Here is a 57,671-nt window from a genome sequence, read left to right as displayed (position 1 = left end):
GGGGCCGGTGAAGTAGGGTTTCACCTTGCAAAATTGCTTTCCTTTGAATCGCAAGATATCACCCTTATTGATCCCAACCGCGACTCGCTTGCTCACGCAGACACCAACCTAGATATACGGGTTGTGCGCGGAGATGCCACATCCATTTCTGTATTACAAGATTCGCGCGTTAACGATACCGATCTTTTAATTGCAGTTACTTCTAGTGAAACCACCAATATTACCGTTTGCGTACTTGCAAAACAATTGGGCGCTAAGCGTACAATTGCGCGTATTTCCAATACCGAATTTATCGATAGAAAAGATGAAGTAGGATTTAAAAAATTTGGGATTGACGAACTTATTTCGCCAGAATCTTTGGCTGCCAATGAAATTGAACTATTGCTTGGCCAAAGCGCTTTTAACGATACCTATGAATTTGAAAACGGAGCCTTAACGATGATAGGGCTAAGTTTATCGCGTACTTCGGCATTTGTTGGAAAATCTGTAAAAGAAGTTGCGAAGCTGAATCCCGAACTGCGCTACGTGCCAATTGCATTGCAGCGTTATGGTACGCAGTACACGCTTATACCACGTGGAGACACACAATTTAAAGAAGGAGATCAAGTTTATTTTACTACCTGCAAAAATGGTTTGGATCAAATATTCAAACTTACAGGAAAGGTGCGCCAGGAAATTAAAAATGTAATGATTCTCGGCGGAAGTAAAATTGGTTATAAAACAGCAAAAGATCTTTGTAAAGGAAATTTCAACGTAAAACTTATTGAAAGCAATAAAGACAAAGCATTCGAAATTGCCGATGATATTCCGGGCTGTCTCGTAATTAACGGCGATGGTAGAAATGTTGATTTATTATCTGAAGAATCTATTGAAGATATGGACGCTTTTATTTCTGTTACTGGAAATAGCGAAACCAATATTATGTCTTGTTTGGTTGCAAAATCGAAAGGAGTGAAAAAAGCAATTGCTTTGGTGGAGAATATGGATTATTTTCAACTTTCGCATTCCATAGGTATTGACACCCTTATTAATAAAAAACTTTTGGCGGCCAATAATATATTTCGCTACGTACGCAAAGGTGAAGTTGTGGCAATGACGAAGCTAAACAACATGAATGCAGAACTTCTGGAGTTTGTTGTTTCGAGCCACTCTAAAGTTTGCAACAAAAAAATTAAAGATTTAGATTTTCCTGTTTCGGCTATAATTGGCGGAGTAATTAGAGACGGAAAAGGCATTATTGCCTTGGGCGATTTCGAAATTAGAAACGGCGATAGAGTAGTGGTTTGCTGTCTTCCGCAATCTATCAGGAAAGTAGAAACAATGTTCATTTAATGAATTCACTCGCCAAACTTAATTATAAAATCATTTCGCACTTAATGGGCCTATTGCTCATGGTGAACGGTGGTTTTATGTTATTGTCTTCCATCGTAAGTTGGTATTACGAAGATGGCGTGTTTACTGAAATGATAATGGCGGGTGCCGTCGCGCTGGGCGTTGGGGGAATTGTAATGCTGCTTACCCGAAACCACAGAAAGGAAATCAAAAAGCGGGAAGGTTATATAATCGTTACTTTTGGTTGGATTTTTATGGCGCTGATTGGTACGTTGCCCTATCTTTTTACCGGTGCCATTCCGGATTTTACAAATGCTTTTTTTGAAACGATGAGTGGTTATACCACTACGGGAGCATCTATTTTAACTGATATTGAAATTATCCCGCGTGGTGTTTTGTTTTGGCGTAGCATCACACATTGGATAGGAGGGATGGGGATTATTGTTTTAGCAATAGCCATTTTACCATTGCTTGGTATTGGTGGTATGCAGCTCTTTTCTGCCGAAGCACCTGGCCCAAGTGGCGACAAACTTCATCCACGAATTACAGATACGGCTAAGCGATTATGGCTAATTTACGTGGGTTATACTTTAGCTGAAACCATATTATTGAAAATTGCTGGAATGAGCTTTTTTGATGCTATAAACCATTCTTTAGCAACGCTGAGTACAGGAGGATTTTCAACTAAAAATGCTAGTGTTGCTTATTGGAATGATAATCCGATGGTGCAATACATTATCATTTTCTTTATGTTTTTAGCGGGGAGTAATTTTGTTTTAAGCTATTTCGCCTTTAAGCGCAAATTTCAGAAAATACTTCACGATGAAGAATTTAAAATGTACACTATTTTTATAGTTGCGTTAACCATTGTGGCAGCCATATTAATCTATTTTGAAGCAGATGTAACCGTTTCAAGTATAGCGCACCCAATGGTTTGGGGTCCTTTTGAAAGCGCTTTTCGTCACGGACTATTTCAAGTACTTACGATTATTACAACCACAGGTTTTGTGAGTGCCGATTACACAATGTGGACGCCATTTTTAACAATTTTCTTTTTCGGAATGATGTTTTTGGGCGGTTGCGCAGGTTCCACAGCTGGAGGAATTAAGATAATGCGCCATTTAATAATGATTAAAAACGGCGTACTTGAATTTAAAAGAACACTTCACCCGCACGCTATTTTGCCGGTGCGTTATAATCAGAAAGCGGTGCCCAAACAAATTGTATTCAATATACTGGGGTTCTTCATTCTTTATATGCTTTCATTTATTGTTGGGACTTTAGTTTTTTCTTGGTTGGGCTTAGATTTTAAAACCGCCCTCGGTGGAGCTGCGTCAACATTAGGAAATGTGGGCCCCGCCCTCGGTGATCTTGGCCCGGTGAATAATTATGCATACTTGCCCGATGCTGCCAAATGGTGGTCAAGTTTCTTGATGCTTATTGGTAGACTGGAATTGTTTACGGTACTTATTCTTTTAACGCCTTTTTTCTGGAGAAATAGGTAGGTTGAAATTTCAAATAGAATAAAGAGACTAAGCAAAACCTTATTCACTTCGTGAATTATGTGTTCCACTAAAATCAGTCATTTATAATTTTAATCTGACGTTACTTTTACATTATTAACTAAGTTTTTCGCTCTTTCAATAACCTTATCGATATCACCATCTAAATTGTCGTACGTTAAAACTACGCCCATTCTTCGGTACGGACGGGAAGTGGGTTTGCCGAAAATTCTAAAATCTGTTTTTGGCGATGCCGCTACTATTTCAAGCCCTTCAAAATTAGGGTTTTCAGAATTTTCTGTAGCTAAAATTACCGCGCTGGTGCCTATGCGTTCTAGCGTAATTTCAGGAATTGGGAGTCCGAGTATGGCGCGAAGGTGCAATTCAAATTCATTAAAATTTTGGGTGTTCGCTAAGGTTACCATCCCCGTGTCGTGCGGACGAGGAGAGAGTTCTGAAAAATAAACCCCATCATCTGCAACAAAAAACTCAACACCCCAAATACCACAGCCTGTTAGGGCAGTGGTTACTTTTTCGGCCATTTGTTGTGCTTCTTCTAAAACAGCGCTTTTCATGGGTGCAGGTTGCCAGCTTTCCATATAATCGCCGCGTTCTTGACGATGGCCAATGGGCGGGCAGAAAAGTGTTTTTCCGGTGCGCTGGGTAACGGTGAGCAGTGTAATTTCGTAATTAAAATTTACAAATGCTTCCACAATCACTTCGGCAACATCGCCGCGGGAACCATCTTGTGAATACTGCCAGGCTTTTTCAATATCTGCTTCAGTTTTTATTGTGCTTTGGCCTTTTCCGCTGGAAGACATTAAGGGTTTTACAACGCAGGGCATTCCTATTTCTGCAACCGCTTTCTTCAAGCTCTCGGCTGAGGTTGCGTAGCGATATTCGGCAGTTTTTAAGCCTAATTCTTTAGAGGCTAAATCGCGAATGGCTTTTCGGTTCATGGTGAAATTTGCCGCCCTCGCAGAAGGGATTACCGTGTAACCCTGTTTTTCATATTCATAAAAACGTTCGGTGCGAATGGCTTCAATTTCAGGTACAATGTAATCTGGTTTGTATTTTTCAACTAACGCATCCAAAGCTTTGCCGTCCAGCATATTTATTACTTCGGCAAAATCTGCTAGTTGGGCCGCGGGAGCATTGGGATAGCTGTCTACAGCAATTACAGTTTGTCCTATTCTTTTGGCGGCAATGGTGAATTCCTTTCCTAATTCTCCACTTCCGAATAATAAAATTTTGGCCATTTTTAAAGTTTTTGTAAAAATACAGTATTAGATTTAACGAAAAAACCCAAAGCAGTATTAGTGCTTTGGGTTTTTAAACTAATAAATATTCGAAATTACTTAACGATAATTCGTTTTACTCTTCCGTTGTCTTTGTTACCAACGCGAACTAAATAAACTCCTTTAGCTACATAACTCATATCTAATTTGTAAGTGTATCCGTTGCCATTGTTTTCCAGTTTTCTGAATAACAATCTTTGGCCAAGGGTGTTAAACACCGTTAGATTCATAGATTCTGAGTAATTAATAGTTTTTAAGCTTACATCGAAATTGTTGTTTTCTAACGTTAGAATTGTAAGTCCATTTTCGTCAAAAAGGTTATCTGTAACACCAGCAGTTCCAATTTGTGCAGAATAATCTTCAGTTTCACCAAAGTTAGTTTCTTCACAAGCATCGTCTGGTACTGGTCCATTCCAGTTAGTTTTAGCTCTCATTAAATGCTGACCGAAAGCCGCACCTGCAGGAACAACTAAATCTGTTGTAGTAGTATATGATCCACCAGCCTGACCCGGTGCAATTATTATATTATCTACAACAAGCTCATCCATACTGTAAACGAAATCGTCGTTAAAATCTATCCAAACACGAACGTACTGATTTCCGTAACCTGTTGTTAAAGTAAGATCGTAAGTAGTATCTGCTTCCATTCCTGCTATAAGATTAGTGAAATCTGCATAACCTTCGCAATCTGATGTATTGTTAATGTCTGTAACACTGAAAAGTTGCAATCCATCGCCGAAAGAACAATCTCCAACAGGCTGGCAATTTTGGTGTGCAATAATTACAGTTTTAGCATCATTTGTAGTATCACTATCGCCTGGCAAAGATGTGTAAGCCGATAAATTATAACTTCCAATGGCAGAAAAATCTCCTGTTTGCGCAAAAGTGAAAGAAGCTGCCGTATCTCCAGCTAATGTGCCAGTATATACTTCAGTAACCACTGTTCCGTCTAAATCGTAGGAAACGTCAAAATTTGATTGTGACTCTCCACCAAAGTTAGTAATGGTAACAATTATATCTTCGGCAGCTGTAAGGCTAGTTCCCGATACAGGTGAAGTAATAGCACTTACACCAATATCATTAGGCTCTAAATAAATAACTGATTTTGTGCGAGCATCGTTTCCATTGTCTTCGTCGCCAACTAAATTAGTTTTTGCTGTAATAATGTACGTTTGTCCTACCGTACCTAAGTTAGCAGTAGCCGTAAATGTATATTGCGCAGTAGCGGCAGATGCGATTGTACCTGTATAAGTTTCAGAAATAACGGTTCCACCATCAACCTGAAATGTTACAGGAAAAGTGGAAGCGCTGTTTTGTCCGTAATTAAAAATAGTAACAGTAACCGTTTCACTATTAGATAGCGTTCCAGTTTCTGGAGCATCAATACTCACTACACCAATATCATCATTGAAGTTTGGTGCAATTTGAAAAACGCCTACAACATCTTTTCTTCCGGTATTCATATATTCATTAATAAACCAGAATTGTTTATCGTTAGCAGGATCTATATCAATTTTACTGTAATCGCCGTAACGAGTTCCAGGGATATTTTGATTTCCAGCAGCAATTAATTCTTCTGCAACCGTCATCGTGTTTAATGGATCGCTTGAGTAGCGCCCTGTGTAATATGAACTAACTCTTTTAGTAGTTGGATCTGGCGTTGTTGGACCAGCCATAGCCGTGTAACCCATACCTATGTTTCCTTGAACATCCATCATCATACTTGCGTGCCAAGCGTGTTTTCCATCAGGCGAAGTATATGTACCTTCCTGATAAATACTCCACGGTTGTCCGTCAGCAGGTTGTCTAAGTTCAAACCAGCGTACTCCTGCAAGTTCTCCTCCAGAAGCATCAGTATCTACAACAAAATTAAAAACTGCAGAATTATGACCTCCAAATTTTCTGAATTGAGCCTGGTTCATTACTGTAGCCTGTAGCGCATCTATGCTAGCACCACCGCCTGGTTGAGCCAAGTTTGAAAAGCTTCCACCGTCAAAAACTGAAATGAAAGGTGTAGTTGTTAATTCAACTGGAGCAGATATTGTAGAGCTTCCTGGAGTTGTCCAGTTTACATCTACAGTCCAAAGTTTTACGTGATCTTGTGCAACACCCGACCATGCATCATCTTGCAAATAAACAATTGGCATACCTCCTGCAGCAGGAAGATTGTCATTGGTTACGTTTAGTGCTTGTGGGCTATAAAAACCGCTTGTTACAATTCCAGGAAGTGGAAAACCAAGTATTTGAGCAGTTGGGTCACCAGCTAGCATCTTCGTTCTTTCCATTGCATAAATTCTATTTGCAGCACTGGTATTGTCAGTCATATAATAGCCATCACTCCAAACTGAAAGTTTTTGATAGTCATTAATTTGAGAAATAGTATAAACATACCAGCCATCATTTACTGGGTCTGGTCCATCAGAAACTGCTATTTGAGCGCCACTACCTAAAAAGGTCATAACAAATCTATCTGCAGCGTTGTCATAAGAAATGGTAAGATCGCAGCAACCTCCATTTGGAAAAATGGTTGGGTTTGGTGAAATTTGCCCGGTAAGTGGATTTCCACTTTTATCAAAAATCCTGAAACCAGTGTTGAAAACAACAACTGCATGATTTGGGCCTACACCTATTGAAGGATCTGTAGGTTGTGAGTTTGACGAAGCTGCATCAAATACTAGAGATGGAGCTCTTCCGCTAAGCATTTGCTCCAATTTGTCTGGATTTCTCTTGAAATAATCATCCTCTATTTGTGGATCTTTTCCAGGAACAATTAAGTTTTTAGAAGCTCTTCCATCTTGCATAACTTGTTCCTTCACTCTAGCTGGAGCAAGATTAGTCTGAGAGGCTATTGACGGAACGTGTACCATGGAGCCTATGGTGCCAATAAAAGTTGGCTTTGTTTTTTCCTGTGCTTGCATTCCGAAGGAAAGTGCAAAGAAAAAAAGTAATAGCGTAATTTTGGTTTTCATTGTTTATAATATGTATTAGAAGTTAAAAAATATAAACGCCCAATTTACAGATAATTTCTAACAAGAAAACGGGATTGATTTAAAATTATCAATCCCGTTTTGTTATGATGAAAATTTTTATTATTCTATAGCTTCTTTAATTCTGCGCATAGCTTCTTTTATGTCTGTTTCTGATGCAGCATAAGAAAGACGAATGCAGTTTGGATCGCCAAAAGCTTCACCAGTAACGGTGGCTACCTTGGCTTCTTCTAGTAAATAAAGTGAAAAATCTGAAGCGGTATTTATGTTTATTCCGCGCAGCGTTTTTCCGAAGAAATACGAAATATCTGGAAACACATAAAATGCGCCTTCGGGTTGGTTTGTTTTGAAACCTTCAATTTCAGAAAGTAATCCTAAGATTAATGTTCTTCGTTCTTTAAAGGCGTCGACCATAAACTTTATTTTGCTTGGCGAATTTTCCAAAGCAGTTATGGTTGCTCTTTGTGCAATACAGTTTGCACCACTAGTTACTTGGCCTTGCATTTTAGTGCACGCTTTGGCTATCCACTCTGGAGCGCCAATGTAACCAATACGCCAACCGGTCATAGAAAAGGCTTTAGAAACACCATTTACTACTACGGTGCGATCGTACATGTCTTCAAATTCTGCCATAGAGGCGTGACCTCCGCTAAAATTGATATGTTCGTAAATTTCGTCGCTAATAACAATAATGTCTGGGTATTTTACCAAAACATCTGCAAGTTTGCGAAGTTCTTTTTTACTATAAACAGAACCACTTGGATTACAAGGGGAGCTGTAGATAATCATTTTAGTTTTTGGAGTAATAGCAGCTTCTAGTGCTTCTGCAGTAACTTTAAAATCTGTTTCAATAGAGCTGGAAATTTCTTTTGGAACTCCGCCTGCTACTTTACATTGGTCTGCATAACTTACCCAATATGGGGCTGGAAGCAAAACTTCGTCGCCTTCTTCTAAAAGCACCATTGTTAAATTTGCCAAAGACTGCTTAGCGCCTGTGGAAACCACAATTTGCGAAGGTTTATAATCTATGTTATTGTCTCTTCTAAATTTAGTGATGATGGCTTTTTTAAGATCGCCATAACCATCTACGGGCGAATAAGAGTGGTAGTCATTCTCAATAGCCAGAATAGCAGACTCTTTTATATAATCTGGTATTGGAAAATCTGGTTCTCCAAGACTCAAACCAATAATATCGATTCCTTGCTCTTTTAATTCTCTAGTTTTGGCGGCCATTGCCAGCGTGGCAGAGATTGCCATCTCGTTCACACGTTTTGAAAGTCTGTTGTCCATAAATATTATGCGGATACGGCAGGTTTAATGCCCATTTCTTTTAAATGACGGAAATGTGCAAGAATAGCGCTGCGGGTAGTTTTATATTCTTTGTATGGTAGATTAAATTCTTTTGAAGTACTCTTCACTATTTTCGAAATGTTTTTATAGTGAACGTGGCTAATATTCGGAAATATATGGTGTTCTACTTGATGATTTAAACCACCAGTGTACCAATTTACAATCTTGTTTTTTGTTCCGAAATTCGTAGTAGTGAACAATTGGTGAATCGCCCAAGTGTTCTTCATTGTGCCGCTTTCATCTGGCAATAAGATATCAGTATCTTCAACAACATGTGCAAGTTGGAAAACGATACTCAGTATTAGTCCTGCTACATAATGCATTATAAAGAAGCCTAGCAAAATTTTCCACCAAACAATGTTGAAGAATAATATAGGAATTACAATCCAAAGTGAAATATAGATTAATTTAGTAACCACCAAAATACTCCACTGCGTAATTGGTTTTGGCAATTTTCCGTAAGAAAGCTTACGCGCCAAATATCTTTTAGTCTGAAAAAAATCTGTAGTAAGTACCCAGTTAAAGGTTAACAAGCCATAAAAGAAAATGCTGTACCAATGTTGAAATTTATGCATTTTGTTCCATTTTGAATGTTTTGAAAAACGTAATATTCTTCCCGCTTCCAAATCTTCATCGTGACCGTGAATATTGGTATAAGTATGGTGAAGCACATTATGCTGTACCTGCCAATTATAAACATTTCCGGCAAGTATATACATACTGCTGCCCATTACTTTGTTAACCCATTTTTTTGATGAGTAAGATCCGTGGTTTGCGTCGTGCATTACATTCATACCCACGCCAGCCATACCAACACCCATAACAACGGTAAACAACAATTGAGCCCATCCGGGGACGTTTAGCGTTAAAAGTAAAAAGTAGGGAGTAAGGTAAATTGAAAACATGATAATAGTTTTCAGATGCAATTTCCAATTGCCTGTTCGAGCTATTTCGTTTTCTTTAAAATAATCGTTAACGCGCTTATTTAGAGTCCTAAAAAATTTAGCGCTGTCAACTCTTGAAAAATTTAAATTTGTATATGTCAAAATGTAATTGTTAACTGAAATTTGTTACGGTGAAAAGCACAAAAATAATTATCTTTTGTGGAAATCGGGAGGTACAAAATCATAATTTTACCAAAGATAACATACTTTTGCCTCTTAAATATAATTATGGAACTCATATTAAAATATTTTCCGGAGTTAACTGACCATCAAATGAGTCAATTAACCCAATTGCAAGCGCTTTATGAAGATTGGAATTTAAAAATAAATGTGGTTTCCCGAAAGGACATTGAAGAGCTTTACCTTCGGCATGTGCTCCATTCGTTAGGAATTGCCAAAATACAGCCTTTTCTTCCTGGTTCAAAAATTTTGGATGTGGGTACGGGAGGCGGTTTTCCTGGTATTCCGCTAGCAATTTTATATCCAGAGGTAAAGTTTCATCTTGTGGATAGCATCGGAAAAAAAATAAAAGTTGTTGAAGAAGTTGTTGCAGGCTTGGAATTACAAAATGTAAAAGCCACTAATGCGCGTGTGGAAACGGTTTCTGGAAAGTACGATTTTATAGTAAGTCGCGCCGTGGCCCAAATGGAGACTTTTGTACATTGGGTAAATGGAAAGATTGCCAAACAAAGCATGCATGAGCGTAAAAACGGAATCCTTTATTTAAAAGGAGGTGATTTAAGTGAAGAATTAAAGGTTTATAAAAATGCCGCAATCTTTCCTTTAAGTGACTTTTTTGAAGAAGAATTTTATGAAACCAAAAGCGTGGTATATCTACCTATGAAATTTAAGGGCTAATGTTTAAAGTCTTTAAAAGGAGCTCTTTTTGAAGCAAATACCATTGCAACGCAAGAATAGTTTTGGCGTCTTTCAATTCTGAAATTTTAGAAGCTATTTCTGAAACAGGAATTTTTACTAGTTGAATATCTTCGCTTTCTTCTGAATTACCGCCACCATTTCCAATTTTATCATTCTCAGAAACTTCCGAATAATATAAAAATATACGTTCCGTTGAAGCACCTGGTGAGGTGTAGAAGGTGCTTATTAATTTTGGATTTGCTATTTGGTAGCCCAATTCTTCCATTACTTCGCGTTTTACACAATCTTTGGGCTCTTCATTTTCTTCCAGAGAACCTGCGGGTATTTCTAGCAGCCAGCCATCTTGGTTTTTACAACTTGGATAACGGAATTGATTGGTTAATAAAATACTTTGGGTTTCCTTTTCAAAAAGAATAATAGCCACCGAATTGCCTCTCTCAAAAGCTAATCTTTTTGCTGTAATCTGCTTTCCGTTAAAAGTATCGTAAGTTACTGTGGCTTTTACCATTTTATAATGGTCGTTAAAAACTATTTTTTCGTCTTTAATAGCGTATTTCATCGTAGCATATTTTCATTTAAAGTAATAAAAAAACCCCGAACGAGTCGGGGTTTTTAAAATGTTTAAGAAAAACGATTTATTTTGAAATCAAGAATCTTTTTGTTGCAACAGTATTGTCTTTAGAAATTTTCATAAAGTAAGTTCCAGTCTGAAGATTAGCAACATTTATTTGTGCATCCATAGAAATGTTTTCTTGTGAAAGAATCAATTTTCCAAGAACATCGAATATTTGAATATTTGCGTTTTCAGCATTTTTAAGATTTAGTACTGTACTAGCAGGATTTGGATATAAGCTAATGTTTTCAGTGTTGAAATCATTAGTTCCTAATACACCATTACTGCTAAAGTTACCTAGTTTTTCAGAACCCCAGTCTCCAACTGCTCTGAAAAGCTGAGTTCCTTCGTGATCTGTTAAGGTAAATCTTGTTCCTCCATCACCGAAAGTATCTAGTGCTGAAAATGTGTAACAATCTGAATCTAAGTTAAAACGGAAGTTTAAAGTTTGGTTGTTAGAATAAGGTCCTCCTTGTTCAATAATAGTTCCGCTTCCGTCCTTTAAATTCCAACGACATTCTGATCCATAAGCATCAGTAATTATTTCAAGATCTACAGTTCCTGTACCGCCAATTGATTCATCAAAAGTAATTGACTGTGAGTTGTTGTTGTTGTCATCATCAGAAGGAACATTTACTTCTAGTGTGTTTGTACCGTTTAAAGTATATGGAACAGCAGGTAAAGTAATTGTTTCTTTTCTAAGAGAAGTAATGTTTCCAGTCCAGTTATACGTGTTCGATTGACCATTTATAACATACTCAATAGCTAATGAAGTTAATGGATTTGCTCCTAAGTTTTGGATAACTACATCTGGTCCAAGTTCTGCAGCACAAGTAGGTAATATCTCTAAAACCTCATCAACAGATGCATCATTGTTAGTTGTAATTCCAGTATAAGTTGGGAAAGCACGAGATCCACTAGGAATTTCTTGTTGGGTGTTACTAATAAAAACAACAACTTCCATATCGGCTAGCTCAGTTGGTACGTTGTTATAAGCTGCAGGAATTGGGTATGTATACGTGCGGTCTACAAATGTACCTGCAGTTGTTGTATTGATAACTTCACCCCATTGGCCAGTAATCATTTCAACAAGTCTGTGCATGTGGATGTAATTATTTCCTTGTCCACCACCAGTTTGTGGTCCTGCAGTGTTGTTTTGTAGAAGAGCAACATTTAATAAATTTGTACTTTCTGGGCTGTTGCTAGTGTAATATCCTTCCACGTGAATGGTTAGAACATTTGTTTGTACATCAATTACAGCTTCAATAGCTACGTTTACTTCAGAGGCAATTGCCAAAGTTTCGTTAGACGAAACAGCCCAATTACTTCTAGACATAGCAGTACCGCCGCCAGTAGCCATAGAGCGACCTGGAAAGACGTGTCTGTTTACTGATCCAGATGGATAACCAAAACCTGAGCCAGAATATGATTGTGCTACAATTGCATTACCATAAGGAGTTCTGAAATCTGGTTCGTTTCCATTTGGAGCTGCATAACCTCCTTGGTGGATGTTGATAAGCACTACGTCATCTGGGTGAGCGTCTTGAATAGCTTTTGCAATTGCATGACCTGACGGACAATACACGCAATGGATTCCTGTATATTCTTCAAGAACTACATTTTTGTTTTCTGGTGAAGTTGATACAATTGTCTGCCCGTATGATGCGAGAGCAATTAATGAAACAACTAGCGTGAAGGGTAGTTTTTTAATCATGATTTAAAAATTTAGGTTTAGAGTGAATTGAAGTTTATAAAATTAGAAATAAATATTATATCTATGTAATTTGAAGTCAGTTAGTTGCGAAATTAATTTTTTATTTTCTATGTATAAATAAATGATTCTTTGTTTTAAGTTTAAAATCTATATAAAGCCTTGAGCAATTCTGTGGCGATCATTTCAAAAAACACATTATATATCTTATAATTATTCGAGAATAAGATTTTTATTTTCTGATGTATACATCTACACGTTTACCCGAAATTATCTTACCCTAGCCAATGTCAAAACCTTATTAAGACGTATTGTTAATTTAAACTTACTAAATTTAACAATTATTGTGAAAATAAGTTGGCGGTAAATGTACTTTTTTATATTTAATTTTCGAGCTCCAACAAATCAAATATTTACGTAATTTATGTTAAAATTTACTAATTTCGTTTTATTATTTCAAATAATCAACTGTGAGGCACTAATTTCACTATTAATTAGGCAAAATTAGCATGAAGTTCACAATGATTAGGAGATTAGATGGCTTTTTAGCTCTATTTGTACCAGTAATCAATTTAATGAAATTATAAATGTCTGAAAGAGAAATAGTAAAGAATCGATAGGTTTTAATAATTATCTTTACTTTTGCTTTTCTCAGTAAACTTTTTAAAATATTTAACCTAAAAACAAAAACAATGAAATTTAAACTACTACTCTTAAGTGTTCTTGGTTCAGTTGCAATGGCAAATGCTCAGTACACAGTTATGGACAGATCAGGTAATGTGTTGAATAATGGTGATGTTATTCAATTCGGGACGCTAAGCTATCCAGATGCTTCTTACGAATTTTTCGTAACCAACGACAATCCTGCTGAGGAAATTTATACTAGAATTGAGTATGTATCTGAAACAAACTCAACTAATGGACAGTTTGAACAATTATGCTATGGTTTATGTTATAACAATCTTCTTCCTGGTGCAACAGTGCCTCCTTCAAACGAAGATGCGCTTCCTATAGCTATTGGCGAAACTACACCTATGGGTAATCACTTTTGGAACGATGATCCAGGAACCGGTGCTGGTAGTGTTGATTTTGTTTTTGCTTTCCGTCAATATGAAGATGCAGCAGGAACGGTTGAAACAGGTACTCCTTTATTATTTACGTATCGCTACGATCCAACGGGAGGTGTAAAAGATAATACTTCGGTAAACCTTACTATTCAATCTACTTTAGTTTCAAACGAATTAGTTTTGAATGTAAACGAACCAGTAAATATGGTTGTTTATAATATTCAAGGTAAAGTTGTTAAACAAGGAAACTTTGAAATTGGCCGTCAGGTTATAAATGTTTCAGACTTGAGCCCACAAACATATATTGTTCAGTTTAAGAACCATAATGGTGGTGTGCAGACTAGTAAATTTTTAGTTCAATAAGACTTTAAAATACCTAACATAAAAAGGCCCCGAAGTTCTCTTCGGGGCCTTTTTGTATTTAAAACTTATGGTTTCTTAAAAAGTAACTACAAGGTTTGCTGTTACACCTGTACTTGCAGGAACTTCTCTACAAACGCCACCAACGCAAATTAAACCTCCGCGTTGTCTCCCGTAGTTCATTGCGAAACGAGCTCTTCCTTTTGTATAACTTCCACCTACACTATAATAATGAAGTTCTTCTTCTCCACCATAGTTCCAAGAGTCTGCGGCATAAATAGTAAAGGTAGGATTGAAGTTGTATTCCAAAACACTGGCAGCCCAGTTTTTATCGTCGTCTTTAGTCCATAAATGTTGAAGTTCAAGACGTAATGCTTTCCCTTTTTCAAAACGACGCGTAGCTTCAACAACTGCAACTTGTGCTCTAATATCTCCTTCAGATCCTAGAATACCACCTTGAGAAACTCCTTTGTCAATAATTACATCTTGGTAAGATGCAACAGTGCTCCACTTAGATGTCCAACGGTTTTTTATTTCAATATTTAAATCGCGGAAATAACGATCTCCGGCGCCAATAAATTTAGCGTCGTACGTTAAATCGTCAACATTATAGGTTGCTTCTAAGCCAGCCCAGTATGCAAAATTTCCTGCTACTTTGGTTCCATATTTTCCTAATACAGATTCTTTGTCAAAAGAAAAATACACATCTACCTGTGCCCCAACTTCACCGGCTCTTTTTTCGTTTTCGGAAAAAAGAAGACGTGGTTGTGAGTTGTAAACGTAGATGTTAGAAAGTAGGTAATCGTGTTGTTTGGTAATAGCAGGAACATAGTTTACTAATTGTTCATTGAATTGATTGCCTTCAGCATATCTATCTGCATAGAACGTGAAATTTTCCAATCTTCTAAATGTAGAATTTATACCTAATCCCTTTTGGGCATAACCCATATTTAATTGTAATGCTGTACCGTCAAATAATTGTGGCGTAATAACTTCTCCTTCATTTATTAATACATCTGGGTCTTTCGTAATTGCTTCAATACTTCCGTAGAAATTTGAAATCACAAAATCTAATCTACCACCGTAAGCGTTAATGTTTGCGGGAATAGAATCGCCAGAGCCGTTATCTTGGTAACGACCTACATAACTTGCGCCTAATTTTAAATCTACAGCTTCTATTTTCATAAGCTCGCTTAAATCTAAGTTTGCATCAAGCCCTTGAATAACACCTTCTGAAACATCAAAACCGTTTCGTATTTGGCCATAAACACCTGTTATGCCCAAGGTGGCTGTTGGATTAAACTTAACGCGAACTCCTTTCATTGCGTTGTTTATTCCTAATTGTCTGTCTTCCCATGAGCGAAGAATTAAACCGCTACCAAATTGCTCATAAAAATAACCTCCAGTAATGTCTAAGGTTTCATTTCTGAAATTAAGATAGTAGGTTCCTACTCCGTTCTGTCCATCCCAAGTTGGAGAATATCCCAAAAGGGCAGAAGGCAAGTAGGATTCGTATTGAACGCCTGCAGTAAATTTTCCGAGTGAATAGTTAAGTTGCAAATAATTATTGGCTCTAAATTGATCTTCAGGAGCGATGAAATTAAAATCTTCATCGTCTAAAAGCCATTGAGAGTTGGATTCTAAGCTACCAAAAAAGTAGCCATTGTCTTGCGAAAAGCCGATGGCGCCCATACACATAAAGGCGCCGAGTATTAGTTTTTTCATTATAAAAGTTTGGTTGATTGGTAATTAGATTAGTTGGAATACTCCTTTATTTTTTCATAAAGTTCGTATTCAGCGCCAGGACTGTAACCAGAATGGCGGTATACTATTTCGTTGTTTTTAACCAATAAAGTTAATGGAACGGTAGCTGCACCCAAGGCGCGTTTGAAGTCGTTATTAGTATCTAAAAGAACGGTATAGTCCCAGCCTTTTCCGTTTATTAGTGGCTTTACTCTTTTTACTGTACGGCTGTCGTCTACTGAAACAGCAAATAGTTCAACACCAGTTTCATCTTGCCATTCTGGGTAAATTTCACTGATGGCATCAAGCTCCTTTAAGCACGGAACACACCAAGTGGCCCATAGCGAAATTACAATTACCTTATTTTCCTTTGAAAGGTCGTTGGAGTTAATAGTGTTTCCATCAACGGTAGTTAAATCTACCTGGGGTAATTCACTTTGAGAAAATCCGATGAGTGAAACGAATAAAAGAAGAAGTGGAATAATTTTTTTCATAAGTAATAAGATTTGTGATTATTTTAAGTGAAGCAATATTAAGATTTTTTTAATGAAAGTTGAATTAGTTTGAGCGAAAAATATTGATTTAACAAATAATGCCTATGCATTTTTAAGATTTAAACTATATTAGCGCTCATTTTTATATCTAAATAAACAACCTTAATATGAAAACTAATACCTATTTAAAAGCTTTACTGTTCTTTGCAGTTATAGCAATTGTTTCTTGTAGCAAAAAAGAAGACCCTTTTGTGCCGGCCGCTGCAGATTTAACTATTGAATTAAAAAGTGATGCAGGAACGGGAGAATTAGAAGTTTTATCGCTTAATGATGTAGTTGTATTTACTGTATTAGGAAGTGATGGCGAAGATTATTCAGAATCGGCTACCTATTATATTAATGACGAACCAATTACAGAAAGAACTTACACATTTGATGCTTCGGGTGCCTTTACCGTTAAAGCGGTTTATGACGATAAAAACAGTAATATTCTTAATTTTGAAGTACTTACCCCAACAGAAAGAGCATTGACAATTGACGCACCTAGAGCGATGAAAAATCAAACTATAACTTTTGGATTGTTTGATAATAACGGAATTAATACAGCTTCTGAAGCAACGTTTTATGTAGGCGGAAATGCCATTGCTGGTTTCACCTATTCCTCTGCAACCGATGGAAGCTTTGAAGTATATGCAGAATATGTGGTGGACAACGAAACATACACTACACCTGCTAAAGACTTTTCAGTATACACGCCTAAAAGAAAGGTAGTAATAGAAGATTATACAGGTACATGGTGCGGCTTTTGCCCTGCTGTAGCACTTGCAATAGATGCTGCTAAATTAGCGACTAATGATATTTCTGTAGTAGCTATTCACGAAACTGGTTCTTCACTACCAGACCCAATGCATTTTGATAGAGTGCTAGAGATGAAGGATGCCTTCGGAATTGGCGGACTTCCTCAAGCGCGTTTAAATCGCACTCAAAAATGGTTAGATCCTTATAACACGGCTGATGTGCTTGCAATGGCTGGAAATGAAACCAATCTTGCTATCGCTATTGATTCAAAAATGACAGGAGTAAACCTAACTGTTGATGTAAAGGTGGTATATGCTGGCGGATCTGAAGTTGGCGATAAACTTGTTGTTTACCTTGTTGAGAGCGGTATAGTGTATGCTCAAACAAATTATTTCAACAATACAGCAGGACACCCATTAGAAGGGCACGGAAATCCAATTCCAGATTTTATTCATAACGATGCACTTCGGAACTCACTCACTGATATTTTTGGAGATGCAATTGCTGAAACGTCTGCTTATTCAGAATACAAGAAGCAATTTAGTCTAGCTATTCCTTCAGAATACAACGTAGATAATTTAAGTGTGGTAGTAATGGTTGTTAATTCTAACGATGAAGCCAAAAACTCACAGTTCGCGGAAGTTGGAGAGAATAAAAAATACGATTAATAAACAAAGTTTATAAAACTAAAAAACCCATCTTGAAATTTTCAAGATGGGTTTTTTTATGAATGCAATTGAAAATCTATCCTAAGAAAGGATATCTATAATCAATAGGAGAAACAAATGTTTCCTTCACCATACGTGGCGAAATCCATCTGTAAAGGTTTTGCTTACTTCCAGCCTTATCGTTAGTACCACTAGCTCGGGCACCACCAAAAGGTTGTTGGCCAACAACAGCTCCCGTAGGCTTGTCGTTTATATAGAAGTTACCTGCAGCATTTTCAAGAATCTTAACCGCTACTTCCAAGGCATATCTGTCTTCACTAAAAACAGCTCCGGTTAAAGCGTATTCGCTGGTTTCATCTACTAAATGAAGGGTTTCTTCCCACTTTTTATCGTCGTAAATATAAACGGTAAGTACAGGGCCGAAAAGTTCCGTACACATTGTTGTGTATTTTGGATCTTTAGTAACAATAACTGTAGGCTCTATAAAGTAACCTTTGCTCTTGTCGTAATTACCACCTGCAATAATTTCAGCGTTTTTGTCTTTTTTGGCAGCATCAATATAGCTTGCAAGTTTATCAAAAGAACCTTCGTGGATTACTGCATTTATAAAATTGCCCATATCTTCTGGAGTTCCCATTTTGAAAGAACGCAGATCATCAATCAAATACTGTTTAACGTCTTTCCAAATACTTTCAGAAATATAGCATCGGCTGGCCGCACTACATTTTTGTCCTTGGTATTCAAAGGCACCACGAGCCATTGCAGTTGCAACTTGTTTTGCATCGGAAGTTTTGTGGGCAACGATAAAATCTTTTCCACCAGTCTCCCCAACAATACGTGGGTATGTTTTGTAATTAGTAATGTTATCACCAATTTTTTTCCAAAGTCCTTGAAAAACATTAGTAGAGCCTGTAAAGTGAACACCGCTAAAATCTGGACTCGCCATAAGCGTGTCCGAAATCATAGCAGGATCTCCCATTACCATATTGATAACGCCAGCAGGAACGCCCGCTTCACGGAAAACATCCATAATAACTTTTGCAGAATATATTTGCGAGTTACTCGGTTTCCACACAACAACGTTACCCATTAATGCAGCACTTGAGGGAAGATTTCCAGCAATAGCAGTAAAGTTAAAAGGAGTAATTGCATAAATAAAACCTTCTAGAGGTCTGTATTCAACGCGGTTCCAAGCTGCAGAAGTAGATTCTGGTTGCTCTGCATAAATTTCAGTCATATACTGAACGTTGAACCTTAAAAAGTCAATAAGTTCACAAGCAGAATCAATTTCGGCTTGATAAATATTTTTAGACTGGGCCAGCATAGTAGCTGCGTTTATTTTTGCTCTGTAAGGACCAGCAATTAATTCGGCTGCACGAAGAAAAATACCAGCGCGTTGTTCCCAAGGCATTACTGACCATTTTTTTCTAGCCTCTAATGCAGTGGAAATTGAGTCCTCAACATTTTTTTTGGTAGCTTTATGATAGGTTCCCAACACGTGTTTATGGTCGTGCGGAGGAGACATAGTAGCGGTGTCTTTGGTTTTAACCTCTTCGCCATTAATAAATAAAGGTACATCTACCTTTGCCTTATACATTTCTCTGTAAGTCTCAAGTACTTCTTCGCGTTCTGCAGAACCTGGCGCGTAGCTTTTTATAGGTTCGTTAACGGCGATTGGCACTTCAAAAAATCCATTTCCCATATTATTTTATTTTTTCTGTTTATGAAGTGTGCAAAGGTACAAAAATGGAATCACCAAACCTTGAAATTCCAAATTCCAATTGGAATGCCTTTTTTTTGAAGTTTGGAATTTGTATTGTGAATTTTATTTGGAATTAGAAGCTTGTTATATAGAATTTTTAAATTTCCTTTTGTAGTTTCGGGAAACAACTCTAAGCTATGTGTACCGTAACTTTTATTCCGAAATCTAATAACGATTTTATATTAACTTCCAATAGAGATGAAGCACCTGGGCGCGAAACATTTTTACCAGAAATATATGAAGAAGAAGGCGTGCGTTTACTTTACCCGAAAGATGCTGTTGCAGGTGGAACTTGGATTGGTTTAAGTGAAAAGAAAAGAGTTATAACCTTAATGAATGGTGGTTTTGTGGCGCACCAACGAAAAACTTATTACAGAAGAAGTAGAGGTTTGGTGGTGAAAGATTTGCTGAAAAGCGATGCTTTGAAAGTTGAAATTGATAACTATAATTTCAACGATATAGAGCCATTTACAGCAGTTTTAGTTGAATGGAAAAACGAAGTACAATTGTTTCAATTGGTTTGGGACGGGACAAATTATCATTTTTCTGAAGAACCACTGGCGCCAAAAATATGGTCTTCTTCACCATTGTATCCAGTAAAATTGAAGAATAGACGGGAACATTGGTTTTCAGATTTTTTGATGAAAACTTTAAAGCCTTCCGAAGAGGAAATTCTTCACTTTCATAAAACTGCGGGCGAAGGCGATTTGAATGACGATCTTATAATGGATCGAGGTTTTATAAAAACAAAAAGTATAACCCAAGTTTCTAAAAAGGAGGATATTGTTGAAATGCGTTATGAAGATTTGCAATCGGGTAAAAGCAGCAATTCGTTAATACAGTAGACTCGCGATTTATCGCGTGCAAAGTATATTTTTCTGTTTTCCAATGCAGAGATTAATTCATAGAAAACGGTGCGCTCAAATTGAAAAGAGGAATAGAAACCCTAAACTTCCGGGTAGTAGCAAAATTCACCATTTTATAGTAACCCTTCATCGACCCAAAAGGAGAGTGGAGTAGGCAGCCGCTAGTGTAGGAGTGTTTTTCTCCAGGAAGTAGAATTGGTTTCTGGCCAATTACGCCTTCGCCTTCTACAATTTCGGTATTATTTAAGGAGTCTTTTATTTTCCAACAACGGGAAGTTAGCTGTACGGTGTCTTTACTCTGATTTTCAATAGTAATAATATATGCAAAGGCGTATTGCATTTTACTGTTTTTGTAAAACGTGCCGTCAAATTCGGTCTTCACCGAGATTTTAATACCCTGTGTTACTTGCTGTATCATTTCTTAATAAATTGCCGCGCTTGCTGCTACAAAAATTATTGTGGCAAAAGTCAATCCAATTACAAATACGGTGTTTAAAAATACGAATTTTATTAAAGTTACCGCTCTGCTTTGCTGGTAAAAATTGCGTAAAGCTTTGTAAAAATAAATTGGACCTATAAAAGTAAACAGACATCCCACAAAAAATTGTGTTCCAATTATAAGATCTGGAATAATAGAAAGGAGCATTACCAAAAAGATAAAACTGAAAATATGAAATATAAAAACCATATGTTCCATATAGGTATATTTTTTTCCAGAATAAATAAGCCAGAAAAACAATGCGAAAAAGGGTGCGAAGAAAAAGAGAAAAAAAGGTGTTTTGGAAATAATATAATTTATAAATGCAGTTGGATTTTCCCGAATTTTTTCAACTGTAATGTTTTTTGAATATACCCATCTGTTAAACGAAGAATTTTTGTGATGCATACTGTCTAGGGCATTTGCAGCATTTTTCATTTTATTTTTTTCATAAAAACTATTATATAAAGTAAACCTTTCAGTATAACTTTTTAAAAAGGGCATTGTGTCTAATTCTTTTTCTGAAATATATTTAAGTGGTTCAGTTGGCTCTTTCTCTTTTACAGAGTCGGCAAATTTAATTGCTTCTGTGGTTGTCATTGTAATATTCTGCTCTAAGGAATCTAAGCCCGCATTTTCCATTATTTTAGAGCTAAAGTTAAGCTCATTGTCAATGCTTGGATTTATAATATCCATTAAACTAATCAACAAGAAGTAGATAATAGAAACACTTAAAAAGAAACGAAAAGGGTTAGCGTATTTTAACCGCTGACCTTTTGTATAATTTCGAGTAATTCTTCCCGGTCTAAAAAGAAGATCTTTCAGTGTGTTTCGCAAACGTGAATCGTAAACGAGGATACTGCTTATGAATTCAGAAAAAAAATCTGTTGCAGAAAGCTGTTTGTCGCTATTTAATTGCGAACAATAAGAGCAATAAACATCGCTAATATCTAGCGGTTGACCGCAATTTAAACATGTATTGCCACGGAATCTCAACGACTTTCTTCCGGTGGAATTTTCGCTTCTTTTACGTTTCATGGCTAGCCGAAAAAGGGTTAATGTTTAAACTTAAGTTTTGGAGATTTAGTTGCTATTTATATTTGTAGAACTAGCGTTGCCAGTACCAATTATACGATCGTATCTAGCGCCTAAATCGCGGAAATATACGATTACCGTATAGTCATTTTCGGTCTGCCAAAAATCACCGCCCACGGCGCCTTGCTCTATAGTTCCGTCTCTATTTACAACCACATATTTATAGTTGTAAAATCCTTGTTTGAACAAACGGGCATTTCTGTAGCTACCGCTATCAGCGTCGTATTTCATGTATGTGCTACCGTCAATAGTCCAATTGTTGAAATTTCCATAAAGGTGTAATTCCTTGTCGCCAAGATCGTCATAATACTGAAGGTTAAAGTGCATACGCACGTATTCTGCTTCAATATCTTGGTTTTCAGCATCAATATTTCGCACTACAAAATTTCCATTAATGTCTGGATTGTATGTGTAAGGTCTGTTGTATCTTGGAATGTCTGTGTACAAATAATTTTCATAAACTTCGGTAACGCTAATGGAGCGCACACCGTTTGAAGCAGAGCGCTCGTCTTTATTGTCGAACGCGAGAAATTCATTGCCGCCACCAAAATAAGCTTCTTTGTCGTACCTATATATTAGCTCGTTGCCCATGGTGTATTGGGGGATGAGATCTGTGATAGCCGTTTTAAGATTGCTATTCTGCAACACCAATGTTTTAACCGTTTGCTTTGGGTTTACCAACAATAAATTTGGTGAGTTTACGGTGAAGTTAACAACTTGTTTTTCATTAATAAGTCTTAGATCGCGTGCACGTTTAATTTCAACGCCAACTGTTGCTATATTTTCTATTACCAAAAATCTTCGTGTGAAAATAAGATCACCATCGCTATTGAAAATGCTGATTAGGTAGTTTCCGCTTTTTTTAATAGATCGTGTATCGCGATTGGGAATCGAGAGTTCGTAATGCGAAAATATCTGAAGCGTATTCAGCGAGTTTTGGTAATTCTGTATGCGTACATCGTCAAAACCATCTAAATATTCACTTTTGGAAAGGTCGCTGGGAGTCCAATCAAAATCGTAGTGCGAAATGGTATAATAAAAGTCTTCCTCTTCACCATTTAGAGCATCAAACGAAAGTTGCAGTTGCCCGCCCAATTGAATTAGCGGCAATTGGCTGAGGTCTGTTGCGCCACGAAATTGGATAGTACTTATGTACGATGGTTCTACTTTTTCTACAATTTGAGAAAAGATTGGTAAAACTGTAAATAGAAGAATAAGGGTAGCCGCAAAAGTTTTTGACATAATATCGTTTTAAAAAAGCTAAGATAACAAATTTTGTGCCTCGCCCATTGAAGGGTTTTAGAAAGCAATTGATGTTTTCGTTTCTTCAGTATTTTCAATGTGGCAATTTGCAGCTTTAGAAGTTTGATGTCTTTCCAATTTTGGAGTTTGGAATGTGGAAGGCTATGCTAAATATGAATTTAGAGTGACTAGCATATCACATATTTAATCCACCTGTCCTTAAGTGATTTATATCATATAAATTCTGTCATTAGTAACTTAAATTTGTCTTAAATTAAATGTATTATGAAAAATTTAGTCATTCTTGGAGCAGGTACTTCTGGAACCATGATGGCCAATCATCTAGTTTCTAAACTTGATAAAAAAGATTGGAGCATTACTATTGTAGATCAGTACGAAACGCATTACTACCAACCTGGTTTCTTGTTTTTACCTTTTGATATTTATACCACTAAACAAGTAAAAAAGAAGGGTCAAAAATTTATTCCGAAAGGAGTTAATTATATACAAGAAAAAATAGAACTCATTGTGCCAGAGGAGAACAAAGTGACTCTCGAAAGCGGAAAGGATGTTAATTATGATATTTTAATTGTTGCCACAGGCACTAAGACTGCACCGGACGAAACTGAAGGTATGAACGGTCCAGAATGGTATAAAAGCATTTTCGATTTTTATACCTATGAAGGCGCCAAAGCCTTACGAAATAAATTACGCGAATGGGAAGGTGGTAAGTTGGTAATTCATATAACCGAAATGCCAATTAAATGTCCGGTAGCTCCTTTAGAGTTTGCTTTTTTAGCAGATTCATTCTTTAAGAATAAAGGCATGCGAGAAAAAGTAGATATCACTTTTGTGACTCCTTTGGATGGCGCTTTTACAAAGCCTAAAGCAACTCAAGCGCTTCATTATTTATTGGAAGAAAAAAATATAAAGGAAGTTACCAATTTCAATATTGAACGCGTGGATTATGAGAATAACAAAATCATAGATTACGCAGATACTGAAGTAGAATACGATTTACTTGTTACCGTACCAACTAATATGGGCGATGCTTTAATGGAGCGTTCTGGCTTGGGCGATGATCTTAATTATATTCCAACAGATAAAGCAACGTTGCAATCTAAAGAACATGAGAATATTTTCGCCATTGGAGATGCTACTAATTTACCAGCATCTAAAGCAGGCTCTGTGGCTCATTTTGAAGCTGAAATTTTAACCGATAATATTCTTCGATACATAAATGGCGAACCATTGAAGGAAGAATTTGATGGTCACGCAAACTGTTTTATTGAAACAGGAAACGGGAAAGCCCTTTTAATAGATTTTAATTACACTCACGAACCCGTGGAAGGCTCGTTTCCTTTTCCTGGCGTTGGACCATTGAGTCTATTAAAAGAAAGTAGAATTAACCACATGGGTAAAATGGCATTTAGATGGATATACTGGAATATGCTTATTAAAGGAATACACATTCCATTTGTTTCAGCAACCATGTCTGAAAAAGGAAAAAATTACGAAGAAGTAAAATAAAACAAACATAAAACATAGCATCATGAAAAAAGTAATAGCAAGTAAGGAAATTGACGTGAACGAAGAGGGGTATCTCTTAGATTTTAATCAATGGGATAAAGAAGTTGGTAAGTGTATTGCAGATGATTGCAATATAGATTTAACAGATAGGCACTGGGAGGTTATTGATTATATACACGATAAATTCAAAAAAGAAGAGCCTTTATCCATCCGCGGTATTAAAAAAAGTGGGGTGTTTGATGTGAAAGAATTTTACAGTCTGTTTCCTGGAGGTCCACTAAAAAAAGCGACACTTATCGCTGGAATCCCGAAACCAAAAAGTTGTATTTAAACCTATAAATTAAAAGAAAATGGCTACAAAAGTTAGAAAAATGCTTTTTATCTTATCAAAAGCAACATTAGAAAACGCATATGCTGCATTCATAATGGCGAATGGCGCACGTATGGAAGGCATAGAGTCTGAGATATTTTTTACGTTTTTTGGTTTGGAAACTATTCAGAAGAAAAAACTAGAGCATCTACGTGTAGCAACGGTTGGTAATCCTGCTATGCATATTCCTACAATGTTGGGAGGTTTGCCTGGTGTAGAAGCCTTGGCTACAAAAATGATGAAAAAAGAAATGGAGAAGTTAGATATGCCACCCATTGGAGAGTTTTTAGAAATTCTTTCAGATTCTGGATGTAAGCTTTGGGGCTGCAAACTCGCGGTGGATATGTTCCATCTCAAAAGAGAAGATTTAATAGACGAATTAGATGGTATTCTAACTATTGGCGATTTTTACAATAGGGCAGATGAAGAGGGCTGTCAGCTTCTGTTTATATAAACTAACTATATTCAACGTCTAATTTAAAATACTCATCTTGTTAAATAGATTGGTGCGAATATTTCAAAAGTTTAAACTTTAATATAGTTTTTCGGACATAAACTCATGCCCTAATTTATAAACGTTTTAAAATACTTCTTCTTCGCTTTTTAACACATAAAATTATATGGTTTTATTGGGCTATGGAGGTTTTAATTTATAAATTTGCACGCCCATAATCCCTGTCAATGTAATTTCAAGGATTATAGGGAGTTAAAAAGGCATTATTAATATCCATATTTATGTCCAAAGACATTAAGATTAAAAAAGGTCTTACCATTAATTTACAGGGCGAAGCAGACAAAACGCTTGCTAACGCTCCGCGATCCAGAACTTTCGCAATTAGACCTTCAGATTTTCACCTCGTGACACCAAAAATGGTGGTTAGAGAAGGTGGAAAAGTTCAGGCTGGTGATACCATTTTCTACTCTAAGAGCAATGAAATTGTAAAGTTTGTTTCGCCTGTTAGCGGAACCCTTACAAAAATTGAGCGCGGTGCAAAACGTGTAATCACAGAAATTATTATTGAAGCAGATGCGCAGGATTCTTTTAAAGATTTCGGTATTCTGAGTCCAGATTCTTCAAGTGCGGATGCAATTAAAACCCGCCTGCTAGAAGCTGGCTGCTGGCCATTTATTTTGCAACGTCCCTATGCAGTAATTGCAGACACAGAGCAGGCGCCAAGAGATATATTTATTTCTGCATTTACTACCGCCCCATTAGCGAACGATTTTGATTATTCACTTCGTGGTAAAGAAAATGAGTTGCAGGCAGCTGTAACGGCACTCGGCAAACTAACCAAAGGGCAAGTGCACGTGGGTGTTGGCAAAAGTGGAAGCTCTCCTTTTAAAGGAATGAAAGATATTGTGCTTCACAATGTATCTGGTCCGCATCCAGCAGGAAATGTTGGTACGCAGATAAACAAAATTGGCCCAGTTAATAAAGGAGAAATTGTTTGGACTATTGCGCCACAAGATCTTGTTATTATTGGCGAATTGTTACTTACCGGTAAGTTTAACGCCGAAAGAATTATTGCACTTTCAGGTTCTGAGGTAAAAACTCCAAAATATTATAGAACCCGAATTGGTTCAGAAGCTTCTACATTCTTGTATGATTCTGGATTGAACAACGAAAACGTTCGCGTTATTAGTGGTGATGTGCTTACAGGGAAAAGGATTTCTCCAAAAGGACATTTGGGTTATTACACCAATACTGTTACCGTAATTCCTGAAGGTGACGATTACGAACTTTTTGGTTGGAACAAACCAGTTTTCGATAAAATTTCTACTTCAAGAGCACTTACTTTTTCTTGGTTAACGCCAAATAAGAAATTTGACTTAAATACCAATACAAACGGAGAGCACCGTGCTTTTGTGGTAACTGGTGTTTACGAACAAGTATTTCCGTTAGATATGTATCCACTACAAATGCTGAAATCTTGTATGGTTCAAGATTTAGATGAAATGGAAGCTTTGGGAATGTATGAAGTGGCTCCGGAAGATTTTGCACTTACCGAATTTGTTTGCGTGAGTAAGCAACCACATCAACAAATTATCAGGAACGGTCTTGATTTAATGTATAAAGAAATAGGATAACCGCTATGGGATTGAAACAGAATTTACATAAGCTAAAGGAAAAATACAAGGGTACAAAAATGGCCCCTGCATTCAATGCATTGCATACCTTTTTGTACACGCCAGACGAAACTACGCATTCTGGTTCTCACGTGCGTGTGGTTGACGATTTAAAGCGTACAATGAACACCGTTATTATGGCGCTTGTTCCGTGTTTAATCTTCGGAATATTTAATGCTGGTTTTCAACATTACGCAGCTATTGATGCAACTTTACGTTTAGACCCATTGGGTAACTTCTTTACTTGGGATAATTTTATTTTAGGAGCTTGGACAGTTTTGCCACTAGTTATAGTGTCGTATGTTGTAGGTCTTGGGGTAGAATTTATTTTTGCCGTAATAAAAGGGCACGAAGTAGAAGAAGGGTATTTGGTAACGGGAATGCTCGTGCCGCTTATTGTTCCTATAGATATTCCACTTTGGATGCTTACAGTTGCAGTAATCTTTGGAGTTGTTATTGGGAAAGAAGTATTTGGAGGAACGGGAATGAATATTTTGAATCCCGCACTTACCATTCGCGCCTTTTTATTCTTCGCTTATCCTACTTGGATGAGTGGCGATAAAGTTTGGGTTCACGGTGCAAAAGCTATGGCTGGACAGCCTGATGCTATTTCAGGTGAAACAATATTAGGAAGTTTAGCAGCTAACGCTGAAACTGTCTATAGTACGTGGGATATGTTCTGGGGCTTTATCCCTGGATCGGTTGGAGAGACTTCAACCTTCCTTATTATTTTAGGTGCTGCTTTTCTAATTTTTACAAAAATAGGAAGTTGGAGGATTATGCTCTCTGCCGTCTTGGGTGCTCTTACAATGGGATTAATATTTAATGGTGTAGTAGAAGCAGGATGGATTCAGAGTAATAGTAATTTCTACAGTTTAATGAGCGAAACTTTCTGGCATCACCTTATTATTGGTAGTGCAGCCTTTGCAATTGTATATATGGCAACAGATCCTGTAACTGCCTCACAAACCAATAAAGGTAAATGGTTCTATGGTTTCTTTATAGGTTTTCTGGGAATTATGATACGTGTTTTCAACCCAGCATATCCTGAAGGATTTATGCTTTCAATATTGTTGATGAACGTATTTGCACCAACTATTGATCACTATGTGATTCAAGGAAATATTAAAAAGAGAATGAAACGATTAAAAGTTAAAACAGCGTAATAATGGCGAAGTATACAGATAAAAATTCATACACCATTATCTTTGCAATTGTTATGGTGCTTGTAGTTGGCTCTCTTTTAGCGGGCGTAGCGCAAGGACTTAAAAGCAAGATAACACTGAATGAGCGTTTTGAAAAAATGCAAAACATTCTTTACGCTATGGGTGTAAATGATAATGAAGGAGATGGCGACATCGTCTTTATTTCTACCGAAAAGGTTGAAGCAGCGTTCGCTACAAATATTAAAAAGCAGTTGGTTATTCAAGGCGATAAAGTAACTGAAGACCCAGAAGCTTATTTAATAGATGTTAAAAAGGAAGAAACAAAAGCAAAAGACCCAAGTTACCAACGTAGACTTCCGCTTTTTGTGGGAGAAAAAGATGGTGAAACGCTTTATGTAATACCAATGCGCGGTAAAGGGCTTTGGGATGCTATTTGGGGTTTTGTAGCTATAGATAAATCATTTACTGTTCAAGGAGTGTTTTTTGATCACAAAGGTGAAACTCCAGGTCTTGGTGCTGAAATAAAGCAGCGCTATTTTATGGACGATTTTGAAGGTGAGCAAATTATGGACGGAGATGCTTTCGAAGGTATTACCGTTGCAAAAGGTAACAACGACCCTCTCAACGAGAATAAAACAGACAATAAAGTAGACGCACTTGCCGGAGCCACTATTACTGGAAACGGTGTAACGGCAATGATTAAGAAAGATGTTAGAATGTACTTGCCGTACTTAAAATCATTAAATCAATAAATTATGGGATTGCTATCAAAAAAAGACGGTAAATTAATACTAGACCCATTAGCGGATAATAACCCTATTACCATTCAGGTTTTGGGTATCTGTTCTGCATTAGCTATTACAGCACAATTAAAGGCATCTATTGTAATGGCCATTTCGGTTATTGCGGTTTTAGGAATTGGTAACGTAGTTATTTCGCTTATGCGGAATATTATACCTTCAAAAATCAGGATTATTGTTCAATTGGTAGTTGTAGCTGCATTGGTAATTATTGTAGATCAAGTACTAAAAGCTTTTGCTTACTCTTTAAGTAAGGAACTTTCGGTTTTTATTGGTCTAATTATTACTAACTGTATAATTATGGGACGCTTTGAAGCTTTTGCTTTGGGTAACGGACCGTGGCGTTCGTTCTTAGACGGTATAGGAAACGCAGCTGGATATGGAGTTATACTTGTAATTGTTGGTTTTTTCCGTGAGCTTTTAGGTTCGGGAACATTGTTGGGCTTTCAAGTATTAGGAGATCCAATTACAAAAACTGGTCTTTACTCCATAGGTTATGAAAACAACGGATTTATGTTGCTTTCGCCAATGGCATTGATAGTTATAGGTATCATTATTTGGGTACAACGTTCAAGAAACAAAGCATTAATAGAGGAATAACAAACTTGGCAGTAGCCCTTAGTAGTAGATAATCCTACTGCAAACTGGAACTGCAAACTGAACACTGAAAAAATGGAACACGTAGAGTTATTTTTTAAATCGATCTTTATTGACAACATGATCTTTGCCACTTTCCTTGGAATGTGCTCTTATCTTGCTGTTTCTAAAAAAGTAGCAACCGCTGTAGGTCTTGGAGCTGCAGTAATTTTTGTTCTTGCTGTAACTGTACCGCTTAACTGGTTGTTAGACCAGTATATTTTAAGAGACGGGGCATTGTCTTGGTTGGGAGAAGAATATGCTTCTTACGATCTTGGCTTCCTTTCTTTTATACTTTTTATTGCAACGATTGCAACAATGGTACAATTAGTTGAAATTGTGGTCGAAAAATTTTCGCCTTCACTTTATAACTCACTAGGTATATTTCTTCCGCTTATTGCAGTAAACTGTGCAATTTTAGGGGGATCATTATTTATGCAATCTAGAGATATTCAAACTTTAGGTTTGGCACTTAATTATGGTATTAGTTCGGGAATTGGATGGTTTTTAGCAATTCTTGCAATTGCCGCAATTCGCGAAAAAATACGTTACTCAAATGTTCCTGCACCTTTACGTGGTCTGGGCATTACCTTTATAATTACAGGTTTAATGGCAATTGGTTTTATGAGTTTTGGTGGAATGTTAACAGGTGGCGATGAATCTGCCCCTGCTTTAGACGGAAATCCTGAAAACGTAGGAATGCAAACTGAAGAAATTCAACAAGAAAATATAGAAACCGCACAAACGGTTGAAGTTTCAACTATAACGAAGCAATAGTATGTTTTTAGCAGTAAGTACACTCGGAGTTATTATAGTAACGGTTATTGCCTTTTTAATCTTAACCTTACTACTGGTATCATTATTACTTTTTACTAAGCAGAAGCTTTCGCCATCTGGCCCGGTAAAAATTACTATTAATAATGAAAAAGTAATTGAAGTAGAAAGTGGTGGCACACTTTTGTCAACCTTAAGTGGTGAAAAAATATTTTTACCATCTGCCTGTGGTGGTGGTGGAACTTGTATTCAATGTGAGTGCCACGTCAATGATGGTGGTGGTGAAGCATTGCCTACTGAAACTCCTCACTTTACACGTAAAGAATTAAAGGATGGTGCCCGTCTATCTTGCCAAGTAAAAGTAAAGCAAGACATGAATATCACAATTCCTGAAGAGGTTTTTGGTATTAAAAAATGGGATGCTACCGTTGTTAGAAACTATAACGTTGCTTCCTTTATTAAGGAATTTGTAGTTGAAATTCCTCAGGATATGAATTACAAGGCTGGGGGTTATATTCAGATTGAAATTCCACCTTGTGAGGTGAAATTCGAAAACATGGATATTACTGCACACCCTGAAGAACACGAAACACCAGACAAGTTTAAGGATGAGTGGGAAAAGTTTAAGCTTTGGCCGCTTACAATGAAAAACACTGAAACTGTTGAAAGAGCATATTCTATGGCTTCTTATCCAGCAGAAGGACGTGAAATTATGCTTAACGTTCGTATTGCAACTCCTCCATTTGACCGTGCAAAAGGCGGATGGATGGATGTAAATCCAGGGATTGCTTCTTCTTATATTTTCAATTGTAAAAAAGGAGATAAAGTAGTTATTTCTGGACCTTATGGTGAATTCTTCATCAATCCTTCAGAATCAGAAATGCTTTACGTTGGGGGTGGAGCAGGAATGGCACCTATGCGTTCGCACCTATATCATCTTTTCAGAACCCTTAAAACAGGAAGAAAAGTTACGTATTGGTACGGTGGACGTTCTAAAAGAGAACTTTTCTATTTAGACCACTTTAACCAACTTGAAAAAGAATTTCCAAACTTTAAATTCTATTTAGCACTAAGTGAACCTGCTGAAGAAGATAATTGGAAAGTAAAAAAAGACATACACGATGAAGCTGGCGATGGTTTTGTTGGCTTTATCCACCAAGTGGTTATTGATAATTATTTAAGCCTTCACGATTCTCCAGAAGATATTGAACTATATTTCTGTGGTCCACCATTGATGAACCAAGCGGTTCAAAAAATGGGTGAAGACTTTGGAATCCCAGACGAGAATATCCGTTTTGATGATTTCGGAGGATAATCTCAATTTCTAAGAATATTTAAAAACCGTTTCATTTTTTATATGAAACGGTTTTTTTTATAACCAGTAATTAGAAAAATTGCATTCAAATAATCGTAATTTTGTTGTCAATTATGAACGAGAAACTTAGCAAACAAGAACTTCACAACCTTGCGATGAATATCGTAGGGAAACAGCTGGAAGCAGATGGCTATGAATTTTTGGGCGTCAATTCTAAATTGAAACGCGATCCACAATTCGTAGCGTTAAAAGATAAAATTCTTCATTTTGTTATCGTGCGCGCCATCACATTTCCTCAAGACGCACATGCTTATGATCCGCTTTTTATGCAGACCATAAAAGATCACGCCGAAAAGTTTGAAGCAAAAACATTTTATGCGGGCGTTGGCCTTGGGCACGGAAGCGATTACGGCAACCCAGTAATTAAGGACGAAGATTACACCGTTGTTTATAAAGGTTTACAAGCTATTTTATGAAGAAATTACTTTTTTTACCCGTGTTACTACTATTTCTTTTTTGTGAAAAGAATGAAGAGCAACCTACGTTTTTGCAAGGCGAAGCATTCGGAACAACCTATAACATACAATTTTATTCAGATAAAGACATAGACTTTAAACAAGGCTTAGATTCTGTAATTGATGCTGTGAATCATTCAGTGAGCACCTATATTCCCGAAAGTGATATTTCCAAAGTAAATCGTGGCGATTCCACGGTAAAGGTTGATTCAATTTTTAGAGAAGTTTTTGAAATTTCAAAAGAAGTGAATCAAAAAACGAATGGTTATTTTGATCCTACCGTTGGCGTTTTGAGGAATGCCTATGGTTTTGGCGACGTAAAACCACTAAAAAATATAGACCGCCATACTTTAGATTCATTGATGAAATATGTAGGATTTCAAAAAGTCAGCATCAATAGCGACGGTACCATTTCCAAAGAATATCCAGAAATTTATTTCGACTTTAATGCCGTAGCAAAAGGCTTCGGAATTGATTTATTAGGGCGCTATTTGGAATCTAAAGGCGTAACAGATTACTTAATTGAATTGGGTGGTGAAATTCTTACTAAAGGTGAAAACCTTGCTAAAAACCAAGAATGGGTAGCAGGTATTGAAGCTGTAGATTCAGAATTAGAAGACCGAAGTATTGAAGCCACCGTTAAATTGAAAAATGTTGGAATGGCCTCTTCTGGCAATTATCGTAAATTCAGAATTGACTCTGCAACTGGAAAAAAATACGTGCATACCTTAAATCCATTAACTGGTTCTGCGGAAAAGAGTGATGTTACAAGTGCCACCGTGCTTGCTTCCACTTGTGGATTTGCCGATGCTTATGCCACTTCGTTTATGGCTTTAGGTTTAGAAAAATCGAAAGAGTTATTGAAAAATCTACCTAATATTGAGGCGTATTTAACCTTCAACGATACTCTCAATAATCATCAGGTTTTTATGACTGATGGTTTCAAAAGAAAAATGCCAAAATAATTTATCTCTTTAGTGTAAAATGCCCACGGTATTTGGGTCTGTTTTCAATTTCAATTGTGAACCAATAATCACTTGAAGGTAATGGAGTTCCTTTTTGATTGGCGCCGTCCCAACCCATAGAACGTGGTGGGATTGCCTTTAAAAATTTTCCAAAACGATCAAAAATATAAATCTTCGCCCTTGGAAATTCGTCCATTCCTATAATTTGCCAATAATCATTAAAGCCATCATTATTTGGTGTAAAAAACCGCGGATAGTCTAAAATTAAAACCTCTTGCGAAACTGTACCGCAACCACGCCTGTCGCGAACAAATACGGTGTAATAACCATTCGTAAGCCCAGTAAAAATGTTGCTTTGCTGGTATATTAAATCTGTGTCGAGCGCATACTCATAAAGCCCAGGTCCTTCTACAATTACTTCCATAGAATTGTTAGAACCATTAAAATCGATAACTTTTATATCAATAATCGTGGCAACATCTGAAGCTAAAACCTGTACGCTTACGCTATCTTCACATCCGTAATAATTTGTAACGGTAACAGTATAAGTTCCTGGAGCGTCCACAAAAATTTTATTCAAATTGCCGCCGTCTTCACCAGTATTCCATACATAATTTTGAAAACCCGCTTGCACAGAAATCTTCAAGGGTTCTGTTGCGTTTAAGCAGTAGATATACATTTCCTGATCAAATAATGGTTCTGGCATTGGATTTACAACTATATTGAATTGGGTATAATCAAAACATCCCGTAGCTATTTCCAACATAGTCACATAAATTGTCTGCGGGTTTTCGGTGTTTTGAAAACTTCCAGAAACAGGATTAGTACCATTTAATCGGTCCTCAGCAGAGGTGTAATAAAGTATCTGAAAATCGCTAGCCGGAAGTCTGTTCAGGATTTCAGCATTCTTCTCAGTAAGGTTTACTGTAGTTTGACCATCAAAATCATCATCACAAATAATAAAGCCTTCGGGTTGTGTAGCTCGTGTAATTATATTTATATAACCTTGAAAAGAAGTTACTGCGTAACACAACGGATCGTTTTCATCTGAAACCCGAACAAATACAGTGGTTGGGGTTTCGGTGAAATAGATAGTTCTTCCTATCGGATTCGTATTATTATTGGCATCAAGATCAGTTTCGTGATAACTAAAAACATATCCCTCTGGATCTAAAATTACCTCTGGAATTATAGCGTCCAAAAAATAAAGCGAACTAAAACCGTAATCACAAAGAACAACATCTTCAGGAGTCAATAATTCGGGACTGCCCACCTCAATTGTGAATGTGGTTAAATCTGTACATCCGTTTGATCTTTGAATACGTGCATAAATAGTTTGCGGGTTTGCAATACTATGGTATGGACTCGCCAATGGGTTTATACCAATACTAGCATCGTTTAAAGTTTCGTGATAAGTAACTGTCACATCAGTTTGTGAACCAATTATATCGGCTGTTTGTAACTCGAGATCGAAATCGGTAAAACCATCTTGATTGCCATCTGTATCACAATTAGCCAAATTTTCTGGCTGATTAGCAACCACGCTATTTGGTAATTTTGCAGTTCCTGTATAAAATAGGCTCAAAGGCCCAGATCCAACAGCGCGATCTACTAAAAGATAATAAACATCGCCCACTGTGGCATCTATATATTGTAAGTATCCATTGCCATCCTCTCCGGGACCTTCGTTTACATCTGTCTCATCCATGTTCAATCCCGTTGCAACTTGCACACCTGCCGCCAGCGGATTGGTGCTGGAACATCTAATTGAACTACCTAAAGTAGTGCAGGTTACAACAGGGCCATAAATAGCGAAGTCATAATCGTCTTCGCCGTTGTCGGGTACAAGATCGAAGGTGAGTGTGCCAGACCCAATTATGATAAACTTAAACCAAATGTTATGTTGATCGAAATAATAACAGGGAGGAACTTCATTGTCAGGTAGTGAAAATTCATCAAAACCTATTCCGCTGGGATCAATTCCCAAACTTGAATCGCCACAGATAACTATTGCATTTACACAATCGTTCGGATTTTGAGCTATAGCATTTAAAGTAAACCCAAGAAAAAGGAAGAGTAATTTTATTTTCATTAATTCGAAGTTTCGAACAAATGAACGTATTATTTTTTACATACGGGAATTAATTCGCCTAACGGAAGTCGAAATTTTTCAATTTCAGAAGAAGAAATTGTTTTTGTATAATCTTCAGCTTCCACTTTAAAGCCAACACGCTCTAATTTTGTGAAATAATCCATTCCATAAACTCGCACGTGGTCATATTGTCCGAATATTTTTGCGCGCTCTTTTGGGTCTGTAATACTATTGTCTTCAAATGTTTTTTCTAAATTTGCTTTGTAGGGAACCTGAAGAATTGCTGTTCCGCCGGGTGCTAAAACACGATAAATTTCCTGCATCGCCTTTGTGTCATCGGGAATGTGCTCCAAAACGTGATTGCAAATTATAAAATCGAATTCATTATCTCCAAAGGGTAAATTGCAGATATCGGCTTTTACATCGGCAATTGGCGAATTTAAGTCGGTAGTAGTGTAATCCAGATTTTTCATTTTTCTGAATTTCTTATAAAAAGCCTGCTCGGGAGCAAAGTGAAGTACTTTCAGATTTTTTGTGAAAAAATCAGTTTCATTTTGAAGATAGAGCCAAAATAATCTGTGTCTTTCCAAAGAAAGCGTTCCGGGAGAAAGTACATTTTCGCGAACCACTTCATAACCGTACGGAAGAAATTTCCGGTACGACTTACCATCAATTGGGTCTGTGTGTTTATTTCCTTTTAAAAAGAAAGCCAGAATTGGCCTGCCAATAATACTCAATCTAATGAGTAACGGCCGCGGGATGATATTTAATATTTTTTTGAACAATGATCTTAAGTTATTTCGCAGAGTTGCACAGAGGTTTCGCGGAGTTGCACTGAGAATTTATAAATCTTTTTAAGCCGTTTTTTAAAAGAATTGTATGAAAATTAAGTAATAAGCCTAATGGATAATTACCTAATTTTAAATAAATTAAAACTTGAGCAGAATGTACATCTGTAAAACTTTCAACAGTTTTAATTTCTATCACAACTTTGTTCTCCACTAATAAATCAATTCTGTATCCGTGATCAAGTTTAACGTCTTTATAAACGATAGGTAATGCTTTTTCCTTTTCAACGAGCAAACCTTTTGACCGCAACTCGAATAACAAACATTCTTGATAAGCAGACTCCAATAAGCCAGGGCCGAGGCTGCGATGTACCTCTATTGCTGAACCAATTATAGTTTCTGTTAATTCGTTATCCATTTCTCTGTGAATCTCTGAGTTTCTCAGCGTAACTCTGTGTAATAGCTTTTTTAGCTTGCGCGAAACTCTTTTTCCTCGTCACTAACAATTCCCAATGCTTCATATACATATTTGAAAGTTGAAAGCAATTCTGGTTTTCCGTTTACCAAAGCTATATCATGTTCAAAGTGTGCGCTCGGTTTTCCATCTTGAGTTACAATGGTCCAGCCGTCGTTTAGTTGCTTCACTTTATGAGTTCCTAAATTTATCATCGGCTCCAATGCAATGGTCATTCCTTCAATAAATTTCTTTCCACGACCACGACGCCCGTAGTTTGGCATTTCAGGATCTTCGTGCATTTTTCTTCCTAAACCATGACCCACCAATTCACGCACAACACCGTAGCCGTGTGCTTCGCAATACTCTTGTATAGCAAAACCAACATCGCCCACGCGGTTCCCAGATTTAAATTCGCGGATGCCGATATAGAGTGATTCTTTTGTTATTTTAAGTAGTTTTTTAGTTTCAGCATCCACTTCGCCAACTTCAAAAGTATAGGCGTGATCGCCATAAAACCCGTTTTTGATAGAACCACAATCAATAGCCACAATATCGCCTTCTTTCAAAGGAATATCTGTAGGCAACCCGTGAACAACCGCTTCGTTTACGCTGGTAAGTAGGGTAGAAGGACAGTCGTATAATCCTAAAAACCCCGGAATAGCGTCTTGGCTTCTAATGTACTCTTCCGCCATTTTATTAAGTTGATTGGTGGTAACGCCTGGTTTTACTTCCTTTGCAAGCATTCCCAATGTGCGGGATACTACCAAAGCACTTTCACGCATTAATTCAATTTCTTCTCTTGTTTTGGGTATTATCATAAGTGCTATTTTAAAAAGGAGAAAAATCCTTTTTTCTGTGTTTTAGATTTTGCTGGCGCAGCTTCGCCAATAAGTTGCTGATATATTTCGCCCCAACTTTTAAGACCGCCAATATTTCGGTCGTCTATAAAAACATCAGCGTGAATTTTTCGGCTGTGGTTGATATCAAATTCTTCTTCAGGAAAACTGTTGTTTACGGCATAAAAAACAATTCCATTTTCTTTGCAAAAAGCTACTGCTTCTTCCAAAGTTTGGCCTTTGCGATAGGTCCATAAAATAAGCCGATGCCCTTCTTGTTGCAATTTCTTTAATGTATCAAAAGCAAAAATAATAGGGCGACCAATGGATGGATAAGCATCTTCTACAATGGTGCCGTCAAAATCTACGGCTATGGTGATTGTTTCTCTAATCATCGTCTTTTTTCAAGCCGCAAATTTACAAAGAATTATACCATTGCTAAAGTTTTATTCAGAGTATGCGTGCTTGTATTCCTTTCCGCTCAAAATGGCGAGCATATCTTTTTCAAGGCTTTCTATCGGGTACTCTACAATACGGCCCAATTCATTTCCGTCTTTGTAGAAAATAAGTGTAGGCACGTTGGTTATATTTTTTCCTTCCTCAAACCCTTGAGGCGTTGTTTTTTCTGCGGAAACAGTATATAAAGTGAGTTTAGATTCATCAAATCCTGCATCGTCAAGAATTTTATAAAAGTGCGGTGTTTCGCGTTGGCTATCTTCGCACCAAGTTCCCATAAAAACGGTAATGTTTACGTCTTTTAAAAGTGGTTTTAGCTTTGCCATTGCTTCTGAATCTACCTTATAATCTGCATAACCCGTATTAAACCAACCTTTAAAAGCATCCATTTTAAAACCTTTACGGTTAGCTTTTCCTAAAAGCATTACAGAATTTTCGTAAGGCACGGTGTCGTTTATTTTCTCTTTTGAATTTTCTGAAATCATTTCCTTTGAAGCGTTTTCGTTTATTTGGTTTTTTTCTTTTGAAGAATTGCAAGCAACTATCGTAATTGCTGAAATGATTAGAAGTATTTTTTTCATTTTTTCTATTTTGAAATTGATGTGAAATTTACTGTCTTTAAACAGCTTTTTTATGAAAGAAGGAGTCTAATTCTAAATATTTCTCCTTCATTAAACTTAAGGCAAATGCAGCCGCAGCCGCACTAAAAACTGAATAATCGAAAACGCCTTTTATCCCCGTCGAAAAAGTCATGGATAAAGCGAATAGCAACAAAAGAAACCCGCTTAATTTTGCGAAAAGCTCCGTTTTAAATCCAATTATAAGAAACAGTGCAAAAATAACTTCGGCGGCAGTAGCTACAATTGCTACTGTAGGAATTAATGAAATAGGAATCCAAGGATTTATTATTTCGGTGTATTCTAAAAAACTGTTCCAATTTCCCCAAGCCGAAATATCTTGCGGCCACCAACCAAATCGATCTGCGGAGGCAGACAAAAAACCTGCTGCAATTGCAAGTCTAAGAAAGAGTTTGATTATTTTTTCGACCATAATTTAGACTTTAAGTCGTTCACAATTATAAATTCTTACCACAGTTTAAATCAAAGATTGTTGCGTCATTATTTCGGGTTTTTCAATGCCCAAAATATCGAGAATCGTTGGAGCAATATCTCCCAAAATTCCGTCTCTAACTTCCTTAATTTCGTTGTCAACAATTATGATTGGTACGGGATTAATCGTGTGTGCGGTATTTGGCGATCCGTCGGGATTGCGCATTGTTTCACTATTTCCGTGATCTGCAATTATGATTGTAACATAATGACTTTCCAATGCTTGCTCCACAATTGCGCGAGCGCAGTTATCTACAGTTTCACAGGCTTTTACAGCAGCTTCAAAAACTCCGGTGTGGCCTACCATATCTGCATTGGCAAAGTTTAAACAAATAAAATCGGCAGTTTCTTGTTCAATTTCTGGCAAAATCATATCCCGTAGCTCATAAGCGCTCATTTCGGGTTTTAAATCGTACGTAGCAACTTTGGGTGAGGGACAAAGAATTCGTTTTTCACCTTCAAAAGGAACTTCTCTTCCACCGGAAAAGAAGAAAGTTACGTGTGGATATTTTTCAGTTTCCGCAATCCGGATTTGCTTCTTTCCGTTTTTCTCCAATATTTCACCTAAAGTGTCGTGTAGGTTTTCTTTGTTGTAAACTACGTGCATATTTCCGAAGGAATCGTCATAATTGGTAAGTGTTACAAAATAAAGCGGAAGTTTTTTCATTCCCAAAGCGTCGTGATCTTTTTGGGTTAAAACCTCGGTGAGTTGTCTGCCGCGATCGGTTCTAAAATTGAAGAAAATTACAACATCATCTTTTTCAATAGTTGTAACTGGCTTGCCTTCAGAATTCGTCATTGTAATTGGTTCGAGGAACTCATCGGTAATTCCTTCGGCATAACTTTCATCAATGCTATTTAGGGCATCTGTTGAAGGTTTTCCTTTTCCGAAGACCAATAAATCATAAACTTTTTTTACACGTTCCCAACGTTTGTCGCGATCCATAGCGTAATAACGCCCAATTATAGAAGCCAATTTCCCGCCTGTATTTTCTAAGTGATTTTGTAAATCTGCAATAAATCCTTTCCCCGAATGTGGATCCACATCGCGACCGTCTGTGAAAGCGTGAACATAAACATTCTCTAGTCCGTCTTCTTGTGCGGCAGTTAACAATCCTTTTAAATGATTAATATGCGAATGCACACCGCCATTAGAAACGAGGCCTAAAAAGTGTACGTTTTTATTTTGAGACTTTGCATAAGCAAATGCTTTTTGAAGTTCAGGTTCGTTTTTCAACGTGCCTTTTTCAACGGCAATATTTATTTTTGCGAGGTCTTGATAAACAATTCTTCCTGCACCTAAATTCATGTGGCCCACTTCGCTATTGCCCATTTGGCCTTCGGGCAAGCCAACATTCATGCCGTGCGTAAGCAATTGTGCGTGTGGATATTTTTTGTAAAGTGAATCTATAAATGGTGTATTGGCTTGGGCGACGGCAGAAACCGAAGCATTTTGCGTAACTCCCCAACCATCGAGAATCATTAAAAGGACTTTTTTATTCATCGGAATTTTTAAGGTTCAAGGTTTAATATTCAAAGTTAACCAACATAGGCTAAACCTTGAATTTTAAACCTTAAATTTTGAATTATTTAAAGCAATTTCGGATTAATATCCAGAATATTATCTTTTACATATTTTGAAATAAATGCTTCAGAAAAATGTTCGTTCCCCATTATTTTTTCTTCAGAAAGCATTTTCTTTACGTCAATTCTTTCTTTGTACTCCTTCAACATTGGGATGGAAACTGGAGCATAACTAAAATGCCAAGGCTCGTATTTAAAGCCTTTGCGGTTGCCGTTGTCTGTGTAAACTTCGTAAAAATCAAATTTAGCTGCATTGTCGTTTAGCCACATTTTTAAATTACAAAAGGGGCCCGTGCCGTGAAAATTTTCTGGCATTAATACATTCGCAGGTCGTGGCGCGTTGGCGTCAATAATATCTATATCTGTTCCCCAATGGTGGCGTGAGGTGCCGGGAATGGTGGAATATTCTATAATTTTTTCAATTGCCTTTTCGGGTGAAAGTCCTTCGGAAGTGAAGCGTTTGTATTTGCCTTCAAATATTTCTTTTTGTCGTTGAAAGCTTCGATACGAAGAAACTACTTCAATTTTAATATTATCTTTGGCGGCTGCAGTTTTCATTCTGTTAAATGCTTCCTTGGCTGTTTTATGCATTTTGGAAGTATAGCTATCGCCCACTATATCTGGGTTTCCTTTGCCAATTAATTGGTTTCGAGTAAATTCTTCTGAAAAGTTTTTGAAAGAAAACTGTGGAAAAATGGCCAAACTTAGCCCCGCAATACCTGAAATTTTAATAAATTCGTTTCGCTTCATTTTATTTTTTAGTGAAGTTTTAAAATTACCATTATTTTGAAAGATAACGCCATTTCAATCCGTATTATTGACCCCGCAGAAATTTTTAGCATTATCCCTTTAATGCAAAAACTTGGAAATTTCTCAGTTTCCGAAACCATTCTAAAAGAGCGTGTGCAGGAAATGACGCAACAAAATTATGAGTGCCTTGGAATTTTTGATGCTGAAAAGTTAATTGGAATCTGCGGACTTTGGTTTCAAACGCGTCACTATGCCGGTAGAAGTATTGAGATGGATCATGTAATTATCGACGATGCCTACCGAGGTCATGGGATCGGTAAAAAACTAATTGATTTTGTTAGCAATTACGCAAAAAACAAAGCTTGTAATTGGGTTGAACTAAACAGTTATGTGCATAATTTTCCTTCACATAAATTTTTCTACAATCAAGGTTTTGTGGCGAAGGGGTATCATTTTGTAAAAGAACTCAAGTAATTCTGAATTCAGAATTCTAAATTCAGAATAGTTCCACTTTCCACTTCAAAAGGATCTTTCCCTTGTTCAAAGACGCGTGCTTTTAATTCGCCATTCAGAATAATTTCTTCTCCTTTTACGCGTAGCCAGCTGCCTTCGCGTAGCCCAACAACGGGAACAGTGTTTTGCGTATGAAATTCTGCAATGCGAGTTTCGCGGGTTTCACCCATATGCTTACTACCGAGGTCTGGATCTAAATAATGCGGATTTAAATTGAAAGGAATAACCCCCAAAGTTTTAAACGAAGGCGGATACACTATAGGCATATCGTTCGTAGTTTGCATAGAAACTCCACAAATATTACTGCCAGCACTGGTGCCCATATACGGCAGACCATTAAAAATAGCTTCGCGAAGCGGTTGCATTAACTCTAATCGGTAAAGCGCGCTCACTAATACAAAAGTGTTTCCGCCGCCAGTGAATGCACCTTTCGCGTTTTTTAGAGCTTCAACTGGATTGTCAAAAGTGTGTAATCCAATTAGTTTTTTGCCAATTTTATTGAATGCTTTAGCAGCTTTTTCAGTGTACTCGTCGTGGCTAATTCCACCCGGACGCGCGTAGGGAATAAAGATAACTTCTTCGGTATTTTTAAAAAGTTCAGTCATCTCTTCTGTAAGATAATCGAGGTATTCGCCGCCGTAAACGGTGCTTGTGCTTGCTATAATTAATTCCCTTGAAGCCGGGAATCTCTTTGAGTCTGTATTATTCATTTATGTTATTTTTCAGAATTGTAAATTTAATCATTGAGATTGTAAACTTTAAGTTTTCGCTATCAAAACAAATATGTATTTTTAGTGAATGACAAAAAAGCTACTTCTACTTTTATTAATCGTCGCTGCGCCCGCAATTTTTGCGCAAGAGATTGACCGCACAAAAGTTTCTGGAAAAATACATGTTCCCCAAGGTGAAGATGCGGAAGGAATTTCTGTTTACAATATTTCTTCACAGAAAGGAACCATTACCAATGTCGATGGGACTTTCGTAATTGATTTGGCCGAAAACGATCGGATACAGATTACAGCTCTGCAATACCAATCGTTTACCGTTATAGTGGATAAAGGCGTTGTGGACAGAAAACTGATGAATATTTTCCTAAACGCTGCCGTAAATCAGCTGGAAGAAGTTGTGGTGCGACCGTACGATCTTTCGGGAAACATAAATGTAGATGTAAAGAAAATACCGACTTATAATGTAACGAAAGATTGGGATCTTAGTTATGGTAATTTGGAATACGGTTATACTTTTGTGCCAGACGATAAAACTTCTGTTTCTGGCAACGCTGCAGAGGAGGCTCTTCACGGCAATGCGCTGACGAATGGCGCAAATGTTTTAGCGCTTTTAGGCGGGGTGGGACAGTTACTTTTTCCGAAAGGTAAGAAGATTTCTCCTGTAGAAAAATTAGAAGATCAAAGCACTGTAAGCAATAATATCCAGCAGCGTTTTAGTAAAGATTTTATTGTGGCAAACTTTGGAATTGCTGAAGATAAGGCTGTAGATTTTCTGTTCTTTGCTCAAGAAAACGGTTTAGATAAGGAATTACTAAAGCCAATTAACGAAATGCAGTTGATGGAATTTCTTATCAAAAAAAGTAAAGAATACAAAGCACGAGGTGAGTAAAAAGTGCTTTGGTATGTTGCTGAAGAATATTTCAAAAGCAATAATCTAAAGACATTTGTAACAAACCATTTTATAGACCGTCTAATGTTCCATTAGCCTCCCTTTTTAATATGAAGTATTTTAGAATTCTCCTTTTAATAGTAGTATTACCGTTAATTTCGGGCACTTCTGCGCACAAATTTTATGTTAGTATTACCAAGATTGAATACGTAAAGGAGAAAAATTCTCTTCAAATTATTACTAAAATTTTTACTGATGATATTGAAGATGCGCTTCAGCAGCGTTATGATGCTTCAATTTCGCTGAATACCAAAAAGGAAACTGAAGCCGCAGACGAAGATTTAGAAAAGTACCTTCTTCAAAAGATAAATATAAAAGTGAACGGCAAGCCTGTTCAACTAAATTATATTGGCAAAGAATACGATACCGATATGCTTATTGCTTATATAGAAGTAACGGGCGTGAAAGAATTAAAAAATATTGAAATTGAAAATAAGGTGTTGCTGGATAAGTTTAGCGAACAGCAAAACATAATTCACCTAAAAACCGAAACGAGCCGCCGAAGTTTAATCTTGGACAAAGACGAACCTAGCGGAAAATTAAAATTTAATTAATACATTGCCAATCCATTTTTTAAAATTTCCTAATACATATGCGATTATTCAATTCTCTTCTACTTACGGGGCTTTTCCTGTTTGCCGGCGCAGTTTCAGCACAAGATGAAACAGAGTCTCAAAAGCGTGACCCTGGCCATTACAATATCAACCGTTTTAAACAGCTTTACGAAGAGTTTTCTACACCCAATATGTTCCGTACTGCCAGTGGAGCGCCAGGTCCAAGTTATTACCAACAACAAGCAGATTATAGAATGGACGTGGAGTTGGATGATAAAAACAACAAACTCACAGGTTTTGAAACCATAACTTACACTAATAATTCTCCAGACCAACTAGAATATTTATGGGTTCAGTTAGATCAAAACGTACGAGCTAAAGATTCTAAATCGCCTTTGATTGAGCCATCAAGTGCCGTTCCCGCAGATATGGTAAATAGCTTTGTAAAAAACCATATGGGCAATTCTTTCGACGGTGGTTTTAATATACAAGAAGTAAAGGACGAAAAAGGCAATCCGCTGAAGCATACCATCAATCAAACTATGATGCGTATTGATATGCAAAAACCTTTAAAGCCAGGCGAAAAATATGTGTTTTCAATTAAATGGTGGTATAATATTAATAACCACGTTTTAGACCGTGCTCGAAGTGGATATGAGATTTTTGAAGATGGCAACAAAGGGTTCGTTATTGCACAGTTTTACCCAAGAATGGCCGTTTATAACGACGTTGAAGGCTGGCAGAATAGTCAGTTTTGGGGAAGAGATGAGTTTGCACTTCCCTTTGGAAATTTTGAAGTGAATATTACCGTTCCTGCAGATCATATTTTGGATGCAACGGGAAACCTTCAAAACACAAAAGATATTTTTACAAAAGAAATGATGAATCGCTACGAAGCGGCGCAGAAATCTTTTGATAAACCAGTACTAATTGTTACCCAAGCGGAAGCTGAAGCTGCTTCAAAAGGATTTGCAACTAATAAAAAGACTTGGAAATTCAAAGCAGAAAATGTTCGCGATTATGCTTTTGCTACTTCCAGACGCTACATTTGGGATATGATGGCTGTAAAAATGGGCAACCGAACAGTGATGGCAGTTTCAATGTATCCACCTGAAGGAAATCCGCTGTGGGAAGATTGGTCTACAAGAGCCGTGGCGAGTACTTTGAAGACGTATTCAAGAATGACTTTTGATTATCCTTATCCGAAAGCTATTTCGGTTAATGCGAAAAATCAAGGGATGGAATACCCAATGATTTGTTGGAATTACGGAAGACCAGACAAAGACGGAAACATTAGCGACCGCACAAAATACGGGATGATGAGTGTAATTATTCATGAAGTTGGGCACAACTATTTCCCGATGATTATTAACAGCGATGAACGCCAATGGACGTGGATGGATGAAGGCTTAAATACTTTTACCCAATACGTGGCTGAGCAAGATTTTGCCGAAGCGTATCCAAATGCTATTGCGCCAAATACTAAATATCCGTCTCGTCGCGGTCCTGCCAATAAAATTGTGGATTATATGGCTGGCGATCAAAGTCAGTTGGCGCCCATTATGACCAAAGGTTTAAACACTTATAACTTTGGCGCGAATGCCTACGCTAAACCAGCTACAGCGCTCAATATTCTTCGCGAAACCATTATGGGTCGTGAGCTTTTTGACTTCGCATTTAAAACCTACGCAAACCGATGGATGTTTAAGCACCCAACGCCCGAGGATTTTTTCAGAACTATGGAAGACGCTTCAGCGGTAGATTTGGACTGGTATTGGAGAGAGTGGTTTTACACCACAGATTATGTAGATATTGGGGTGAAGGATGTTAAAAAATTCTACATTACTTCAAAAATGAATAAAGAGGTGAAAGAAATGATGACCGCTCGCGGAGTTTCTGAAAGTGATTTGCCGCCAATGGTTTATTTAATTGAAGAAGGAAGTGAAGATTTTGAAGAAAGTATGCGTAATTCAAAACTAGAAGACATCACTTCGCTTAATGACTATTTAATGGAAAATGTTCCAGCCGAAGAGCGTGCGAATCTAAAAAGCCCTAAATATTTTTACGAAGTTACTTTTGAAAAACTTGGTGGGATTCCAATGCCAATTATCGCGCAGTATACTTATAGCGATGGCACAAGTGAGCGCGTAACTTATCCTGCTCAAATTTGGAGAAAAAATGACGAATCTGTAGGGAAAGTTATTGCTTCTGAAAAAGAAATCACCAAGATTGAAGTAGATCCCGATGAAGAAACCGCAGACATTGATACTTCAAATAATTTCTGGCCAAAGCGCAAAAAACTGGGTGCTTTTGATAAGTTTAAAAAGAATTCACAGACAGATTAAATCTGTTGCTATATCTTGAGAGAACTGGGCTTATAAAAATGAATAGGTTTTTAATTTATATTAGGCCTAGCTGTAAAGCATTTTGAAGAAAATCTGGGACATATTATTAATACTCGTCGGAATAGGAAGTCTATTGCTTATCGCCTTTACAATTTTAATTGCAACCGTTTTGGGAAAAAGGACTGATAGTGATGATATTATTCACAAAGAACAAATAAGTTTTAATAAACAGAATCGTAAAACTGAATTAATAGAAACCGACAGTATTCCTCAAGGAAAGATGAGATATGAATTATACTTTGCGGAATTTGATGGACGAATGGAAAACCTTCCAGTTCAGATAGAAATTGATGGAAATAGAATCACCGTATATAATAACGAAATAAATCCTCTGACTGGCGAAAAAATAATAATCAATGGAATTTTGTTAAAACATAAGTCTGGCAAATGGATTATCGGAGAAACGGAAACGGACCGAAATGCAGCGGAAATTGGGGGATGTTCCGGCGGACCAATACCAATCAATTTTGAAACAAAAACAATCGAATGGTGCTAGGGAAACGTTTTGCAAAAACGTATAAACGCAAGTAAAAAGAAATTTTCTACGCAAAAATTCACGCCTGTGCTTCTTTCCCGCCACATACTGCAAGAATTTGGAAGTGTGATTGCCGAGTTTGTGATTAAGCAAAATTAATTTTAAAATTTTGGGTCAATCATAACGTTGAAAATAGTAGTCCTTCAATGTACTATTATTACAAATAAACCATTAATTCCGAAGATTCCATAAGGCGAATCAATTAACCGTATCTTCTAAATTCAATCAATCTCATAAAACTTTTAGTTTCATAAAAACTCTTCGCTCAACACCAATAACTCATAACTCATTACTATATTTGCATCATGATTTCACAGGCAATTTTTCTTTTTATTAGTGGTGCCGAAATAGGGTTCATCATGTTTATGATTCTGTTGGTTTTTGGCGCAGATAAAGTGCCAGAGATTGCCCGTGGTTTGGGTAAAGCAATGCGACAGGTTAAAGATGCTACGAACGATATAAAATCTGAAATCACTAAAAGTGCCGAAAAACAGGGGATTGATATAGACATTACCAGCGACGTCCAAAAACAGATAGATCAAGTTAAAGAAGATGTTGATGAGGTTACAGGCCCTATTAAAAGAAAGTTCTAAATTTTGATCTGTTTAATATTTCTATAAAACACGAGAAATAGTTAATCCATCGCGGATAGGAAGCAATACAGTTTCAAGTCGTGGATGCTCGTTTAATAATTTATTATATTGAATCAGCGCTTTTGTATCAATATCATCAGCTTTCACTTTTTCAACCACTTTTCCACTCCAAAGCACATTATCACTCAAAATAACCGAGCCTTTTTTTAGCTTCGGAATAATTATTTCCAGATAGTTTGGGTAGTTGCTTTTATCGGCATCAATAAAAACCATATCGAATGTTTTATCGAGCTTCGGAATTATTTCCAAAGCATTCCCTAAATGCTGAAAAATCTGTTTTCCGAAAGGAGATTCATCAAAATATTTCCGCTGAAAATCTACCAATTCTTCGTTGATGTCAATAGTGTGCAATTCACCATCTTCCCGCATTCCTTCAGCCAAACATAGAGCGGAATACCCTGTGTAAGTGCCAATTTCAAGAATATTTTTTGGTTGCATTAATTTAGATAGCATACTCAAAACACGTCCCTGTAAATGGCCGCTCAACATTCGTGGTACTAGTACTTTTTGCCAAGTTTCACGATTTAGTTTTGCAAGTAATTCCGGTTCGGGTTGCGAATGTTTTTCTACGTAATCGTTTATTTTTTCGGGAAGAAAATCCATTTTGAAATTTTTAGTGAATGCCGACCATCATCTTTTTTATAATTGGCGAAATGAGTATTGCAAATATACCCACAATCATACTAATTACGCCAAAACTTGCATAAACAGAAACGTACGAAAACAATTGTTGAAATCCCTCACTTTGTCCCGAAGCAATCTGTGGTGTCAAGCCAGTAATGTATTCCGTGATTGTCCCGAAAATTCCTTCTGAAAAAACATTTGAACCACTATCGGAAACGGTAGTCAGTTTCGCAATTTTTCCGGCAAAAAAGTGTCCGTAAAAGTTCGCCGAAAACCAAACCCCCATTATAAAAGCTACATATTTTATGGGTGAAAGCTCCGTCATTTTTGAAAGGCCAATTGGAGATAAAAATAATTCTCCTATGGTTAAAACCAAATAACCAATTACCAAATAACTCATCGAGGTTTTTGCAAAATTGTCTACACTATGCGCAGAAAGTGCAAAAACAATAAAACCGAGACCGAGAAATAGCAGCCCAAGCCCAAACTTTACAGCAGAATTTGGATTTGCTTTTCTTCGGCTTAAATAGGTCCAAAGCATTGAAAACGGAATGGCGAAAAGAATAATGAACCCCGCGTTTATACTATTTGTACCCGCGGCATCCATACCAATTAAATTCACATTTCTATCTGCAAAAAGTGTTAGTGAACTACCAGCCTGTTCAAAAATTGCGGCGAACAAAGTGTATAAAATTGTAAAGTAAACGGCGACTAATAATCGCTTCTTTTCTTTTGAGCTGACTGTAGAAATAATGTAACCAATATAGAAAACCAAAAAGGCAGAAACAATCCAAACCAGATACCCTTCAAATTCATTAAAGCGAACAAGAGTTGCAAAAACTCCAACTGATGCAACTGCCGCCAAAACAATCAATTTTCCTCGATTTAATCCAAACGATTTGCGGTCATAAATTTCCTGATTCGGTACATGACCTTTATTTCCAAAGACATTATTTTTCAATCCATTTCTAAATACCAAAAGCCCTGTAACCATTCCAATTCCTGCCAAAACAAAACCGTAATGCCAGCCGTAAGTAATCGCGAACCACGCGCATAAAAGTGGTGCAATAGCGGCACCTAAATTAATTCCAAGGTAAAAAATAGTGAATCCTGAATCGCGCCGAGCATCTCCCTGGGCGTAAAGTTCACCTACGAAAGACGAAATATTTGGTTTGAAAAATCCATTACCAACAATTATCAATCCGAGCGAACCATAAAAGAAAATAGGCATTTCAATTGAAAGGAAAAAGTGACCAAACACCATTAAAATACCGCCAAGAATAATGGCTTTCCGGTAACCCAATATCTTGTCGGCTAAAATCCCTCCAATCATTGGCGTAACATAAACTAGCGACATATAAGCGGCGTAAACGCCAAAGGCCATATCGTCATCATATAAAAGATGTTTGGTCATATAAAGCACCAAAAGAGCGCGCATTCCATAGAAGGAAAAACGTTCCCATAATTCGGCGAAAAACAGATAAAGAAGTCCTTTAGGGTGGCCAAAAAGTTGAGGTTGTTCCGCCTCAGAAATTACATTGCTCATAGTTGGGTTTTTAATTTGGGGCAATGTAGAACAGATTATAAATGGAGCCTTTCTCTGTTTTAAATTATATTAAAAAATAGCGGATTGTGATTAATTGTGTACGCGGTTACAATGAGTTACAAAAGGCTTTGTAATCTTTGTTTTCGGCACTTTCGGAGAATTCTTCAAGCAATCGTTTATCGATTAAAATATTATTCGGGACAATACGCAGTCTGTATTTACTTTCGCCAATAAAGGTGAAAAGATCGCGCCGATCTAGTTTTTGTGTAGTGTTAAGCTGAAGAATATCGTTGATGTTTTCGATTATTCGGGTAAGGTAAGTTTGGTTTTTTATTTCGCCTCCTAGATGTACAGGAATGGTTTGCAAATCGCCTTCCGTATATTTTCTTCTAATGGCAAATTTCAGCAGGTTTTTATACTGCGTGGTTTTGGACCCGAAATCAATAGTTTGGTCGTAAATATTTTTGGTTGGAATGTTCAATTTCACCAAGCCCCAATCCATAAAGTGAATGGTAATTTCGTTTGGCTTTGGCATGCTTGCAAGCCTAATTACCCACGTTGTAGCCAAAACTAAAAAGATTGAAATCAACGAAGTCTTTGCGATTATTTTTATGAAATTGTTGCTGAAATCATTTCCGAAAGTCAAGAAAACTTCAGAAATCTGCGAAACAAAAATTAGCAGCATTACCAAAACAGAAATATAGCCGATAATCTTTAAACCTCGATATACAAACGTTCTGTAGAAGGAAATTCCCAATATATACGAGAGAAAAGCAGAGATTAATAAATCTGGAATTCCGCTTATGTGGATCCCGTTTATTACATTATTTTCTTTTAAAATGAAAGGAAGCGCAAAGGTTACAATTGAAGTGAAAACAATAACGACAACAATTTTCTTAATGTTTTTTTTGTTGTGATAAATAAATCCCGGAGCGTAATAGAAGTAAAAAAGCGCCAAAAGCAGAAACATGTTATTGACAATAGAAAATAGATTTATTCCTAATTGGTACCCTTGTGTTTCCGTAAAATTGAAAACGGTTCCGCAATAAATCCAACATCCAGAAATTACCCAAATAAACATAGAAAAACTTAGGTAAAGCATTCCTTTGTCCACTCTTTTCTGCGAATCGTCTTCTTCTAAAAGTTGGCTAAAACGCGCCCGAATATTGAACCAAAGTGCAAGTAGCAAAACCCCGCCCAGAAAAGCGATACAGATATGAGAAAGGATATAAAATTTGGCTACTTCGGTCATTATTCACCAAGAATTCTTTTAACGAGTTTATCTTTTGCAGCTTCATCATCGCCACAAAGCCATTGAATAACATTTTTATCCCAAATGTCATCACATTGTTCAGAGGTTATAATCTTTTGCTCAACGGCCAAATCTAAAATTTTTCCGGGATAGGAAGATTGCACTGCGCTTTCCATTTCGCCTAACGGATACGGATCGTCTAGGCCCATAAGCACTTGTTTGCTTCCTTGATTTTTCACCAATAATTCCAAGCCGCCAGTATCGTGTAATAGCGTATCGAAGAAAATATTTTTGTGCCCCACAGCTTTTCGTGGATGTGTTTTTCCTTCAAAAAGATCGGGACGTCCATCAAAACCTTGAATTCTTCTTCCCAAATTAATTTGCGCTAATTGTCCGCCGTGGGCGAAACATGTTCGCATATTTGGGTATTTATCTGCGTAGCCATTCAAAGTTAAAAAGTGATAGGCATCTGCGCATTGTGCCAGCATCCAGATTAGATGAAATCGCCAAGAGGTATTTTCAAGTTTTATAAATTTTTCACCGTCATAGGGATGAATTTCAACAGCGAGGTTATATTTTGAAGCCAATTCAAAAATAGGCTCATTTTCTTCGTCAAAAATGCAGCGCCAAGTACCAATGGTATCCATATAGTGGGTTGGCAAACATAATAATTGAAGCCCTAAAGTTTCCACACAACGCTCAATTTCCCATAATGCACCGCGGACAAAACCTGGATGCACAACAAAACCGCAGGTAAATTTGGAGGGATGGTCGTGCTGTACCTTAGCATTAAAATCGTTTTGAAAACGAAGCGCTTGTTTCATTTCTTCCACACGCAAACCATTTCCATAGAGTTGAGAAAGATTCAAAACCACGGCGTGATCTATTTTGAAACGGTCCATCCATTCCAATTTTTCGTCCAAAAAGAAACTAGAGTCGGTTACAGGACGGCTCCAATCTTTTTGAAGCATAAATTTTCGATCTTTATCAACCCAAAAAATTCCTTTGTCCTGCATAAACTGTGGAATTTCCTCGGGATAAGGAAGAAGGTGTGAATGGCCGTTAATGCGTAGTTTTCGTCTCATATTTATTCCCCGCAAAGGCGGAGATCTCATTAATTAATTCTCTAATTGAGTATAAAGTTACAAACTTTTGGTGCGTCCTCCATCTACCGGAAGATTTATTCCGTTTATGTAGCTGGCAGCTTCACTCGCCAAAAAAGCGACTGCGTTGGCAATTTCACCAGGTTGCGCAAAGCGTCGTGCAGGGACTAGACTTTGCATAAACTCGCTAGCTTCTTTTTCAGTTTTGTTCATTTTTTTTGCTGCGTTACCAACGATATCTTCCAATCTGTCTGTAGCAGTGAAACCTGGTAAAACATTGTTTACAGTTATACCATATTGTCCCAACTCATTAGCCAAAGTTTTACTCCAACTGGCAACGGCACCACGAATAGTGTTACTTACGCCCAGCCCATCGATAGGTTGTTTTACCGAAGTAGAAATAATATTTATTATGCGACCGTAATCCGCCTCTTTCATTCCCGGAACAACTGCTTGCGCCAAAATCTGGTTGCAAATTAAATGCATGGAGAATGCTTTTTCAAATTCGTCCGTTCCAGCAGAAAAAATAGGCCCACCTTTTGGTCCGCCGGTATTATTCACCAGAATATGAAAAGTCTTACTTGAAGCTGCCAATTCAGCTTTCTTTTTTACCTCTTTGGGTTTGGTGAAATCTGCCACAAAATAATTGTGCTTTTGGCCTTTGTCGTGTGCAAGTTCAATTAACGTTTCTTCGAGTTTTTCTTTATCTCGGGCAACCAAAGTTATCGTAGCGCCAAGTTTGGCTAATTGTATAGCTGTAGCTTTTCCTATGCCGGCGGTGCTGCCGCATACTAATGCATTTTTATCTGTTAAATCTATATTCATATTTTCTTGTCAGGTCGAGCACAGTCGAGACCTATTTAATCATTATTTGTCTTCAAATAAAACCCCTCGACTGCGCTCGGGGATATTTTTTTTAGTGTTCAGTAATCAGTAATCAGTATTCGTTTTTCGATTTCAAGTTCGATTTTGTTTTCCATTCCCCCTTCGGGGGTTAGGGGGCTTATTCATATTTAATACACACATTCTTCGCCTCCGTAAAAAACCGAAGCGCTTCAAAGCCACCTTCACGGCCTACGCCGCTGTCTTTCATTCCTCCAAAAGGCGTGCGTAAATCACGGTTTAGCCAAGTATTCACCCACACAATTCCCGCTTCAATTTGTTTTGAAATGCGCATTGTGCGATTTAAATCTGAAGTCCAAAGCGTAGCGGATAAGCCGTATTTAACGGAGTTTGCCATTTGCAATGCTTCTTCTTCGGTTTCAAAAGGCATAATAGTTACAACTGGTCCGAAGATTTCTTCTTGGTTTACTCGGCACTGATCGTCAAAAACTTCGATAACCGTTGGTTCTAAATAATAACCGTTTTCGAAATCTTTCACCGTAACTCTATTGCCGCCAAAAAGGATTTTTCCACCTTCTTTTTCAGCGAGTTTTATGTAAGATTCTACTTTTTCTAAATGTGATTTAGAAACCAAAGCACCCATATTTGTTTTCGCATCAAAAGGGTTTCCAACTTTAAGCTGACTTACTTTTTCAACGAAATCTTTTTTGAATTTTTCATAAATAGGTTTTTCAACAAAAATCCTGCTGCCGCAAAGACAGATTTGACCTTGGTTGGCGAAAGAAGAACGAACAGTTACTTCCAGCATTTTTTCATAATCACAATCTGCGAAGATGAGATTTGGGTTTTTTCCGCCAAGCTCCAACGAGAGTTTTTTAAACATTGGCGCAGCGGTTCGGGCAATGTGTTCGCCAGTTTTTGTTCCACCAGTAAATGAAATTGCTTTTATATTTTCATGCTCCACAATCACTTGCCCTGCGGAAGGTCCAGTGCCGTGAACAATATTTAAAACACCTTTTGGCAAACCAGCTTCCGTGCAGATTTCACCTAAAAGAAAAGCCGTCATTGGCGTAATTTCGCTGGGTTTTGCAACTACTGTGTTTCCTGCTGCTATTGCTGGGGCGATTTTCCAAGTGAATAAATAAAGGGGAAGATTCCAGGGCGAAATACAGCCTACAACCCCAAGAGGTTGCCGTAGCGTAAAATTCATCGTGTTCAAACCAACACTTTCGTGTGCTTCGCTGGAAAATTGTGTGATTGCATTACCAAAAAAACGAAAATTTGAAGAAGCTCGCGGAATGTCAACAGCCAGTGCTAAACTTAATGGCTTACCATTGTCTTTTGCTTCGGCTTCGGCTAAATCGACCAATTTTTCTTCAATTAAATCTGCAATTTTTAGAAGAATACGGCTACGTTCGTCGATGGTTGTATTGCTCCATTTTGGGAATGCTTCTTTCGCGGCCTGATATGCATTTTCAATATCTTCTTTATTTGAATTCGCTATCTGTGAATACACTTCGCCATTGGATGGGTTATAATTGTCCAACCATTTTTTTGATAGTGGTTCAACGTATTCGCCGTTTATGTAGTTTAGGATTTTTTGCATATTTAACAACTTCCTTGAATTTCGAAAATCAAAATGCCTTCAGTAAGCAACTTAGTTTTAAGTTCATTTAAATAATCGAAAAATGGTTTTATGTTTTCTGAATTAATAGATTTTTTTTCCGGAATTGATTCGATTAATTTTTTTGAAATACTCCTTTGGATCTCTTGCAAATCTTTATCTTTTTTCCAGGATAGGATTAAAAAGCTTGACATTACTGAGTAGGATTCATTATAAACAAATTGAACATTAGGTTGGTGAAATTTTAGGAGTTCCATTTCTTTGGGTTCTAACTCAATAAGTCGTTGACCCATCGGATACTCCAAAATATCGCTATGGGAAATCGTTGAAATGTTTTTAAATGCTACTACTTTTTTATTTTGTTTTAGTGTAAAATCGACATCGCTAAACCCTAATTTATAAGTTGAAACAAAAGGATAAATCGGAATAGAATCCATTGGTTTGGCTTCTAAAAAAAAGCGTTTAATATCACTACCGTAATTTTGGACGTCAAATTCCTTATAGCTTCCAATATAAATATAGCCAGATATAGAATCTGAGCTATTTGTTACAACTACAACGCTGAATCGATATGTATTACCAGCATCTGCAAACATAGTCGAGATTGAAAAAATAAAAAATAGTATAGTAAATAGCGTCTTCATAAATTCAATTGTAACTGCATACTGCTACTGATTTCTGCGAACTGGTTTATACGCCATAGCCTTAATTTCCACCACTAACTGCGGATGTGGCAATTGATGCACCGCAACAGTAGTTCTGGCTGGCCCAGTTTCTTTATTGAAGTATTTAGCATACACTTCATTATAACCAGCAAAGTCATTCATATTCACTAAAAAGCTAGTTACATCAACTACGTCGGCCAATGTTGCGCCTTCGGTTGCAAGATAATCCTTGATGTTTTCCAAGACCACGCGAGTTTGTTCTCTAATATCGAAATGCATTGTGCCCATTTCATCAATTTTATTTACGCCTGCAATGGTATTGTCGGGCAAGCGTGAACTTGTGCCGCTGATAAATATGAAATCGCCCACGCGCTTTACGTGAGGATATGCGCCACGTGGCGTTGCTTTTCCTTCTACCACATTCCCGCGGAGGTTGGAATCTTTTTGATTGTTAGCCATAGTTTATTTTTTTCAAATTAGTTACTGGAAATTACCCCTTCCGTCTTCCAAATCGCTTTGGGCGATTTAGAATCCACCTTCCCCTGAAAAGGGGAAAGAACCATTATTTTTATCCAAATGCCACTTCATCATCGTGAAGGATGGCTTCGGTATGTTTTTTTACTAGTTCTAGTTTTTGTTTTAAAGACATTTCCTCTGTGATTTTACCATCGTCCAAAAGGTTTAAAATTGCTTTGTCTTGGGCTCTTCCGCGTTTCATTGCTTCGGAATATGTTATTGATTCTTTAAAGGTAACCAAAGAATATTTGCTGTAATAATCTTGTGGAAACTCTGCCTCAAAAGCTGTTTCCAGTTTTCGTTTTTTCTGAAAGATTTCCATCGCCGTGTGTTCTTTCATTTCGTGGAAATTATCTACAGCCAAATCTGCAATTGCATCGGCGTCTTTTTTCCGAAGTGCTTCATATTCATTAAATATAGCTTCCCAGTTTATCTCCTTTTCAGAATCGTATTTTTCTAAAACTTCGTCAAAAACCACAACATCTTCAAAAGAAGCATTCATTCCTTGTCCGTAAAAAGGCACGATTGCGTGAGCCGCATCGCCCATTAAAAGCACTTTTCCGAAGCTATTCCACGGAGCGCATTTTACAGTGCCGAGTGGACCAATTGGGTTATTGAAAAATTCTTCGGAAAGGTTTGGAATCATTTCTACTACATCTGGAAATTCCTTTTTGAAATATTCGTTCACCATTTCTGGAGTGGTCAAATTCGCGAAACAATATTCGCTGTTTTCATACGGAAGAAACAGTGTTACGGTAAAACTTCCATCTAGATTTGGGAGCGCAATGAGCATATCTTCGCCACGTGGCCAAATATGCAAAGCGTTTTTATAAGTTCGGTATATAGCATTTTCAGCTGCTGGAATTTCAAGTTCTTTATAACCGTGACTAAGCCATTGTTGTGAAAAACTAAAAAGAAACTTATGACTATCGAACATACTTTTGCGAACTGAAGACCCTGCGCCGTCGGTTCCAAAAACAATATCTGCAGTAATCGTAGTTTTTTCTTTGGAATTGTAGTCTCTAAAAGTTGCCGAAGCATTTTCCAAATCAACACTTTCGCAACTCTGATTGAAAATGATACTTACATTCGTCATTTTTTCCGCTTCATCTAACAGCAGCATATTTAAGCCAGGTCGAGAAATGGAATTGATATATTCATCTTTACGACCGCTATACGGACTCAAAAATGTGTTTCCTGCTTTGTCGTGAATCATGCGCCCATTCATTGGGATACATTGCTTTTTAGCAGCTTCCTCAACTCCCGCTAAACGCAAACCGCGAAGTCCGCGATCACTTAGGGCGAGATTAATGGAGCGTCCGGCGTCTTGTGTGATTTTTCGTAAATCGGGACGCTTTTCTACTAAAGTAACTTGATAGCCACGTTGCGCCATTCGCAAAGCGAGTAAACTTCCGCAAAGGCCGGCGCCGATGATAAGTATATTATGGTTTTTACTCATATAATATTTCGTTGGACATTGGACGGAAAGACTTAAGACGTAGGACAAATATTGCAGAGTATGAGTCTTACGTCTTATGTCAATCAGTCCTGAGTCAATTTTTTAAAACTTCTTTTAATTTTTCCGAAAAGCGAAACACATCCTCGAAACTATTGTAAAGTGGGGCAGGGGCAACGCGAATTACATCGGGCTCGCGCCAATCGCTTATTACACCAGCTTCGGTGAGTTTAGTGTGTAACCTTT

General features: G+C 37.2%; 55 protein-coding genes (2 of these 55 cut by a window edge). 23 read left to right on the top strand and 32 right to left on the bottom strand.

Annotation, left to right across the window (positions count from 1 at the left end; genetic code table 11):
- Positions 1 to 1,332, top strand: the 3' portion of a protein-coding gene (trkA, locus tag AC3RVF_RS14340) for a Trk system potassium transporter TrkA (protein WP_489691920.1). The gene continues 18 nt to the left of window position 1, outside the view; 1,332 of the gene's 1,350 nt are visible here — the last part of the coding sequence; the start codon falls outside the window, past its left edge; its stop codon occupies positions 1,330 to 1,332.
- Positions 1,332 to 2,837: a TrkH family potassium uptake protein gene (locus tag AC3RVF_RS14335; RefSeq protein WP_489691919.1), complete on the top strand. Its 1,506-nt coding sequence runs from the start codon at positions 1,332 to 1,334 to the stop codon at positions 2,835 to 2,837. The genes trkA and AC3RVF_RS14335 overlap by 1 nt, the downstream gene beginning before the upstream one ends.
- Positions 2,838 to 2,926: 89 nt before the next feature.
- On the opposite strand, the gene purT is transcribed toward AC3RVF_RS14335, so the two are convergent.
- The 4 genes from purT to AC3RVF_RS14315 all read right to left on the bottom strand — a co-directional run bounded on the left by purT (position 2,927) and on the right by AC3RVF_RS14315 (position 9,374).
- A complete protein-coding gene (purT, locus tag AC3RVF_RS14330; RefSeq protein WP_489693639.1) occupies positions 2,927 to 4,093 on the bottom strand; it encodes a formate-dependent phosphoribosylglycinamide formyltransferase in 1,167 nt (388 codons plus the stop codon).
- Positions 4,094 to 4,188: 95 nt separating this feature from the next.
- Entirely contained in the window at positions 4,189 to 7,101 is a 2,913-nt protein-coding gene (locus AC3RVF_RS14325; RefSeq protein ID WP_489693638.1) for a GEVED domain-containing protein, read from the bottom strand.
- Between the two features lie 120 nt (positions 7,102 to 7,221).
- The gene (locus AC3RVF_RS14320) at positions 7,222 to 8,409 is read right to left on the bottom strand and encodes a pyridoxal phosphate-dependent aminotransferase (protein WP_489693637.1); all 1,188 of its coding nucleotides are present in this window, start codon (positions 8,407 to 8,409) and stop codon (positions 7,222 to 7,224) included.
- A 5-nt stretch (positions 8,410 to 8,414) separates the two neighbouring features.
- The gene (locus AC3RVF_RS14315) at positions 8,415 to 9,374 is read right to left on the bottom strand and encodes a fatty acid desaturase family protein (RefSeq protein WP_489691915.1); all 960 of its coding nucleotides are present in this window, start codon (positions 9,372 to 9,374) and stop codon (positions 8,415 to 8,417) included.
- Between the two features lie 267 nt (positions 9,375 to 9,641).
- On the opposite strand from AC3RVF_RS14315, the gene rsmG reads away from it, so the two are divergent.
- The gene (gene rsmG, locus AC3RVF_RS14310) at positions 9,642 to 10,271 is read left to right on the top strand and encodes a 16S rRNA (guanine(527)-N(7))-methyltransferase RsmG (protein WP_489693636.1); all 630 of its coding nucleotides are present in this window, start codon (positions 9,642 to 9,644) and stop codon (positions 10,269 to 10,271) included.
- On the opposite strand, the gene AC3RVF_RS14305 is transcribed toward rsmG, so the two are convergent.
- Both AC3RVF_RS14305 and AC3RVF_RS14300 read right to left on the bottom strand, forming a co-directional pair.
- The gene (locus AC3RVF_RS14305) at positions 10,261 to 10,851 is read right to left on the bottom strand and encodes an NUDIX domain-containing protein (protein WP_489691913.1); all 591 of its coding nucleotides are present in this window, start codon (positions 10,849 to 10,851) and stop codon (positions 10,261 to 10,263) included. The two genes, rsmG and AC3RVF_RS14305, sit on opposite strands and share 11 nt — an antisense overlap.
- Before the next feature lie 76 nt (positions 10,852 to 10,927).
- Positions 10,928 to 12,619, bottom strand: coding sequence for a T9SS type A sorting domain-containing protein (locus tag AC3RVF_RS14300; RefSeq protein WP_489691912.1), 1,692 nt, complete (start codon positions 12,617 to 12,619; stop codon positions 10,928 to 10,930).
- Positions 12,620 to 13,308: 689 nt separating this feature from the next.
- On the opposite strand from AC3RVF_RS14300, the gene AC3RVF_RS14295 reads away from it, so the two are divergent.
- Entirely contained in the window at positions 13,309 to 14,046 is a 738-nt protein-coding gene (locus tag AC3RVF_RS14295) for a T9SS type A sorting domain-containing protein (protein WP_489691911.1), read from the top strand.
- Between the two features lie 75 nt (positions 14,047 to 14,121).
- Here AC3RVF_RS14295 and AC3RVF_RS14290 read toward each other — a convergent pair whose 3' ends face one another.
- Both AC3RVF_RS14290 and AC3RVF_RS14285 read right to left on the bottom strand, forming a co-directional pair.
- Complete coding sequence (locus AC3RVF_RS14290; protein ID WP_489691910.1) at positions 14,122 to 15,768, bottom strand: DUF6029 family protein; 1,647 nt, start codon at positions 15,766 to 15,768, stop codon at positions 14,122 to 14,124.
- A gap of 29 nt (positions 15,769 to 15,797) precedes the next feature.
- On the bottom strand, positions 15,798 to 16,280 hold the full coding sequence (locus AC3RVF_RS14285; RefSeq protein WP_489691909.1) for a TlpA family protein disulfide reductase: 483 nt from the start codon (positions 16,278 to 16,280) through the stop codon (positions 15,798 to 15,800).
- Positions 16,281 to 16,447: 167 nt separating this feature from the next.
- Between AC3RVF_RS14285 and AC3RVF_RS14280 the strand changes: the two genes are divergently transcribed.
- Complete coding sequence (locus AC3RVF_RS14280; protein ID WP_489693635.1) at positions 16,448 to 17,746, top strand: Omp28-related outer membrane protein; 1,299 nt, start codon at positions 16,448 to 16,450, stop codon at positions 17,744 to 17,746.
- Between the two features lie 76 nt (positions 17,747 to 17,822).
- Here the strand turns inward: AC3RVF_RS14280 and pruA are convergent, their stop codons facing one another.
- Positions 17,823 to 19,448, bottom strand: coding sequence for an L-glutamate gamma-semialdehyde dehydrogenase (pruA, locus tag AC3RVF_RS14275; RefSeq protein ID WP_489693634.1), 1,626 nt, complete (start codon positions 19,446 to 19,448; stop codon positions 17,823 to 17,825).
- 197 nt (positions 19,449 to 19,645) lie between these two features.
- On the opposite strand from pruA, the gene AC3RVF_RS14270 reads away from it, so the two are divergent.
- Positions 19,646 to 20,353, top strand: a complete 708-nt coding sequence (locus AC3RVF_RS14270; protein ID WP_489691906.1) for an NRDE family protein — start codon at positions 19,646 to 19,648, stop codon at positions 20,351 to 20,353.
- A 52-nt stretch (positions 20,354 to 20,405) separates the two neighbouring features.
- Here AC3RVF_RS14270 and apaG read toward each other — a convergent pair whose 3' ends face one another.
- Genes apaG through AC3RVF_RS14255 form a run of 3 tightly spaced genes read right to left on the bottom strand, consistent with a single transcriptional unit; the run spans position 20,406 to position 23,189 of the window.
- Complete coding sequence (gene apaG / locus AC3RVF_RS14265; protein WP_489691905.1) at positions 20,406 to 20,792, bottom strand: Co2+/Mg2+ efflux protein ApaG; 387 nt, start codon at positions 20,790 to 20,792, stop codon at positions 20,406 to 20,408.
- A 3-nt stretch (positions 20,793 to 20,795) separates the two neighbouring features.
- Positions 20,796 to 21,890 carry a DUF3667 domain-containing protein gene (locus AC3RVF_RS14260; RefSeq protein ID WP_489691904.1) on the bottom strand — a complete coding sequence of 365 codons (1,095 nt, stop codon included), beginning with the start codon at positions 21,888 to 21,890 and terminating at the stop codon, positions 20,796 to 20,798.
- A gap of 45 nt (positions 21,891 to 21,935) precedes the next feature.
- On the bottom strand, positions 21,936 to 23,189 hold the full coding sequence (locus AC3RVF_RS14255) for a type IX secretion system plug protein (RefSeq protein ID WP_489693633.1): 1,254 nt from the start codon (positions 23,187 to 23,189) through the stop codon (positions 21,936 to 21,938).
- Positions 23,190 to 23,474: 285 nt separating this feature from the next.
- Between AC3RVF_RS14255 and sqr the strand changes: the two genes are divergently transcribed.
- The 11 genes from sqr to AC3RVF_RS14200 all read left to right on the top strand — a co-directional run bounded on the left by sqr (position 23,475) and on the right by AC3RVF_RS14200 (position 33,387).
- Positions 23,475 to 24,719, top strand: a complete 1,245-nt coding sequence (gene sqr / locus AC3RVF_RS14250; RefSeq protein ID WP_489691902.1) for a type III sulfide quinone reductase, selenoprotein subtype — start codon at positions 23,475 to 23,477, stop codon at positions 24,717 to 24,719.
- A 22-nt stretch (positions 24,720 to 24,741) separates the two neighbouring features.
- Positions 24,742 to 25,050 carry a TusE/DsrC/DsvC family sulfur relay protein gene (locus tag AC3RVF_RS14245; RefSeq protein WP_489691901.1) on the top strand — a complete coding sequence of 103 codons (309 nt, stop codon included), beginning with the start codon at positions 24,742 to 24,744 and terminating at the stop codon, positions 25,048 to 25,050.
- A gap of 19 nt (positions 25,051 to 25,069) precedes the next feature.
- Positions 25,070 to 25,543: a DsrE/DsrF/DrsH-like family protein gene (locus AC3RVF_RS14240; RefSeq protein ID WP_489691900.1), complete on the top strand. Its 474-nt coding sequence runs from the start codon at positions 25,070 to 25,072 to the stop codon at positions 25,541 to 25,543.
- A gap of 281 nt (positions 25,544 to 25,824) precedes the next feature.
- A complete protein-coding gene (locus tag AC3RVF_RS14235) occupies positions 25,825 to 27,177 on the top strand; it encodes a Na(+)-translocating NADH-quinone reductase subunit A (protein WP_489693632.1) in 1,353 nt (450 codons plus the stop codon).
- Between the two features lie 5 nt (positions 27,178 to 27,182).
- Positions 27,183 to 28,382 (top strand): NADH:ubiquinone reductase (Na(+)-transporting) subunit B, encoded by a 1,200-nt coding sequence (locus AC3RVF_RS14230; protein WP_489691898.1) that lies wholly within the window; start codon positions 27,183 to 27,185, stop codon positions 28,380 to 28,382.
- 2 nt (positions 28,383 to 28,384) lie between these two features.
- Entirely contained in the window at positions 28,385 to 29,134 is a 750-nt protein-coding gene (locus AC3RVF_RS14225; protein WP_489691897.1) for a Na(+)-translocating NADH-quinone reductase subunit C, read from the top strand.
- A 3-nt stretch (positions 29,135 to 29,137) separates the two neighbouring features.
- A complete protein-coding gene (locus AC3RVF_RS14220; protein ID WP_489691896.1) occupies positions 29,138 to 29,782 on the top strand; it encodes an NADH:ubiquinone reductase (Na(+)-transporting) subunit D in 645 nt (214 codons plus the stop codon).
- Between the two features lie 72 nt (positions 29,783 to 29,854).
- Positions 29,855 to 30,595, top strand: a complete 741-nt coding sequence (gene nqrE / locus AC3RVF_RS14215) for an NADH:ubiquinone reductase (Na(+)-transporting) subunit E (RefSeq protein ID WP_489691895.1) — start codon at positions 29,855 to 29,857, stop codon at positions 30,593 to 30,595.
- A 1-nt stretch (position 30,596) separates the two neighbouring features.
- On the top strand, positions 30,597 to 31,907 hold the full coding sequence (gene nqrF / locus AC3RVF_RS14210; RefSeq protein ID WP_489691894.1) for an NADH:ubiquinone reductase (Na(+)-transporting) subunit F: 1,311 nt from the start codon (positions 30,597 to 30,599) through the stop codon (positions 31,905 to 31,907).
- A gap of 113 nt (positions 31,908 to 32,020) precedes the next feature.
- Positions 32,021 to 32,383 (top strand): DUF8840 domain-containing protein, encoded by a 363-nt coding sequence (locus AC3RVF_RS14205; RefSeq protein WP_489691893.1) that lies wholly within the window; start codon positions 32,021 to 32,023, stop codon positions 32,381 to 32,383.
- Positions 32,380 to 33,387 carry an FAD:protein FMN transferase gene (locus AC3RVF_RS14200; protein WP_489691892.1) on the top strand — a complete coding sequence of 336 codons (1,008 nt, stop codon included), beginning with the start codon at positions 32,380 to 32,382 and terminating at the stop codon, positions 33,385 to 33,387. The genes AC3RVF_RS14205 and AC3RVF_RS14200 overlap by 4 nt, the downstream gene beginning before the upstream one ends.
- Position 33,388: 1 nt before the next feature.
- Here the strand turns inward: AC3RVF_RS14200 and AC3RVF_RS14195 are convergent, their stop codons facing one another.
- The 9 genes from AC3RVF_RS14195 to AC3RVF_RS14155 form a co-directional block, all read right to left on the bottom strand.
- Positions 33,389 to 35,479: a T9SS type B sorting domain-containing protein gene (locus AC3RVF_RS14195; protein ID WP_489691891.1), complete on the bottom strand. Its 2,091-nt coding sequence runs from the start codon at positions 35,477 to 35,479 to the stop codon at positions 33,389 to 33,391.
- 29 nt (positions 35,480 to 35,508) lie between these two features.
- A complete protein-coding gene (locus AC3RVF_RS14190) occupies positions 35,509 to 36,264 on the bottom strand; it encodes a class I SAM-dependent methyltransferase (RefSeq protein WP_489691890.1) in 756 nt (251 codons plus the stop codon).
- Positions 36,265 to 36,274: 10 nt separating this feature from the next.
- Complete coding sequence (locus tag AC3RVF_RS14185; protein ID WP_489691889.1) at positions 36,275 to 36,685, bottom strand: GxxExxY protein; 411 nt, start codon at positions 36,683 to 36,685, stop codon at positions 36,275 to 36,277.
- 50 nt (positions 36,686 to 36,735) lie between these two features.
- Positions 36,736 to 37,542, bottom strand: coding sequence for a type I methionyl aminopeptidase (map, locus tag AC3RVF_RS14180; protein ID WP_489691888.1), 807 nt, complete (start codon positions 37,540 to 37,542; stop codon positions 36,736 to 36,738).
- Positions 37,543 to 37,547: 5 nt separating this feature from the next.
- Positions 37,548 to 37,955 (bottom strand): BT0820 family HAD-type phosphatase, encoded by a 408-nt coding sequence (locus AC3RVF_RS14175; RefSeq protein ID WP_489691887.1) that lies wholly within the window; start codon positions 37,953 to 37,955, stop codon positions 37,548 to 37,550.
- Between the two features lie 51 nt (positions 37,956 to 38,006).
- Positions 38,007 to 38,597, bottom strand: coding sequence for a thioredoxin family protein (locus AC3RVF_RS14170; RefSeq protein ID WP_489691886.1), 591 nt, complete (start codon positions 38,595 to 38,597; stop codon positions 38,007 to 38,009).
- 37 nt (positions 38,598 to 38,634) lie between these two features.
- On the bottom strand, positions 38,635 to 39,066 hold the full coding sequence (locus tag AC3RVF_RS14165) for a DoxX family protein (RefSeq protein WP_489691885.1): 432 nt from the start codon (positions 39,064 to 39,066) through the stop codon (positions 38,635 to 38,637).
- Between the two features lie 45 nt (positions 39,067 to 39,111).
- Positions 39,112 to 40,629 carry a 2,3-bisphosphoglycerate-independent phosphoglycerate mutase gene (gpmI, locus tag AC3RVF_RS14160; RefSeq protein ID WP_489691884.1) on the bottom strand — a complete coding sequence of 506 codons (1,518 nt, stop codon included), beginning with the start codon at positions 40,627 to 40,629 and terminating at the stop codon, positions 39,112 to 39,114.
- 86 nt (positions 40,630 to 40,715) lie between these two features.
- The gene (locus AC3RVF_RS14155; protein ID WP_489691883.1) at positions 40,716 to 41,459 is read right to left on the bottom strand and encodes a M15 family metallopeptidase; all 744 of its coding nucleotides are present in this window, start codon (positions 41,457 to 41,459) and stop codon (positions 40,716 to 40,718) included.
- Positions 41,460 to 41,495: 36 nt separating this feature from the next.
- On the opposite strand from AC3RVF_RS14155, the gene AC3RVF_RS14150 reads away from it, so the two are divergent.
- Positions 41,496 to 41,933, top strand: coding sequence for a GNAT family N-acetyltransferase (locus AC3RVF_RS14150; RefSeq protein WP_489691882.1), 438 nt, complete (start codon positions 41,496 to 41,498; stop codon positions 41,931 to 41,933).
- Between the two features lie 8 nt (positions 41,934 to 41,941).
- Here AC3RVF_RS14150 and pepE read toward each other — a convergent pair whose 3' ends face one another.
- The gene (pepE, locus tag AC3RVF_RS14145; protein ID WP_489693631.1) at positions 41,942 to 42,682 is read right to left on the bottom strand and encodes a dipeptidase PepE; all 741 of its coding nucleotides are present in this window, start codon (positions 42,680 to 42,682) and stop codon (positions 41,942 to 41,944) included.
- 88 nt (positions 42,683 to 42,770) lie between these two features.
- Here pepE and AC3RVF_RS14140 point away from each other — a divergent pair, with 88 nt between their 5' ends.
- From AC3RVF_RS14140 to AC3RVF_RS14120, 5 genes are all read left to right on the top strand, one after another.
- Positions 42,771 to 43,589: a carboxypeptidase-like regulatory domain-containing protein gene (locus AC3RVF_RS14140; protein ID WP_489693630.1), complete on the top strand. Its 819-nt coding sequence runs from the start codon at positions 42,771 to 42,773 to the stop codon at positions 43,587 to 43,589.
- 110 nt (positions 43,590 to 43,699) lie between these two features.
- Positions 43,700 to 44,203: a DUF6702 family protein gene (locus AC3RVF_RS14135; RefSeq protein WP_489693629.1), complete on the top strand. Its 504-nt coding sequence runs from the start codon at positions 43,700 to 43,702 to the stop codon at positions 44,201 to 44,203.
- A 38-nt stretch (positions 44,204 to 44,241) separates the two neighbouring features.
- Positions 44,242 to 46,548 (top strand): M1 family metallopeptidase, encoded by a 2,307-nt coding sequence (locus AC3RVF_RS14130; protein ID WP_489693628.1) that lies wholly within the window; start codon positions 44,242 to 44,244, stop codon positions 46,546 to 46,548.
- An 82-nt stretch (positions 46,549 to 46,630) separates the two neighbouring features.
- Positions 46,631 to 47,104, top strand: coding sequence for a hypothetical protein (locus tag AC3RVF_RS14125; protein WP_489691877.1), 474 nt, complete (start codon positions 46,631 to 46,633; stop codon positions 47,102 to 47,104).
- Between the two features lie 344 nt (positions 47,105 to 47,448).
- On the top strand, positions 47,449 to 47,736 hold the full coding sequence (locus AC3RVF_RS14120) for a twin-arginine translocase TatA/TatE family subunit (protein ID WP_489691876.1): 288 nt from the start codon (positions 47,449 to 47,451) through the stop codon (positions 47,734 to 47,736).
- Between the two features lie 21 nt (positions 47,737 to 47,757).
- On the opposite strand, the gene AC3RVF_RS14115 is transcribed toward AC3RVF_RS14120, so the two are convergent.
- The 10 genes from AC3RVF_RS14115 to kynU all read right to left on the bottom strand — a co-directional run.
- Complete coding sequence (locus tag AC3RVF_RS14115) at positions 47,758 to 48,399, bottom strand: O-methyltransferase (protein WP_489693627.1); 642 nt, start codon at positions 48,397 to 48,399, stop codon at positions 47,758 to 47,760.
- A gap of 10 nt (positions 48,400 to 48,409) precedes the next feature.
- Positions 48,410 to 49,966 carry a peptide MFS transporter gene (locus tag AC3RVF_RS14110; protein WP_489691874.1) on the bottom strand — a complete coding sequence of 519 codons (1,557 nt, stop codon included), beginning with the start codon at positions 49,964 to 49,966 and terminating at the stop codon, positions 48,410 to 48,412.
- Positions 49,967 to 50,072: 106 nt separating this feature from the next.
- A complete protein-coding gene (locus tag AC3RVF_RS14105; protein WP_489691873.1) occupies positions 50,073 to 51,218 on the bottom strand; it encodes a hypothetical protein in 1,146 nt (381 codons plus the stop codon).
- Positions 51,218 to 52,303, bottom strand: a complete 1,086-nt coding sequence (locus AC3RVF_RS14100) for an amidohydrolase family protein (RefSeq protein WP_489691872.1) — start codon at positions 52,301 to 52,303, stop codon at positions 51,218 to 51,220. Before AC3RVF_RS14100 ends, AC3RVF_RS14105 begins: the two co-directional genes overlap by 1 nt.
- A 57-nt stretch (positions 52,304 to 52,360) precedes the next feature.
- A complete protein-coding gene (locus tag AC3RVF_RS14095) occupies positions 52,361 to 53,146 on the bottom strand; it encodes an SDR family oxidoreductase (protein ID WP_489691871.1) in 786 nt (261 codons plus the stop codon).
- A gap of 178 nt (positions 53,147 to 53,324) precedes the next feature.
- Positions 53,325 to 54,770, bottom strand: coding sequence for an aldehyde dehydrogenase (locus tag AC3RVF_RS14090; RefSeq protein ID WP_489693626.1), 1,446 nt, complete (start codon positions 54,768 to 54,770; stop codon positions 53,325 to 53,327).
- Between the two features lie 2 nt (positions 54,771 to 54,772).
- On the bottom strand, positions 54,773 to 55,384 hold the full coding sequence (locus AC3RVF_RS14085) for a hypothetical protein (protein ID WP_489691869.1): 612 nt from the start codon (positions 55,382 to 55,384) through the stop codon (positions 54,773 to 54,775).
- 72 nt (positions 55,385 to 55,456) lie between these two features.
- Complete coding sequence (locus AC3RVF_RS14080; RefSeq protein ID WP_489691868.1) at positions 55,457 to 55,912, bottom strand: RidA family protein; 456 nt, start codon at positions 55,910 to 55,912, stop codon at positions 55,457 to 55,459.
- Positions 55,913 to 56,021: 109 nt separating this feature from the next.
- On the bottom strand, positions 56,022 to 57,428 hold the full coding sequence (locus AC3RVF_RS14075; protein WP_489693625.1) for an FAD-dependent oxidoreductase: 1,407 nt from the start codon (positions 57,426 to 57,428) through the stop codon (positions 56,022 to 56,024).
- Between the two features lie 94 nt (positions 57,429 to 57,522).
- Positions 57,523 to 57,671: the 3' portion of a kynureninase gene (kynU, locus tag AC3RVF_RS14070; RefSeq protein WP_489693624.1), read on the bottom strand. The gene runs 1,117 nt beyond the window's last position; only the last 149 of its 1,266 coding nucleotides appear in the window; its start codon lies off the right edge, out of view; the stop codon is at positions 57,523 to 57,525.

Source organism: Aequorivita sp. IT1183 (assembly GCF_058068265.1).
This window is presented reverse-complemented; position numbering and strand designations above follow the sequence as displayed.

Bases quoted from the DNA above. Each gene is read 5' to 3' on its own strand.
- AC3RVF_RS14335 (WP_489691919.1), top strand. From the start codon at position 1,332: ATGAATTCACTCGCCAAACTTAATTATAAAATCATTTCGCACTTAATG.
- purT (WP_489693639.1), bottom strand. From the start codon at position 4,093: ATGGCCAAAATTTTATTATTCGGAAGTGGAGAATTAGGAAAGGAATTC.
- AC3RVF_RS14325 (WP_489693638.1), bottom strand. From the start codon at position 7,101: ATGAAAACCAAAATTACGCTATTACTTTTTTTCTTTGCACTTTCCTTC.
- AC3RVF_RS14320 (WP_489693637.1), bottom strand. From the start codon at position 8,409: ATGGACAACAGACTTTCAAAACGTGTGAACGAGATGGCAATCTCTGCC.
- AC3RVF_RS14315 (WP_489691915.1), bottom strand. From the start codon at position 9,374: ATGTTTTCAATTTACCTTACTCCCTACTTTTTACTTTTAACGCTAAAC.
- rsmG (WP_489693636.1), top strand. From the start codon at position 9,642: ATGGAACTCATATTAAAATATTTTCCGGAGTTAACTGACCATCAAATG.
- AC3RVF_RS14305 (WP_489691913.1), bottom strand. From the start codon at position 10,851: ATGAAATACGCTATTAAAGACGAAAAAATAGTTTTTAACGACCATTAT.
- AC3RVF_RS14300 (WP_489691912.1), bottom strand. From the start codon at position 12,619: ATGATTAAAAAACTACCCTTCACGCTAGTTGTTTCATTAATTGCTCTC.
- AC3RVF_RS14295 (WP_489691911.1), top strand. From the start codon at position 13,309: ATGAAATTTAAACTACTACTCTTAAGTGTTCTTGGTTCAGTTGCAATG.
- AC3RVF_RS14290 (WP_489691910.1), bottom strand. From the start codon at position 15,768: ATGAAAAAACTAATACTCGGCGCCTTTATGTGTATGGGCGCCATCGGC.
- AC3RVF_RS14285 (WP_489691909.1), bottom strand. From the start codon at position 16,280: ATGAAAAAAATTATTCCACTTCTTCTTTTATTCGTTTCACTCATCGGA.
- AC3RVF_RS14280 (WP_489693635.1), top strand. From the start codon at position 16,448: ATGAAAACTAATACCTATTTAAAAGCTTTACTGTTCTTTGCAGTTATA.
- pruA (WP_489693634.1), bottom strand. From the start codon at position 19,448: ATGGGAAATGGATTTTTTGAAGTGCCAATCGCCGTTAACGAACCTATA.
- AC3RVF_RS14270 (WP_489691906.1), top strand. From the start codon at position 19,646: ATGTGTACCGTAACTTTTATTCCGAAATCTAATAACGATTTTATATTA.
- apaG (WP_489691905.1), bottom strand. From the start codon at position 20,792: ATGATACAGCAAGTAACACAGGGTATTAAAATCTCGGTGAAGACCGAA.
- AC3RVF_RS14260 (WP_489691904.1), bottom strand. From the start codon at position 21,890: ATGAAACGTAAAAGAAGCGAAAATTCCACCGGAAGAAAGTCGTTGAGA.
- AC3RVF_RS14255 (WP_489693633.1), bottom strand. From the start codon at position 23,189: ATGTCAAAAACTTTTGCGGCTACCCTTATTCTTCTATTTACAGTTTTA.
- sqr (WP_489691902.1), top strand. From the start codon at position 23,475: ATGAAAAATTTAGTCATTCTTGGAGCAGGTACTTCTGGAACCATGATG.
- AC3RVF_RS14245 (WP_489691901.1), top strand. From the start codon at position 24,742: ATGAAAAAAGTAATAGCAAGTAAGGAAATTGACGTGAACGAAGAGGGG.
- AC3RVF_RS14240 (WP_489691900.1), top strand. From the start codon at position 25,070: ATGGCTACAAAAGTTAGAAAAATGCTTTTTATCTTATCAAAAGCAACA.
- AC3RVF_RS14235 (WP_489693632.1), top strand. From the start codon at position 25,825: ATGTCCAAAGACATTAAGATTAAAAAAGGTCTTACCATTAATTTACAG.
- AC3RVF_RS14230 (WP_489691898.1), top strand. From the start codon at position 27,183: ATGGGATTGAAACAGAATTTACATAAGCTAAAGGAAAAATACAAGGGT.
- AC3RVF_RS14225 (WP_489691897.1), top strand. From the start codon at position 28,385: ATGGCGAAGTATACAGATAAAAATTCATACACCATTATCTTTGCAATT.
- AC3RVF_RS14220 (WP_489691896.1), top strand. From the start codon at position 29,138: ATGGGATTGCTATCAAAAAAAGACGGTAAATTAATACTAGACCCATTA.
- nqrE (WP_489691895.1), top strand. From the start codon at position 29,855: ATGGAACACGTAGAGTTATTTTTTAAATCGATCTTTATTGACAACATG.
- nqrF (WP_489691894.1), top strand. From the start codon at position 30,597: ATGTTTTTAGCAGTAAGTACACTCGGAGTTATTATAGTAACGGTTATT.
- AC3RVF_RS14205 (WP_489691893.1), top strand. From the start codon at position 32,021: ATGAACGAGAAACTTAGCAAACAAGAACTTCACAACCTTGCGATGAAT.
- AC3RVF_RS14200 (WP_489691892.1), top strand. From the start codon at position 32,380: ATGAAGAAATTACTTTTTTTACCCGTGTTACTACTATTTCTTTTTTGT.
- AC3RVF_RS14195 (WP_489691891.1), bottom strand. From the start codon at position 35,479: ATGAAAATAAAATTACTCTTCCTTTTTCTTGGGTTTACTTTAAATGCT.
- AC3RVF_RS14185 (WP_489691889.1), bottom strand. From the start codon at position 36,685: ATGGATAACGAATTAACAGAAACTATAATTGGTTCAGCAATAGAGGTA.
- map (WP_489691888.1), bottom strand. From the start codon at position 37,542: ATGATAATACCCAAAACAAGAGAAGAAATTGAATTAATGCGTGAAAGT.
- AC3RVF_RS14175 (WP_489691887.1), bottom strand. From the start codon at position 37,955: ATGATTAGAGAAACAATCACCATAGCCGTAGATTTTGACGGCACCATT.
- AC3RVF_RS14170 (WP_489691886.1), bottom strand. From the start codon at position 38,597: ATGAAAAAAATACTTCTAATCATTTCAGCAATTACGATAGTTGCTTGC.
- AC3RVF_RS14165 (WP_489691885.1), bottom strand. From the start codon at position 39,066: ATGGTCGAAAAAATAATCAAACTCTTTCTTAGACTTGCAATTGCAGCA.
- gpmI (WP_489691884.1), bottom strand. From the start codon at position 40,629: ATGAATAAAAAAGTCCTTTTAATGATTCTCGATGGTTGGGGAGTTACG.
- AC3RVF_RS14155 (WP_489691883.1), bottom strand. From the start codon at position 41,459: ATGAAGCGAAACGAATTTATTAAAATTTCAGGTATTGCGGGGCTAAGT.
- pepE (WP_489693631.1), bottom strand. From the start codon at position 42,682: ATGAATAATACAGACTCAAAGAGATTCCCGGCTTCAAGGGAATTAATT.
- AC3RVF_RS14140 (WP_489693630.1), top strand. From the start codon at position 42,771: ATGACAAAAAAGCTACTTCTACTTTTATTAATCGTCGCTGCGCCCGCA.
- AC3RVF_RS14135 (WP_489693629.1), top strand. From the start codon at position 43,700: ATGAAGTATTTTAGAATTCTCCTTTTAATAGTAGTATTACCGTTAATT.
- AC3RVF_RS14130 (WP_489693628.1), top strand. From the start codon at position 44,242: ATGCGATTATTCAATTCTCTTCTACTTACGGGGCTTTTCCTGTTTGCC.
- AC3RVF_RS14120 (WP_489691876.1), top strand. From the start codon at position 47,449: ATGATTTCACAGGCAATTTTTCTTTTTATTAGTGGTGCCGAAATAGGG.
- AC3RVF_RS14115 (WP_489693627.1), bottom strand. From the start codon at position 48,399: ATGGATTTTCTTCCCGAAAAAATAAACGATTACGTAGAAAAACATTCG.
- AC3RVF_RS14110 (WP_489691874.1), bottom strand. From the start codon at position 49,966: ATGAGCAATGTAATTTCTGAGGCGGAACAACCTCAACTTTTTGGCCAC.
- AC3RVF_RS14105 (WP_489691873.1), bottom strand. From the start codon at position 51,218: ATGACCGAAGTAGCCAAATTTTATATCCTTTCTCATATCTGTATCGCT.
- AC3RVF_RS14100 (WP_489691872.1), bottom strand. From the start codon at position 52,303: ATGAGACGAAAACTACGCATTAACGGCCATTCACACCTTCTTCCTTAT.
- AC3RVF_RS14095 (WP_489691871.1), bottom strand. From the start codon at position 53,146: ATGAATATAGATTTAACAGATAAAAATGCATTAGTATGCGGCAGCACC.
- AC3RVF_RS14090 (WP_489693626.1), bottom strand. From the start codon at position 54,770: ATGCAAAAAATCCTAAACTACATAAACGGCGAATACGTTGAACCACTA.
- AC3RVF_RS14085 (WP_489691869.1), bottom strand. From the start codon at position 55,384: ATGTTTGCAGATGCTGGTAATACATATCGATTCAGCGTTGTAGTTGTA.
- AC3RVF_RS14080 (WP_489691868.1), bottom strand. From the start codon at position 55,912: ATGGCTAACAATCAAAAAGATTCCAACCTCCGCGGGAATGTGGTAGAA.
- AC3RVF_RS14075 (WP_489693625.1), bottom strand. From the start codon at position 57,428: ATGAGTAAAAACCATAATATACTTATCATCGGCGCCGGCCTTTGCGGA.